The organism is Actinosynnema sp. NPDC002837, assembly GCF_040295345.1.
Taxonomy (GTDB): domain Bacteria; phylum Actinomycetota; class Actinomycetes; order Mycobacteriales; family Pseudonocardiaceae; genus Actinosynnema.
In genome coordinates, this window is the sequence record NZ_JBEOVG010000016.1 from 57672 (window position 1) to 112949 (window position 55278).

At 69.6% G+C, this 55278-nt stretch carries 63 protein-coding genes (2 of these 63 running past the window's edge); 12 read left to right on the forward strand and 51 right to left on the reverse strand.

Annotated elements, in window-relative coordinates:
- A protein-coding gene (gene eccCa, locus ABTZ99_RS14675; RefSeq protein WP_498786043.1) for a type VII secretion protein EccCa crosses the window boundary here: on the reverse strand, nucleotides 1-1401 show its 5' portion. It extends 2604 nt beyond the left edge of the window; the window shows 1401 of its 4005 coding nt (coding positions 1-1401); the start codon lies at nucleotides 1399-1401; its stop codon lies beyond the left edge, outside the window.
- Between the two features lie 307 nt (nucleotides 1402-1708).
- Between eccCa and eccD the strand changes: the two genes are divergently transcribed.
- Together eccD and mycP are read left to right on the forward strand one after the other, a co-directional pair.
- A complete protein-coding gene (eccD, locus tag ABTZ99_RS14680; RefSeq protein WP_498786045.1) occupies nucleotides 1709-3103 on the forward strand; it encodes a type VII secretion integral membrane protein EccD in 1395 nt (464 codons plus the stop codon).
- A 4-nt stretch (nucleotides 3104-3107) separates the two neighbouring features.
- Entirely contained in the window at nucleotides 3108-4541 is a 1434-nt protein-coding gene (mycP, locus tag ABTZ99_RS14685; protein WP_499611602.1) for a type VII secretion-associated serine protease mycosin, read from the forward strand.
- A 242-nt stretch (nucleotides 4542-4783) separates the two neighbouring features.
- On the opposite strand, the gene ABTZ99_RS14690 is transcribed toward mycP, so the two are convergent.
- The 3 genes from ABTZ99_RS14690 to eccB form a co-directional block, all read right to left on the reverse strand.
- Nucleotides 4784-5854, reverse strand: coding sequence for a WXG100 family type VII secretion target (locus ABTZ99_RS14690; protein WP_499611604.1), 1071 nt, complete (start codon nucleotides 5852-5854; stop codon nucleotides 4784-4786).
- Entirely contained in the window at nucleotides 5854-6210 is a 357-nt protein-coding gene (locus ABTZ99_RS14695; RefSeq protein WP_499611607.1) for a hypothetical protein, read from the reverse strand. The genes ABTZ99_RS14690 and ABTZ99_RS14695 overlap by 1 nt, the downstream gene beginning before the upstream one ends.
- Before the next feature lie 72 nt (nucleotides 6211-6282).
- Entirely contained in the window at nucleotides 6283-7923 is a 1641-nt protein-coding gene (gene eccB, locus ABTZ99_RS14700) for a type VII secretion protein EccB (RefSeq protein WP_498786889.1), read from the reverse strand.
- A 130-nt stretch (nucleotides 7924-8053) separates the two neighbouring features.
- Between eccB and eccE the strand changes: the two genes are divergently transcribed.
- From eccE to ABTZ99_RS14720, 4 genes are all read left to right on the forward strand, one after another.
- On the forward strand, nucleotides 8054-9391 hold the full coding sequence (gene eccE, locus ABTZ99_RS14705) for a type VII secretion protein EccE (RefSeq protein WP_498786888.1): 1338 nt from the start codon (nucleotides 8054-8056) through the stop codon (nucleotides 9389-9391).
- Between the two features lie 65 nt (nucleotides 9392-9456).
- On the forward strand, nucleotides 9457-10110 hold the full coding sequence (locus ABTZ99_RS14710; protein WP_238598838.1) for a hypothetical protein: 654 nt from the start codon (nucleotides 9457-9459) through the stop codon (nucleotides 10108-10110).
- A gap of 247 nt (nucleotides 10111-10357) precedes the next feature.
- On the forward strand, nucleotides 10358-11920 hold the full coding sequence (locus ABTZ99_RS14715) for a S8 family peptidase (protein ID WP_498786887.1): 1563 nt from the start codon (nucleotides 10358-10360) through the stop codon (nucleotides 11918-11920).
- A 187-nt stretch (nucleotides 11921-12107) separates the two neighbouring features.
- Complete coding sequence (locus ABTZ99_RS14720; RefSeq protein WP_499611610.1) at nucleotides 12108-12668, forward strand: Uma2 family endonuclease; 561 nt, start codon at nucleotides 12108-12110, stop codon at nucleotides 12666-12668.
- A 3-nt stretch (nucleotides 12669-12671) separates the two neighbouring features.
- Here ABTZ99_RS14720 and ABTZ99_RS14725 read toward each other — a convergent pair whose 3' ends face one another.
- Nucleotides 12672-13739 (reverse strand): glycosyltransferase family 4 protein, encoded by a 1068-nt coding sequence (locus tag ABTZ99_RS14725; protein WP_499611613.1) that lies wholly within the window; start codon nucleotides 13737-13739, stop codon nucleotides 12672-12674.
- A 49-nt stretch (nucleotides 13740-13788) separates the two neighbouring features.
- Between ABTZ99_RS14725 and ABTZ99_RS14730 the strand changes: the two genes are divergently transcribed.
- Both ABTZ99_RS14730 and ABTZ99_RS14735 read left to right on the forward strand, forming a co-directional pair.
- Entirely contained in the window at nucleotides 13789-14526 is a 738-nt protein-coding gene (locus ABTZ99_RS14730) for a PIG-L deacetylase family protein (RefSeq protein WP_499611615.1), read from the forward strand.
- Nucleotides 14523-15461, forward strand: a complete 939-nt coding sequence (locus ABTZ99_RS14735; RefSeq protein WP_499611617.1) for a lysylphosphatidylglycerol synthase domain-containing protein — start codon at nucleotides 14523-14525, stop codon at nucleotides 15459-15461. Before ABTZ99_RS14730 ends, ABTZ99_RS14735 begins: the two co-directional genes overlap by 4 nt.
- Here ABTZ99_RS14735 and truA read toward each other — a convergent pair.
- The 39 genes from truA to rpsL all read right to left on the reverse strand — a co-directional run bounded on the left by truA (nucleotide 15427) and on the right by rpsL (nucleotide 40214).
- A complete protein-coding gene (truA, locus tag ABTZ99_RS14740) occupies nucleotides 15427-16242 on the reverse strand; it encodes a tRNA pseudouridine(38-40) synthase TruA (protein ID WP_498776575.1) in 816 nt (271 codons plus the stop codon). The two genes, ABTZ99_RS14735 and truA, sit on opposite strands and share 35 nt — an antisense overlap.
- 59 nt (nucleotides 16243-16301) lie before the next feature.
- Complete coding sequence (gene rplQ / locus ABTZ99_RS14745; RefSeq protein WP_498776573.1) at nucleotides 16302-16886, reverse strand: 50S ribosomal protein L17; 585 nt, start codon at nucleotides 16884-16886, stop codon at nucleotides 16302-16304.
- A gap of 58 nt (nucleotides 16887-16944) precedes the next feature.
- Nucleotides 16945-17997, reverse strand: coding sequence for a DNA-directed RNA polymerase subunit alpha (locus tag ABTZ99_RS14750; RefSeq protein ID WP_123745287.1), 1053 nt, complete (start codon nucleotides 17995-17997; stop codon nucleotides 16945-16947).
- Nucleotides 17998-18139: 142 nt separating this feature from the next.
- The gene (gene rpsD, locus ABTZ99_RS14755) at nucleotides 18140-18745 is read right to left on the reverse strand and encodes a 30S ribosomal protein S4 (RefSeq protein ID WP_053718426.1); all 606 of its coding nucleotides are present in this window, start codon (nucleotides 18743-18745) and stop codon (nucleotides 18140-18142) included.
- 23 nt (nucleotides 18746-18768) lie between these two features.
- Entirely contained in the window at nucleotides 18769-19176 is a 408-nt protein-coding gene (gene rpsK, locus ABTZ99_RS14760) for a 30S ribosomal protein S11 (RefSeq protein WP_033436732.1), read from the reverse strand.
- Nucleotides 19177-19219: 43 nt separating this feature from the next.
- A complete protein-coding gene (gene rpsM, locus ABTZ99_RS14765) occupies nucleotides 19220-19600 on the reverse strand; it encodes a 30S ribosomal protein S13 (protein WP_230566497.1) in 381 nt (126 codons plus the stop codon).
- Nucleotides 19601-19822: 222 nt separating this feature from the next.
- Nucleotides 19823-19936 carry a 50S ribosomal protein L36 gene (gene rpmJ, locus ABTZ99_RS14770; RefSeq protein WP_010148647.1) on the reverse strand — a complete coding sequence of 38 codons (114 nt, stop codon included), beginning with the start codon at nucleotides 19934-19936 and terminating at the stop codon, nucleotides 19823-19825.
- A 53-nt stretch (nucleotides 19937-19989) separates the two neighbouring features.
- Nucleotides 19990-20211, reverse strand: coding sequence for a translation initiation factor IF-1 (infA, locus tag ABTZ99_RS14775; RefSeq protein ID WP_005166804.1), 222 nt, complete (start codon nucleotides 20209-20211; stop codon nucleotides 19990-19992).
- A 160-nt stretch (nucleotides 20212-20371) separates the two neighbouring features.
- Nucleotides 20372-20779, reverse strand: a complete 408-nt coding sequence (locus ABTZ99_RS14780; protein WP_499611624.1) for a DUF1707 SHOCT-like domain-containing protein — start codon at nucleotides 20777-20779, stop codon at nucleotides 20372-20374.
- Nucleotides 20780-20820: 41 nt separating this feature from the next.
- A complete protein-coding gene (locus ABTZ99_RS14785; RefSeq protein ID WP_498776567.1) occupies nucleotides 20821-21282 on the reverse strand; it encodes a DUF1707 SHOCT-like domain-containing protein in 462 nt (153 codons plus the stop codon).
- 870 nt (nucleotides 21283-22152) lie between these two features.
- The gene (gene map, locus ABTZ99_RS14790; protein WP_498776565.1) at nucleotides 22153-22926 is read right to left on the reverse strand and encodes a type I methionyl aminopeptidase; all 774 of its coding nucleotides are present in this window, start codon (nucleotides 22924-22926) and stop codon (nucleotides 22153-22155) included.
- Nucleotides 22927-22976: 50 nt separating this feature from the next.
- A complete protein-coding gene (locus ABTZ99_RS14795; RefSeq protein ID WP_498776563.1) occupies nucleotides 22977-23528 on the reverse strand; it encodes an adenylate kinase in 552 nt (183 codons plus the stop codon).
- The gene (gene secY, locus ABTZ99_RS14800; RefSeq protein ID WP_498776561.1) at nucleotides 23528-24838 is read right to left on the reverse strand and encodes a preprotein translocase subunit SecY; all 1311 of its coding nucleotides are present in this window, start codon (nucleotides 24836-24838) and stop codon (nucleotides 23528-23530) included. Before secY ends, ABTZ99_RS14795 begins: the two co-directional genes overlap by 1 nt.
- A 253-nt stretch (nucleotides 24839-25091) precedes the next feature.
- Nucleotides 25092-25688, reverse strand: a complete 597-nt coding sequence (locus ABTZ99_RS14805; RefSeq protein ID WP_499611628.1) for a LysE family translocator — start codon at nucleotides 25686-25688, stop codon at nucleotides 25092-25094.
- A gap of 185 nt (nucleotides 25689-25873) precedes the next feature.
- On the reverse strand, nucleotides 25874-26317 hold the full coding sequence (gene rplO, locus ABTZ99_RS14810) for a 50S ribosomal protein L15 (RefSeq protein ID WP_037329521.1): 444 nt from the start codon (nucleotides 26315-26317) through the stop codon (nucleotides 25874-25876).
- Nucleotides 26314-26499: a 50S ribosomal protein L30 gene (gene rpmD / locus ABTZ99_RS14815; protein ID WP_033428588.1), complete on the reverse strand. Its 186-nt coding sequence runs from the start codon at nucleotides 26497-26499 to the stop codon at nucleotides 26314-26316. Before rpmD ends, rplO begins: the two co-directional genes overlap by 4 nt.
- Nucleotides 26500-26501: 2 nt before the next feature.
- Nucleotides 26502-27107: a 30S ribosomal protein S5 gene (gene rpsE, locus ABTZ99_RS14820; RefSeq protein ID WP_037329520.1), complete on the reverse strand. Its 606-nt coding sequence runs from the start codon at nucleotides 27105-27107 to the stop codon at nucleotides 26502-26504.
- Between the two features lie 34 nt (nucleotides 27108-27141).
- Complete coding sequence (rplR, locus tag ABTZ99_RS14825) at nucleotides 27142-27540, reverse strand: 50S ribosomal protein L18 (protein ID WP_498717896.1); 399 nt, start codon at nucleotides 27538-27540, stop codon at nucleotides 27142-27144.
- Between the two features lies 1 nt (nucleotide 27541).
- Nucleotides 27542-28081 (reverse strand): 50S ribosomal protein L6, encoded by a 540-nt coding sequence (rplF, locus tag ABTZ99_RS14830; protein ID WP_053715225.1) that lies wholly within the window; start codon nucleotides 28079-28081, stop codon nucleotides 27542-27544.
- A gap of 17 nt (nucleotides 28082-28098) precedes the next feature.
- Nucleotides 28099-28497 (reverse strand): 30S ribosomal protein S8, encoded by a 399-nt coding sequence (gene rpsH, locus ABTZ99_RS14835; protein ID WP_033428586.1) that lies wholly within the window; start codon nucleotides 28495-28497, stop codon nucleotides 28099-28101.
- Nucleotides 28498-28624: 127 nt separating this feature from the next.
- Nucleotides 28625-28810 carry a type Z 30S ribosomal protein S14 gene (locus ABTZ99_RS14840; RefSeq protein WP_033436724.1) on the reverse strand — a complete coding sequence of 62 codons (186 nt, stop codon included), beginning with the start codon at nucleotides 28808-28810 and terminating at the stop codon, nucleotides 28625-28627.
- A 2-nt stretch (nucleotides 28811-28812) separates the two neighbouring features.
- Entirely contained in the window at nucleotides 28813-29376 is a 564-nt protein-coding gene (gene rplE / locus ABTZ99_RS14845) for a 50S ribosomal protein L5 (protein ID WP_123745278.1), read from the reverse strand.
- Complete coding sequence (rplX, locus tag ABTZ99_RS14850; RefSeq protein ID WP_230566488.1) at nucleotides 29376-29690, reverse strand: 50S ribosomal protein L24; 315 nt, start codon at nucleotides 29688-29690, stop codon at nucleotides 29376-29378. Before rplX ends, rplE begins: the two co-directional genes overlap by 1 nt.
- A gap of 2 nt (nucleotides 29691-29692) precedes the next feature.
- A complete protein-coding gene (rplN, locus tag ABTZ99_RS14855; RefSeq protein ID WP_033436721.1) occupies nucleotides 29693-30061 on the reverse strand; it encodes a 50S ribosomal protein L14 in 369 nt (122 codons plus the stop codon).
- Between the two features lie 67 nt (nucleotides 30062-30128).
- Nucleotides 30129-30410, reverse strand: a complete 282-nt coding sequence (gene rpsQ / locus ABTZ99_RS14860) for a 30S ribosomal protein S17 (protein ID WP_230566487.1) — start codon at nucleotides 30408-30410, stop codon at nucleotides 30129-30131.
- Nucleotides 30407-30655 (reverse strand): 50S ribosomal protein L29, encoded by a 249-nt coding sequence (gene rpmC / locus ABTZ99_RS14865; RefSeq protein WP_033428581.1) that lies wholly within the window; start codon nucleotides 30653-30655, stop codon nucleotides 30407-30409. The genes rpsQ and rpmC overlap by 4 nt, the downstream gene beginning before the upstream one ends.
- The gene (gene rplP / locus ABTZ99_RS14870; RefSeq protein ID WP_053715230.1) at nucleotides 30655-31074 is read right to left on the reverse strand and encodes a 50S ribosomal protein L16; all 420 of its coding nucleotides are present in this window, start codon (nucleotides 31072-31074) and stop codon (nucleotides 30655-30657) included. Before rplP ends, rpmC begins: the two co-directional genes overlap by 1 nt.
- A gap of 3 nt (nucleotides 31075-31077) precedes the next feature.
- A complete protein-coding gene (gene rpsC / locus ABTZ99_RS14875; RefSeq protein WP_053715231.1) occupies nucleotides 31078-31896 on the reverse strand; it encodes a 30S ribosomal protein S3 in 819 nt (272 codons plus the stop codon).
- Nucleotides 31896-32312 carry a 50S ribosomal protein L22 gene (gene rplV, locus ABTZ99_RS14880; RefSeq protein ID WP_053715232.1) on the reverse strand — a complete coding sequence of 139 codons (417 nt, stop codon included), beginning with the start codon at nucleotides 32310-32312 and terminating at the stop codon, nucleotides 31896-31898. The genes rpsC and rplV overlap by 1 nt, the downstream gene beginning before the upstream one ends.
- A gap of 35 nt (nucleotides 32313-32347) precedes the next feature.
- Nucleotides 32348-32629 (reverse strand): 30S ribosomal protein S19, encoded by a 282-nt coding sequence (gene rpsS / locus ABTZ99_RS14885; protein ID WP_033384221.1) that lies wholly within the window; start codon nucleotides 32627-32629, stop codon nucleotides 32348-32350.
- A gap of 18 nt (nucleotides 32630-32647) precedes the next feature.
- Nucleotides 32648-33481, reverse strand: a complete 834-nt coding sequence (gene rplB, locus ABTZ99_RS14890; protein ID WP_498776551.1) for a 50S ribosomal protein L2 — start codon at nucleotides 33479-33481, stop codon at nucleotides 32648-32650.
- 22 nt (nucleotides 33482-33503) lie between these two features.
- A complete protein-coding gene (gene rplW / locus ABTZ99_RS14895) occupies nucleotides 33504-33803 on the reverse strand; it encodes a 50S ribosomal protein L23 (RefSeq protein WP_053715234.1) in 300 nt (99 codons plus the stop codon).
- Nucleotides 33800-34492 (reverse strand): 50S ribosomal protein L4, encoded by a 693-nt coding sequence (gene rplD / locus ABTZ99_RS14900; RefSeq protein ID WP_498776549.1) that lies wholly within the window; start codon nucleotides 34490-34492, stop codon nucleotides 33800-33802. The genes rplW and rplD overlap by 4 nt, the downstream gene beginning before the upstream one ends.
- A gap of 2 nt (nucleotides 34493-34494) precedes the next feature.
- Nucleotides 34495-35145, reverse strand: a complete 651-nt coding sequence (rplC, locus tag ABTZ99_RS14905) for a 50S ribosomal protein L3 (RefSeq protein WP_360464705.1) — start codon at nucleotides 35143-35145, stop codon at nucleotides 34495-34497.
- Between the two features lie 52 nt (nucleotides 35146-35197).
- Nucleotides 35198-35503 carry a 30S ribosomal protein S10 gene (gene rpsJ, locus ABTZ99_RS14910; protein WP_003938093.1) on the reverse strand — a complete coding sequence of 102 codons (306 nt, stop codon included), beginning with the start codon at nucleotides 35501-35503 and terminating at the stop codon, nucleotides 35198-35200.
- 336 nt (nucleotides 35504-35839) lie between these two features.
- Nucleotides 35840-37033 (reverse strand): elongation factor Tu, encoded by a 1194-nt coding sequence (gene tuf / locus ABTZ99_RS14915; protein ID WP_073885921.1) that lies wholly within the window; start codon nucleotides 37031-37033, stop codon nucleotides 35840-35842.
- Nucleotides 37034-37172: 139 nt separating this feature from the next.
- Nucleotides 37173-39275, reverse strand: a complete 2103-nt coding sequence (gene fusA, locus ABTZ99_RS14920; RefSeq protein ID WP_498776546.1) for an elongation factor G — start codon at nucleotides 39273-39275, stop codon at nucleotides 37173-37175.
- Between the two features lie 94 nt (nucleotides 39276-39369).
- Entirely contained in the window at nucleotides 39370-39840 is a 471-nt protein-coding gene (gene rpsG, locus ABTZ99_RS14925) for a 30S ribosomal protein S7 (RefSeq protein WP_053715239.1), read from the reverse strand.
- On the reverse strand, nucleotides 39840-40214 hold the full coding sequence (rpsL, locus tag ABTZ99_RS14930; protein WP_030473471.1) for a 30S ribosomal protein S12: 375 nt from the start codon (nucleotides 40212-40214) through the stop codon (nucleotides 39840-39842). Before rpsL ends, rpsG begins: the two co-directional genes overlap by 1 nt.
- 535 nt (nucleotides 40215-40749) lie before the next feature.
- Here rpsL and ABTZ99_RS14935 point away from each other — a divergent pair.
- From ABTZ99_RS14935 to ABTZ99_RS14950, 4 genes are all read left to right on the forward strand, one after another.
- Entirely contained in the window at nucleotides 40750-41619 is an 870-nt protein-coding gene (locus ABTZ99_RS14935; protein WP_499611649.1) for a phosphotransferase family protein, read from the forward strand.
- Nucleotides 41620-41657: 38 nt separating this feature from the next.
- Nucleotides 41658-41948 (forward strand): TFIIB-type zinc ribbon-containing protein, encoded by a 291-nt coding sequence (locus tag ABTZ99_RS14940; RefSeq protein WP_499611651.1) that lies wholly within the window; start codon nucleotides 41658-41660, stop codon nucleotides 41946-41948.
- 97 nt (nucleotides 41949-42045) lie between these two features.
- Nucleotides 42046-42486 carry a hypothetical protein gene (locus tag ABTZ99_RS14945; RefSeq protein ID WP_498776540.1) on the forward strand — a complete coding sequence of 147 codons (441 nt, stop codon included), beginning with the start codon at nucleotides 42046-42048 and terminating at the stop codon, nucleotides 42484-42486.
- 158 nt (nucleotides 42487-42644) lie between these two features.
- Complete coding sequence (locus ABTZ99_RS14950; RefSeq protein WP_498776538.1) at nucleotides 42645-42920, forward strand: hypothetical protein; 276 nt, start codon at nucleotides 42645-42647, stop codon at nucleotides 42918-42920.
- Nucleotides 42921-43113: 193 nt separating this feature from the next.
- On the opposite strand, the gene ABTZ99_RS14955 is transcribed toward ABTZ99_RS14950, so the two are convergent.
- The 7 genes from ABTZ99_RS14955 to ABTZ99_RS14985 all read right to left on the reverse strand — a co-directional run.
- Entirely contained in the window at nucleotides 43114-47010 is a 3897-nt protein-coding gene (locus ABTZ99_RS14955) for a DNA-directed RNA polymerase subunit beta' (protein WP_498776536.1), read from the reverse strand.
- A 100-nt stretch (nucleotides 47011-47110) separates the two neighbouring features.
- Nucleotides 47111-50593, reverse strand: a complete 3483-nt coding sequence (rpoB, locus tag ABTZ99_RS14960) for a DNA-directed RNA polymerase subunit beta (protein ID WP_498776534.1) — start codon at nucleotides 50591-50593, stop codon at nucleotides 47111-47113.
- A gap of 469 nt (nucleotides 50594-51062) precedes the next feature.
- A complete protein-coding gene (locus tag ABTZ99_RS14965; RefSeq protein WP_499611654.1) occupies nucleotides 51063-52055 on the reverse strand; it encodes a hypothetical protein in 993 nt (330 codons plus the stop codon).
- A 9-nt stretch (nucleotides 52056-52064) separates the two neighbouring features.
- Nucleotides 52065-52577 (reverse strand): Rv1363c family protein, encoded by a 513-nt coding sequence (locus tag ABTZ99_RS14970; protein ID WP_498776529.1) that lies wholly within the window; start codon nucleotides 52575-52577, stop codon nucleotides 52065-52067.
- Nucleotides 52578-52589: 12 nt separating this feature from the next.
- On the reverse strand, nucleotides 52590-53825 hold the full coding sequence (locus ABTZ99_RS14975) for an MCE family protein (RefSeq protein ID WP_499611656.1): 1236 nt from the start codon (nucleotides 53823-53825) through the stop codon (nucleotides 52590-52592).
- Complete coding sequence (locus tag ABTZ99_RS14980; protein ID WP_498776525.1) at nucleotides 53822-54979, reverse strand: MCE family protein; 1158 nt, start codon at nucleotides 54977-54979, stop codon at nucleotides 53822-53824. The genes ABTZ99_RS14975 and ABTZ99_RS14980 overlap by 4 nt, the downstream gene beginning before the upstream one ends.
- Nucleotides 54976-55278, reverse strand: the 3' end of a protein-coding gene (locus tag ABTZ99_RS14985; protein ID WP_499611659.1) for an MCE family protein. The gene runs 867 nt beyond the window's last position; the window shows 303 of its 1170 coding nt (coding positions 868-1170); the start codon falls outside the window, past its right edge; the stop codon is at nucleotides 54976-54978. Before ABTZ99_RS14985 ends, ABTZ99_RS14980 begins: the two co-directional genes overlap by 4 nt.

The window sequence follows — 55278 nt, forward strand, 5'->3', positions numbered from 1 at the left end:
GTCCAGCTCGACCTGCTGACCGAACTCGCCGATGCCGAACGGCACCCGGTAGCGGTCGCGCACCGGCCGGGGCCGCCACGCCGCCTGCACGTCGAAGGTCATCGGGTCGCCGGGGATGCCCAGGAACTCCAGCAGCGGCGGGTTGTTGCTCATCGACAGCGGGTCCTCGTCGCTGCCGCCCGCGTCCACGCCGCCGATCCGGTACGGCGACAGCCGCCGGGCCAGCGCCTCGGCCTCGACCACGCTCAGCCAGTCCGGCGCGCCGAACCACTCCACACCGCTGGCGCTGCGCGCGCCGAGCTTGCCGTCCTCGATCACCAGCCGCAGGCCGCGGCGGGCGGTCAGGTTGCCCAGCGACTCGGACAGGTCGAACAGCGTGACGCCGACCAGGCCCTCTTCCAGGATGATCTGCTCTTCGCGGGTGACGTCGCCGTCGTCGATCAGGATCACGATGTGCGGCTGGTCGGCGGGCGGCGGCGCGTTGCGGGTGAACCGCTGCCGGTCGCGCAACTGCTCGTCCAGCATCTGCTCGACCTCGGCCAGCGAGCCCGCCATCATCCGCATCTGCCCGATGCCGTCGACGATCGCCGGGTGCTGCACGTGCGGCAGCCACTTCATCCACTCCCACTCGGCCTTGGTGCGGCCGGTGGTGACGACGGCGACCAGCAGGTCGTCCGGCGAGTGGAAGGTGACCATCTGGGCCAGCAGGGCGCGGGCCAGGCCGCGCTTCTCCTCGATCTCGCCGAGCAGGCCGACGGCGGCGAAGCCGCGCAGCGCGATCGAGATCGGCAGGTCGGGCACCAGCGAGTGGGCGCGCACGAACCGGCGCAGCGCCAGCGTCGCGATCGGCTCCAGCTCCTCGACGGGACCGGTCTGCGGCGGCACGAGCCGCGTGGCCAGCCGCTGCGAGCCGCGGCCCGCGCGCAGGTGGCAGAAGTCGGGGTCGTTCTGCCGGCGCTCCCACATGCGCCGGGTGGTGGCCAGCGACCACAGCATCTGCGGGTCCGGGTGGACCCACTCGCGCTCGGCGCGCTGCTCGTTGGCGGCCTCGCGGGCGCGGTCGCGCATCTGGCCGAGGTACCGCAGGTAGTCCTTGCGGTCCTCGTTCATCTCGGCCTTCTTCTGGCCCTTGCCGCCGCCCATGCCGCCGGCCATCATGCCGATGGTCGAGACCAGCATCATGCCGGGCATGATCATCGCAGCGGGGCTGCGCCCGCTGTAGCTGAACATCAGCACCATCATGCCGACGGACGAGATGATCATGACGACGGGCATCGCCTTCATCATGATGTTGCCGGGGATGACCCGCGGCACCTCGGGTGGCGGTTCGAGGTGGACCTCACCGCCGGGTGGGCGGGGAGCAGCGAGGCGTGCCGTGCGCTTGAACTGCAGCGTGCTCACCTAACAGGCACCTCTTCAGCGTCGATCCGTAAACGATCAGCCCGACTGCGCTCGAATCCCGATCGGGGCGTGTGGGCCCGCCACAGTCGCAACGACACTATGGCGCATCGGAACCCCGAACGACGGGGGGTCGGGCAAATCCGCGGCCAACGTGTTGTGACGTGTTGCGCGGAACGGCCCAGCCCGGAGGCCCGCTGCCCCCATACTGGGTCCGCTCCTCTCCAGGGGCGGGCCGAAGCGCGTCCGACCGGACCAATAGGGTCGGGACGGACCACAGCACACACTCATCAGGACTTAGGGGGCGCTGGTGGCGACCGGAACGACGGTGTTCAGCCGGGTGACGGTGGTTGCGCCGCGAACGCGTATCGACGTCGCGCTGCCCGCCGACGTCGCGGTGGCCGACCTGCTGCCGATGCTGCTGGACATGGCCAAGGAGGCCACTCCGGACGGTGGCGTGCGGCACGGCGGCTGGGCGTTGGCCAAGCTGGGCGAGGGCCCACTGGACCCCAGCCGCACGCTGGCCTCGCTCGGCGTGGTCGACGGCGAGCTGCTGCAGCTGCGCAAGCGCAACGAGAACCCGCCGCCCCCGCTGTACGACGACGTGGTCGACGCGATCGCGGAGTCCGATCCGGACAGCTTCCGGCCGTGGACCAAGGACACGGCACGCCGCTACGGCCACCTCGCGGGCGCGTTGGCGCTGATCACGGCCGCGATCGCGGTGCTGATGGCGGGCCCGCTCGCGGGCGGCGGCAACCTCGTGCCGGCGATCTGCGCGGGCGTGGTGGCCATCGCGTCGCTCATCGCGGGCGCGGTCGTGGCGCGGTCCTACAACGCCGTCGGCACGGGCGTGCTGGTCGCCGCGGCGGGCGGGCTGCCGATGGCCTTCGTCGCGGGCCTCTACATCGTGCCCGGCGAGATCGGCCGGCCCAGCCTGCTGCTGGGCAGCGTGCTGGTGCTGATCTTCGCCTCGGCCTCGATCATGCTGATCGGCCGCGGCATCACGGTGTTCATCGCCGCCGCCACGGCGGGCGCGCTGAGCGGCCTCGCGTTCCTCATCGGGATCTTCGTCGACCACCCGGTGCACGGCATCGCGGCGGCCACCGCGGCGGTCTCGCTCGCCGCCCTGTCCGTGCTGCCCCGGTTGACGATCCAGCTGGCCAAGCTGCCGCTGCCGACCGTGCCGGGCAGCGCGGAGGACCTCAAGGAGGACACCGGCTTCCCGGAGTACTCCGTGATCGAGCGGCGCACGGCCAACGCGCACGAGTACCTGACCGGCATGATCATCGGCTGCGGCGGCGTCGCCGCCCTGTTCGCCGTGATCGCGGCGGGCGACGGCTCCATCTGGGGCCCGCTGCTGGCGATCGTGGTGACGCTGGTGCTGCTGCTGCGCGGGCGTGCCTACGCCAACGGCGCGCAGGCGGTGGCGCTGCTGGCCAGCGGCATGGTCGCGGGCGCCGGCGTGCTGTTCGGGTGGCTGGTGCAGTCCTCGCCCGGCGACCGGCTGCTGTACGTGTTCGGCACCCTCGTGGTGGTCGGCGCGGGCGCGCTGGTGCTCGGCGTGATCTTCCCCAACCAGAAGTTCTCCCCGGTGCTGCGCCGGACGGTCGACGTGCTCGAGGCCATCCTGATCGCCGCGGTGCTGCCGCTGGCGCTGGCGGTGATGGACCTCTACGTGGCCATGCGCCAGCTCATCCCCGCGTGAGGCGATGATGCGCATCCACAAGATCGCCGCGCTCACCGCGGCGGCCGTGACCCTGCTGACCGCGCCCGGCGCGTACGCCCAGCCGGCGTCGACGACGTCGACCCCGAACGCCCGGCCGAACTCGCAGCCGCCGCCGGTGGACCGGTCGTTCCTGCGCCAGCCCGAGCCGCCGAAGGAAGACGTCGACTACAAGCCCAAGCAGGGCTGCATCACCTCCAGGACCGAGGACCGCCCCATCCCGAACAAGCCGTGGGGCCAGATGCAGCTGCGGCTGGAGGAGGCGCACCGGTTCGCCACCGGCAAGGGCATCAAGCTCGCCATCATCGACACCGGTGTCAACAAGGCCCACCCGCGGCTGGAAGGCCGGGTCCTGGAGGGCGGCGACTACGTGGAGACCGAGAAGCGCGGTGTCCACGACTGCGACGGCCACGGCACCGAGGTCGCGGGCGTCGCGGCGGCGAGCCGGGACGACGAGACCGGGTTCGTCGGCGCCGCGCCCGAGGTGACGGTGCTGGCGTTCCGGCAGACCAGCAACAGCTTCGAGTACGACGACCCGGCCAACCTGGACGACCGACCGTCCGCGGGCAAGGTCGGCACCCTGGCGAAGGCCATCGTCTCCGCCGTGGACCAGGGCGCGCGCGTGATCAACATCTCGCTGACCGCCTGCGCGCCGCCGGCCGAGCCGAGCAACCAGGAGCGCGAGCTCCAGGCCGCGATCGACTGGGCGGTGAACGACAAGGACGTCGTCATCGTGACCGCCGCGGGCAACATCGACGCGAAGAGCGGCTGCCAGGCCCAGAACGACGGCCAGGCCACGGAGAACGTCAACGTGGTCGCGTCGCCGCCCTGGTACGCCGACAACGTGCTGTCCGTGGCGTCGATGAACGCCGAGGGCGGTGTCTCGCCGTTCTCGGTGTGGGGCCCGTGGATCAGCGTGGCCGCGCCGGGCGAGAACATCGTGACGCTCGACCCGGCGGGCAAGGGCCTGACCAACGCCAACTTCGAGAACGGCCGGCCGGTGGCGATCCAGGGCACCAGCTTCGCCTCGCCGTACGTGGCCGGCGTGGTCGCGCTGGTGCGCGAGCGGTTCCCGAAGCTGAAGGCGAAGCAGGTGATGGAGCGCATCAAGGCGACCGCCCAGCACCCGGGCAACCCGAACGGCCGTGACCACAAGATCGGCTACGGGATGATCAACCCGGTGGCCGCGCTGACCGCCGAGCTGCCGTTCGAGCAGCCGGGCGCGAAGCCGGTGAACCCGGAGCAGCTGATGACCGACCTCGGTCCGCTGAACCCGCCGAGCAGCACGCCCATGATCGTGGCGCTGTCGGGCACGGGCGCGGGCGTCGGCCTGCTCCTGCTGACGATGTTCATCGTCCACACCGTGAACCGCAACCGCGCCAGGCGCCTGGTCACACCACCAAAACGCTCTGTCATCTAGGGCGCCATCTAGGCCACACACGACAAGGGCCGCCCTCCGGGGCGGCCCTTTCGCTTCCCTCGTGGTGACGCCGCTCGCTTCCCTCGTGGTGACGCCACGTCGCGAGGTCGCGTCGGTCATCCGCTGCTCATCCCGCGGCAATCACGCTTTTCGATTGTCGCGGGATCAGCGGCGGATGACCGACTTCCAGGCGACCGAGCCGCCGTCTGCGGAGCAGCGGCCATCCAACACGGCGATTCGACTCAGTCCTCGCCGAGCACCGGCGGGGCGGACTTCTTGGGCTTGCCGAAGACCTGCTCGGTCGAGCCGGCCAGCTGGACCTTCGACTTGTGCTCCTTGTCGCCGCCCTGCTGCCCGCCGGCGCCCATGCCGCCCATCATCCCGCCGCCCATCATCCCCGCGCCGCCCGTCGCCGGACCGGACGGACCACCCGCCGCCGCGGCGGCCGCCGGACGCGGGCCGGCCTCCGTGGGGCGCGGCTCGGACACACCCGTCGACCCACCAGGCTGCATCCGCTCCGGCGACTCACCGCCGGGGATCGCACCACCACCACCGGGCACACCGCCGCCGCCACCGGGCACACCACCACCGCCGCCACCCGGCACGCCGCCACCGGACCCACCGCCGGACGCGGCCGGCTTCGTCTCGGCGGGCGGCGCGGCCGGCGGCTCCGGCGCCACCGGCTTCGCGGGCGCGGTGAACGACCAGTTCTGCTCCGGGTACTTGTGCTCCATCTTCACGTCGGCGAAATCGTCCGAACCGGACACGCCGTCGCACAGCCGCAGGAACGCCTCCAGCACGTCCCGCACCGACTCGTGCAGCTCCTTCGCCGGGTCGTGCAGCTCGTCCAGCGCCTCCACCACGCGGCGGTCGCCGTCCACCGGCAACGCCGCCGCGCCGGACACCGCGTCGGCCGCCTCGGCGAACACCCGGGACATGTCCTCCACGATCCCGCGGATGCCCTCGGCGGTCTGGTCCAGCGCCTCGCCCATCGCGTGCATCGCGTCGGACATGTCGTGCCCGGCCAGGCCGACCTTCTGCATGTGGTCCACGAACGCGTCCGCGTCCTTGCCCTGCCACGCCGAGTCCAGCTTGCCCAGCGGCTTGGTCAGGTCGCGCGTCACGTGCTCGGCGACGAGCCCGGCCTTGCGCCAGCGCTCGGCCTCCTCGTTCAGGTCGTTCCAGTCGCCCAGCACGGGCGCGAAGTAGTCCGCCACGAGGTCGCGCACGCCGAGCCGCCTGCTGATCCCCGACAGGTAGTCCAGCTCCGGCCCGACCTCGGCGGCGATCTGCTTGCCGTCCTTGCCCCGCATCAGCCCAACCCCGCCCGCCGGTCGACCGCCTTGATCAACGCCACCGCGTCGTCGTCCTGGGCGCCGTAGTGCTCGGCCACGTCGTGCAGGCCCTTCGCCGCCGACGTCAGCACCTCGCACGCCCGGTCGAGCTGCTGGTTGAGCAGCCCGGCGGCCCGGCCGTACGCCTCCGCGCTGCGCAGCGTCCGCCCCAGCTCGCCGAAGCTCTGGGGGCGCATCGGCGCCTCCCGCAGCTCGGACCGCGCGCGGATCAGCTCCTCGGCCGCCTCTTCGACGCGCTTCGCGTACAGCTCCAGCCAGCGCGGGTCGACCGAAACCTGCCGCCCGCCCGCCGGCCCGCGTGTGACCTCGTTCACCCGGACACCTCCTGCACCCTCTGACGGGAACCGGCCCACGCCGGTTCCCCCAAAGGGCTCAGCATTACGGGCTCAGCCGCCCTGCTTCTTGGCCTTCTCCTCGGGCAGCAGGCCGTTGTCCTTCGGCACCTGGATCGCGTCCCAGCTGCGCGAGGCGTCGTTGCGGTTGAGCTGCGGCCCGTTGGGCAGCAGCCGCAGGATCGACTCCGGACCGGGCGCGAACCCGTCCACGCCCAGGCCGAGCGCGCCGCTGGTGGTGACGTCCGGGATGCCGTACTTCACACCGCGGCCGGTGACCAGGTGGATCGGGCCGCTGTCGAAGTCCTGGGTCGACGTCGCGCTGCGCACCACGGCCGACTTGCCCGGCGCCATCACGAACTGGCTCACGACCTCGCGGGTCGCGCCGACCTGGTTGATCTCCACCGGCACCACGTTCGACGGGATCGGCAGCGACGGCGCGAAGGTCACCTTGGTGTGCTGGGACTTGTTGTCCGAGGTCACGTTCTGCGCCTGCCAGCCGAGGCAGATCACCCGGTTGTTCTGGTTCGGGTCCAGGACCTCGGGCACGTCCGGCGGGTAGTCGGCGAAGTCGAGCTGCTCGACGGTCGGCGCGCTGTTGGTCCGCGCGATGTCCACCAGCTTCGGCTCGGCGCCCTGCGCGTAGGCCGCGCGCAGCAGGTCGGCCGCGGCCCGGCTGATCTTCTGCAGGCCGTCCTTGAGCGCCACGTGGAACTCGGAGTCCGCGCCGGAGCGGCGGACCTCGATCACGGCGCCGATCTTCAGGTTCTCGCCCTGGACGTAGGTCACGTTCTGGCCGCGGCCCGGGATGTCGGGCGCCACCAGCGGCTTCGCCTCGGGGATCGCGTTGAGCAGGCCGGTGCTGATCGCGCGCGGCTTCTTCTGGCTCAGGTTCAGCGCGGTGCGGACCTCGGCGTTGGTGAGGTCGACCTTGGCGCGCACGGTGGACGTCGAGGTGATCTTGGAGTTCACCGGCGCCTTGTAGATCAGGTACGCCTGCTTGTCGTCGGTGCCCGCGCGCACCAGCAGGGCGCGGTTGTCGTCGAGCAGCTCGCCGCCGCCGCTGTACCCCGCGAGGACGGTGGTGGTGAACTTGCCCGGCGCCGACGGGTCGTTCAGCGACTCGTCCAACGTCAACGTGTCGCAGACCGACCAGTCCGACCCGATCCGGTCGGCGGGCTTGGGCAGCACGTCCGGCCCGTCGGGGATGCCGGTCAACCGGCCCTTGGGCAGCTTCGCCAGGGCCTTCTCGCTGACCAGCTTCGGTTCGCCGCCCGCGACCTGCGGCCCGGCGTTCACCTGACCCGCCGCCGCGTCACCGCCCGCGACCGCCGCCTGGCCCGTGTCCGGGTTGGACCGCTGCAGCAGCAACAGCCGCGCGGACGCGAGGTTCGTCATCGGGATCAGCGTCTTGTTCACGCCGACCGTGTGCACGACGTAGACCTGGCCCGTCTCCTTGGAGATGGCGATCTGCGTCTGGTCGTCGACCTGCGGGTCCGGCGAGAAGAAGCCGAAGATGAGGAAGCCGAGCAGTCCGATGACGCCGAGCAGGACGCCCACCGCGGTGGCACGCGAGTGCGTGCGCATCGGGTCGTGCAGCATCACCGCGTCCCTGCGCACTAGGGCGGACTGCATCCTGCGCAGCACGAAGCGGTAGGCCTGGACCTGTGACTTGGTGGTGGGTGTTGATGCCATTCTCGGCTCGCTGCTCTCCCAGTCGCGGTACGGTCTGCACGATAGCCGGACGGCGGGTGGTCCGTGTGCGGGTTGGTCAGACCCGGTCGGTCCCACCCGGCGCACGCCGACGGAAAGAGAACCAGAGCGGATGTCCGTGACCACCCCACATCCGGGCCAGCCCAACCCCGCCATGGCGCGCGCGCAGGCAGCGGGCGGCGCCGTGCGCGCCGCACTGCTCCGGGCGCGCCGCCGCACGGCGGGCGCGAGCCTGGGCTCCCTGCCGGTCGCCAACCTGGTTGTGCTCGAGGTCGGCGTCGCCGTCGGCCTGATCCTGCTGGCCGTCGGCGCCACCGGCGACGAGGTCGCGCCCGTGCCGATGTACGTCGCGGGCGGCATCGTGCTGATCGCGTTGATCATCGCGTTCACCAGGTCGCGGGGTCGCTGGCTGACCCAGTGGATCGGCCTGGTCGTGCGCTACAGCTTCCGCTCGCACGGCCGCACGGCCAAGCGCACCGGCCCGGTGGAGATGAAGCCGCCGTCGGAGGAGGAGTCCTCGGTCATCGGCCCGGACGACCCGCGGGTGGCGTTGCTGCGCCTCGCGGTGCCGGACCTGGTGGTGGCCCGGGGTGTCGACCACGAGCGCCGTCCGCTCGGCATGGCCTGGCACCAGGGCGCGTGGACCGCCGTGCTGCTGGTCGACCCGGCGCCGGGGCTGATCACCGCGGTGGGCAGCGCGCCGTCGTTGCCGCTGGGCGCGCTCGCGCCGACGTTGGAGGACCGCGGTGTGGTGCTCGACGCGATCTCGGTGATCTGGCACTGCTACCCGGGCAGCGCGGCGCTGCCGACGAACTCGCCCGCGCTCAACTCGTACATGGAGGTGCTCGGCCCGCTGCCCGCGGCGGCCCGGCGGACCACGTGGATCGCGGTGCGGCTCGACCCGCGGCGGTGCGCGGCGGCGATCCGGGAACGCGGCGGCGGCGTCGTCGGCGCGCACCGGGCGTTGATCGGCGCGCTGTCCCGCGTGCGCAACGCGTTGGAGTCGACGGGTGTGTCGATCCGGCCACTGGACCCCGACGAGCTGATCCGGGCGGGCATCTCGGCGGCCGAGCTGACCTCGGTGGCCGGGTCGAACAACTCGGTGTCGTTGCGGGAGAAGTGGTCCGGTGTGACGGCGGGTGGCGTCGGCCACGCCAGCTACGCGATCACCGGCTGGCCGTCCAAGGGCATGCGCAACAACCTGAACGCGCTGACCGGCGTGCGGGCCCTGTCCTCGACGCTGTCCATGACGATCTCGCCGAGCAGCGAGCAGGGCCAGGTCGGCCTGCGCGGCATGGTGCGGGTGAGCGCGCGGACGCCGACCGAGCTGAACCGCGCCGACGACCGGCTCAAGGCGCTGGCCGACAAGCTCGACATCACGCTGACCCCGTTGAACGGCCTGCAGGTCGCCGGGCTGGCCGCGACGCTGCCGCTCGGAGGTGTGGCGTGAGCAACTCCCGCTTGCTGGACTCGCAGAGCAAGGGCGTGGCGCCGGAGTTCCTGGTGTCGCCGCAGATGCTGGACGTGGTGAGCCCGTCGGGCGACCGCGGCGGCATGGTGCTCGGCTCCGGGTTGCAGGGCGAGCCGCTGACGATCTCGGTGCTGCGGTCCGCGCCGACGCGCATGGTCGTGGTCGGCGGGCTGTACCTGGCGCGGCAGATCGCGTTGCGGGCGATGGCGACCGGCGCGTGGATCACCATCGCGACGGGCCGCCCGGCGGCCTGGCAGCCGGTGGTGCGCGCGGCGGGCGCGGGCGCGGACGGCCGTCCCTCGCCGCTGGTGCAGCTGCGCAGGCTGAGCCCGGTGGAGCTGCCGCGCCCGTCGGAGGACAGCCCGCTGCTCGTCGTGCACGACGGCGGCCACGTGCCGCAGGAGTTGTTCCCGCCGCGCTCGCCGTGGCAGACCACGATGTACGTCCTGCCGTATTTGCACCCCCAGGCGGCGACCACCGCGAATTCCGCGGACCTCGTGCTGCTGCAACGGCTGCCGGTCGGGCAGGCCCAGTTGGCGTCCCAGATCTGGCGGCTGCCGCCGCAGATGGCGCACCAGCTCACCACGCTCAAGGACGACCAGGTGATCGCGCTCGGCACCAACCTCTGGCGGCCGTTGCGGCTGGTCACCACCCCCGGTGAGCAGCAGATCCTCGGTGCGGTCCGGCGCGGCGACTGACCCTCGCGCCACCTCGCGTGCCCCTGGGCGATTGCCCGGGGGCATGTTTTCTGTCCGGGGTCCAGTCACCCACCGCAACGATTCGTTCACAGCACGAATAAAACTGTGTACGAGCCGTTCGTCGGTTATTCCGGGCAAATTCTTGCGCCCCACCCGCAAGGCGAACTAGGAACGACTCACCGTGTCCGTTCGGTCTCGGGGGCGACGCCGACCGGACACCCACCCTGCGAAGAGGAGACCCCCTGCCATGGGAGACGTTCGCGCGTCCTGGACGAAACGGTTGGCCGGTGTCGGGCTGGCCACGGGCACGGCGTTCGCGGTCACGGCCGCACTGACCACCTTCACCTCCGCCGCCGCGGAGGGCGAGATCATCGGGCTCGCCGCGCCCAACGCGGTCAAGGACAGCTACATCGTCGTGCTGAAGGACGCGAGCACGAGCAGCGTCGCCACGTTGAGCGACAAGTACCGGGCGAACGTCAAGCACACGTACACGAACGCGCTGCGCGGCTTCTCGGCCACCATGACCGAGCTGCAGGCCCGCAGGCTGGCCGCCGACCCGTCGGTGTCCTACGTGCAGCAGGACGGCGAGGTGAAGATCTCCGCCACGCAGGCGCCGACCCCGTCGTGGGGCCTGGACCGGATCGACCAGGCCGCGCTGCCGCTGGACAACTCCTACACCTACCCGAACGAGGGTGAGGGCGTCACCGCCTACATCATCGACACGGGCATCCGGTTCTCGCACAGCGACTTCGGCGGCCGCGCCGTGTCCGGTCGCGACACCGTCGACAACGACGCCGACGCCACCGACTGCAACGGCCACGGCACGCACGTCGCGGGCACCGTCGGCGGCACGAAGTACGGCGTGGCGAAGAAGGCCAAGCTGGTCGGCGTCCGGGTGCTGAACTGCGCGGGCTCCGGCACGTACGCGGGCGTCATCGCGGGCATCGACTGGGTGACGGCGAACGCGGTCAAGCCGGCGGTCGCGAACATGTCGCTCGGCGGCGGCGCGGACGCCACGGTCGACCAGGCCGTGCGCAACTCCATCGCGTCGGGCGTGACCTACGGCCTCGCGGCGGGCAACGAGAACGGCGCGAACGCGTGCAACGTGACGCCGGCGCGCACCCTGGAGGGCATCACGGTCGGCTCCACGACCAACACCGACGCCCGGTCGTCGTTCTCCAACATCGGCACCTGCCTGGACATCTTCGCGCCGGGCTCGTCCATCACGTCGGCTTGGTACACCAACGACACCGCCACCAACACCATCAGCGGCACGTCCATGGCGACGCCGCACGTGGTCGGCGCGGCGGCCGTCTACCTGGCCGCGAACCCGACCGCCACGCCGGCGCAGGTGCGCGACGCCCTGGTCAACGGCGCGACGAACGGCGTGGTCGGCAACGCGGGCACCGGCTCGCCGAACAAGCTGCTGCGCCTGGTCGGCTCGACCACCCCGCCGCCCGGCGGCTGCGCGGCCAAGACCAACGCGACCGACGTGGCCGTGCCGGACCTGGGCACCGCGTCCAGCCCGATCTCGGTGACGGACTGCGCGGGCAAGGCCGGCACGTCGGCCACCGTCGAGGTGCACATCAAGCACACCTACCGGGGTGACGTCGTGGTCGACCTGATCACGCCGAGCGGCGCGGTCAAGCAGCTGAAGGTGCAGTCCGGTTCGGACAGCGCGGACAACGTCGACGCCACGTACACGGTGAACCTGTCGGCGGAGAACGCCAACGGCACCTGGCAGCTGCGCGTGCGTGACGCGTACAGCCAGGACACCGGCTACATCGACAGCTGGACCCTCGACCTGTAAGCGGTCACCCGGTCCAGTCGCACCACAGCGGCCCCTCACCACTTCCGCCGGTGAGGGGCCGCTTCGCGTTTCACCTGATCAGGGACGGTGTCGCCCCAGTGGGACTGTGCCAGGGTCATGATCGAGTCGATCGTGGAGGTTGGAAGCCATGTCCGCAGCGCTGAAGGAAGAAGTCCTGCCGAACCCGATGATCGGCCCGCACACCATCGAGGAATGGCTCGACCTGCCCTCCCCGGAGGACGGGTCGAGCGTCGAGCTGATCTTTGGACACTTCCACGTGAATCCCCCACCTTCCGGTGAACACCAGGTCGCCACCTACCGGCTGATCCGGCCGTTCGAGGATTCGATCTCCGCTGCCGGCCGAACCGATCTCTACGCGGTGGTGGGGGTAGGAGTGAAGATCTCCTCCACCCTGCGCACCGGACTCATCCCCGACGTGGTGATCATGGACAGGATCCCGGCGGGCGCGTCGTTCCCCGCCGAGGCACTGGTGCTCGCGGTCGAGGTCTGGTCTCCGGGCAACACCCGGAACGAACGCGAGGTGAAGATGATCGCCTACGCCGCCGCGGGCGTGCCGTTCCTCTGGACCATCAGCCGCAAGGGGAACGACCTCGGACTGGAGCTGACCGCACACCGGCTGCACGGCGACCGCTATCTGGCGGAGAACACCGTGAAGTCCGCCGGACCGACGACCGTCACCGCCGCGCCGGTCCCGGTCACGCTCGACCTGGCAGACCTCGTCTTCTGACCCTCACACCCGCGCCGCGCACGACCGCAACGCCTCCAGCACCCGCGGCCACGTGCAGTGGGTCGGCTCCGTGGTCCGGTTGTGCGCCGCGATCCTCAACCGCTCCTCCCGGTCGTTCACCAGGCGCGTGATCCCCGCCGCCAGGTCGTGCGTCAGCACCCCCTCCACCCCGTCGCGCACGAAGTCCGCCACCCCCGTCCCCGGCCGCGCCACCACCGGCACCCCCGCGGTCCGCGCCTCCAGCGCCGCCAGCCCGAACGCCTCCTGCGACGCCGGGTTCACGAACACGTCCGCACCGGCCAGCAGGTGCGCCACCCCCTGCCGGTCGAGCCGCCCCGGCAGGCTCACCCACCCCATCCCGTGCCGCTCGACGTACCGCCGCAGGACGGCCATCTCCGGCCCCGCGCCGGCCAGCGTCGCCCGCAGCGGCACGTCGGCCGAGACCGCCCGCAACGCCCGCAGCAACGCCATCGGCTCCTTCCGCGCCGCGAGCCGACCCACCGACACCACGTGCACCGCGTCGTCCCGCCGCTGCCGCGGTATCCCCCGCCACGCCGACGGCACGATCCCGTTCGGCACCACCCCCACCGGCAGCCCCGGCACGACCGCGCGCACCCGCCCCGCCGCCGCACGGCTCACCGCCGCCACCGCCACCGGCGCGGCACTCCACGACGCCAGCCGGTCCAGCGCCCGGTAGCACCACTGCACCACCGGGTCCCACATGCTGTGCACCACGACCACCGTCGGCAGTCCCAGTCGCGCCGCCGACCGCACCCCCGACCACGCGAACGGCGAGATCGCGCCGACGTGCACGTGCACCAGCGACGGCGACAGCGAGGCGATCACCCGGTCCAGGTGCGACCCCGCCCGCGGGTGCACGGGCACGTCCCACGGCAGCCGCACCGCGATCCGGCGCACCGAGTACCGCTCACCCGGCGACGCGTTCCTGGTCGCCGTCACCACGTGCACGTCCTCACCGGAGCGGGCCTGCTCCGCGGCCAGTCCGGCGACTTGGACCTCGATCCCGCCCAGGCGCGGCAGGAAGCAGTCGGTCACGTGGATGATGGACAAGTGCGCTCCCGTCAAGCCGCCGAACGGACCAACTGACACTCTTGCACCCGTGAGCCGAACGTGCGTCTTCTTCCACGCCCACCCCGACGACGAAGCCCTGCTGACCGGCGGCACGATGGCGCGCCTCGCGCAGGAGGGGCACCGCGTCGTGCTGGTCGTCGCCACCGCCGGTGAACGGGGCCTGAGCGCGCACCGGTCCGACCTCGGCGCCGTCCGCACCCGGGAGGCGCACGCGTCGGCCCGCGCGCTCGGCTGCGCGCGCGTGGAGTTCCTCGGCTACCCGGACTCCGGCCTGGACGGGCGGCACGGGTTCGCCCGCGCCGACGTGGGCGAGGCCGCCGAGCGGCTGGCCGAGCTGCTGCACGAGGAACACGCCGACCTGCTCACCGCGTACGACCCGCACGGCGGCTACGGGCACCCCGACCACGTCCAGGTGCACCGGGTCGGCACGCTGGCCGCCGAGCTCGCCGGCACGCCCCGCGTCTGGGAGGCGACGGTCGACCGCACGTGGCTGCTGCGCGGCCTCCGGCTCGCCCGGCTGGTCCGCGGGTTCGACCTGACGCCGTTCGAGCAGGCCTACACCGCCCGCACCGAGATCACCCACTCGGTGGACGTCCGGCGGTACGCGCACGTGAAGCGGGCCGCCATGGCCGCGCACGCCACGCAGAGGACCGGCGGCGACTCGACCCGCGCCCTCGCCGCGCTGCTGAAACTGCCGCCGCCGCTGTTCAAGGTGGTCCTCGGCACCGAGTGGTACGTCGAGCGCAAACGGTTGCGGGCACGGTGAACCGCTGGTCGCGCACCGCCGCGTCGCTGGCGTCGCTCGGCCTGGCGGCGTGGCTGGTGGTCGCGCTCGTGCCCGCCGTGGGCGGCGTGGCGTGGTCGGCGGTCGGCGCGCAGCTGCGCGCCGTCGGACCCGGCACCGCGCTCTGGCTGACGACGTTGTGGCTGGCCGGCCTCTGGGCCTACACCTACGTCCTCACCGGCTCCCTGCCCGGCCTGCGCAACACCCAGGCGTTCAGCCTCAACGCGGCGGGCAGCGCGATCAGCAACGTGCTGCCGTTCGGCGGGGCGGCCGGGCTGGCGGTGACGGCGGTGATGGCGTCGAGCTGGGGCCACTGCGCGCGGGCGATCACCGCGTCGGCGCTCGTCAGCGGACTGTGGAACGCGGTGTCCCGGGCCGCCCTGCCGCTCCTCGCGCTGGCCGTGCAGGGCGCGATCGTCTTCGGTGACGGCGTGCTGATCGCGGCGGTGGCGGCGGCCGGAGGGCTGGTGGCGGCCGTGGTCGTGCTGCTGCGGCTGCGGTGGCTCTGCCGGCTCCTCGGCGGCCGGGCCGCCCGGTTCCTGCTGCGGCTGCGCCGGCAGACCGGCCAGGTCGTCCGCAACGGCTGGCGGCGGATGACCCTGGGCATGCTCGCCTACCTGCTGCTCCAAGGCGTCCTGCTGTGGTGGTGCCTGGCCGCCGCGGGCGTCCACCTCGCACTCGGGCCGGCGGTGGCGGCGTTCGCGGTGAGCAGGCTGCTCACGCTGGCCGTGGTCACGCCCGGTGGTGTCGGCGTCACCGAGAACGGCACCATCGCGCTGCTGGTCGGCCTGGGCACGCCCGCCGCGCCGGCCGTCGCGGGCGTGCTGCTGTTCGCGTTCTTCACGTACCTGGCGGAGATACCGCTGGGCGGCGCCGCCTGGCTCAGCTGGTCGGCGCGCCGGGCTCGGGCGCGGTGACCGCGGAGCGCACGTTGCGGGTGACGGCGGCCCGCGCGGCGAGCTCGTCGTCGGCCGGGTAGTCGACCCGGACCAGCGACAGCCCGTGCGGCGGCGCGACCGTGACCTCGCTCGACCGCGCGGTCAGCGACAGCAGCGACGCGGGCCAGCCCACCGGCTTGCGGCCCTCGCCGACGGCCAGCAGCGCGCCGACCAGGCTGCGCACCATCGAGTGGCAGAACGCGTCCGCGGACACGTGCGCGGTCAGCACGGCGCCCTCCCGCACCCACTCCAGGCGTTGCAGCTCGCGGATCGTCGTCGCGCCCTCACGGCGCTTGCAGAACGCGCAGAAGTCCCGTTCGCCCAGCAGCAGCCGCGAGGCGGCGTTCAGCGCGTCCAGGTCAAGCGGGCGCGGCCAGGCCAGCGTGTCCAGCCGCCGCAACGGGTGCGCCCCGAAGGGTGCGTCGGTGACCCGGTACTCGTAGTGCCGGCGCAACGCGGCGAACCGCGCGTCGAACTCGGCGGGCACCACCCGTGCGGAGAACACCCGGACGTCCGCGGGCAGGGCGCGGGCCAGGCGCTTCGGCAGGCCCGCGACGTCCACCGCGGCCGGCAGGTCGACGTGCGCCACCTGCCCCGAGGCGTGCACGCCCGCGTCCGTGCGGCCGGCCACGGTCAGCTGCACGTCCTCGCGCAGCACCGTCGACATGGTGTCCTCCAGCACGCCGCACACCGTGCGGCGGTCGGGCTGGCGCGCCCACCCGGAGAACTCCGTGCCGTCGTAGGCCAGGTCCAGTCGCACACGAACGAGCCCGTCGTCCCCAGCGGGAACGACGGGCTCGTCGGTGAAGTGCGCGTCCGTCAGGACTCGTCCTTCTTATCCTCGGCCTTGTCGTCGGCCTTCGCCTCGGCGGAAGCGTCGTCGGCGCCCTCGGCGGGCTCCTCGGCGGCGTCCTTCGTGGCGGACTCGGGCGCCTCGGCGTCCTGGTCCTGCACGTCCTCGACCTCGGTCTCGACGGCCGCGGCCTTGGGGGCCTCGTCCTTCGCGAACTTGGTCTTGCGGGCGCGCTCCGCCTCGGAGGTGACGGTCTTCTCCGCGACCAGTTCGATGACGGCCATGGGCGCGTTGTCGCCCTTGCGCGGCATCGTCTTGGTGATGCGGGTGTAGCCACCGGGGCGGTCGGCGAACTGCGGGCCGATCTCGGCGAACAGCTTGTGCACGATGTCCTTGTCGCGGATCACCTTGAGGATCTCGCGACGGTTGTGCAGGTCACCGACCTTCGCCTTGCTGATCAGCTTCTCGGCGTACGGGCGCAGCCGCTTCGCCTTGGCCTCGGTGGTCGTGATCCGACCGTGGGTGAACAGGGACGTGGCCAGGTTGGCCAGCATCAGCCGCTCGTGGGCCGGCGAGCCCCCGAGACGGGGTCCCTTGGTGGGGGTGGGCATCGAATTGCTCCTCGGATTTCTTTCTGATCCTCTGCTCCGGCCCGGCCGCTAAGCGACCTCAGAGCTGCTCGGTCTCCGCGTAGTCCTGGCCGTCGTCGTGGGTGTCCACGGCGGTGTCCGTGCCCCAGCCTTCGGCGGGGTAGTCGGACGCGGCGGCCGACGGGTCGAACCCGGGGGGGCTGTCCTTCAGCGCCAGGCCGAGACCGACGAGCTTCATCTTGACCTCGTCGATCGACTTGGCGCCGAAGTTGCGGATGTCCAGCAGGTCCGCCTCGCTGCGCGAGACGAGCTCGCCCACGGTGTGGATGCCCTCGCGCTTGAGGCAGTTGTAGGACCGGACGGTGAGGTCCAGGTCCTCGATCGGCATCGCGAACGCCGCGATGGTGTCCGCCTCGGCGGGCGAGGGGCCGATCTCGATGCCCTCGGCGTCGACGTTCAGCTCGCGAGCGAGGCCGAACAGCTCGACCAGCGTCTTACCGGCCGACGCGACGGCGTCGCGCGGCGTGATGGACGGCTTGGTCTCGACGTCGAGGATCAGCTTGTCGAAGTCGGTCCGCTGCTCGACACGGGTGGCCTCGACCTTGTAGGTCACCTTCATGACGGGCGAGTAGATCGAGTCGACCGGAATGCGGCCGATCTCGGCGCCGGCCTGCTTGTTCTGCACGGCGGGGACGTAGCCGCGACCGCGCTCGACCACGAGCTCGATCTCCAGCTTGCCCTTGCCGTTCAGGGTGGCGATGTGCAGGTCGGGGTTGTGCACGGTGACACCGGCCGGAGGCACGATGTCGCCCGCGGTCACCGCGCCCGGCCCCTGCTTGCGCAGGTACATGGTCACCGGCTCGTCCTCCTCGGAGCTGACGACCAGCTCCTTGAGGTTGAGGATGATGTCGGTGACGTCTTCCTTCACACCGGGGACGGTCGTGAACTCGTGCAGCACACCGTCGATGCGGATGCTGGTCACGGCCGCGCCGGGGATGGACGACAGCAGGGTGCGGCGAATCGAGTTGCCGAGGGTGTAGCCGAAGCCCGGCTCCAGCGGCTCGATGACGAACCGGGAGCGGGTCTCGTTGACCGCTTCCTCGCTGAGCGAGGGACGCTGGGAAATCAGCACTGGGTTCTTCCCTTCTAACCCCGACGCCCGCTATTTGACGTCGTGGAAGCCGGTCGCGGAGACCGGCAAACGCATGCGGCACACCATTCCGTGCCGCCGCGGGACCCGACTGGAGGGGCCGCGGACGGCCCCTCCAGGAGGATCACTTCGAGTAGAGCTCGACGATGAGCTGCTCGGTGACGGGCGTGTCGATCTGCGCCCGCTCCGGCAGCTGGTGGACCAGGATGCGCAGGTTGGACTGCACGACCTGGAGCCACGCCGGGATCGGCCGGTCGCCGAAGGAAGCGCGCGCAGCCTCGAAGGGCAGCGTGGGCAGCGACTTCGGCTTCACGTCGATGATGTCGAACTTCGACACCCGGAAGCTCGGGATGTTGACCTTCTGGCCGTTCACGATGAAGTGACCGTGGCTGACCAGCTGGCGGGCCTGACGACGGGTGCGCGCGAGACCCGCGCGGTACACCACGTTGTCGAGCCGGGACTCCAGGATCTGCAGCAGGTTCTCACCGGTCTTGCCGGGGCGGCGAACCGCTTCCTCGTAGTAGCGCCGGAACTGCTTCTCCAGGACGCCGTACGTGTAGCGGGCCTTCTGCTTCTCCTGCAACTGCAGCAGGTACTCGGACTCCTTGATCCGACCGCGGCCGTGCTGGCCGGGCGGGTAAGGACGACGCTCGAACGCCTGGTCCCCGCCGACGAGGTCGACCTTGAGACGGCGCGAGATGCGAGTGGCCGGTCCGGTATAGCGAGCCATGTTGTCTTACTCCTCCCCGTGCCTCAGACCCGGCGCCGCTTGGGCGGGCGGCAGCCGTTGTGGGGCTGCGGGGTCACGTCCTGGATGGTGCCGACCTCGAGGCCGGCGGCCTGCAGCGAACGGATCGCGGTCTCCCGGCCGGAGCCGGGGCCCTTCACGAACACGTCCACCTTGCGCATGCCGTGCTCGGCGGCCTTGCGGGCGGCGTTCTCGGCGGCCATCTGCGCGGCGAACGGCGTCGACTTGCGCGAGCCCTTGAAGCCCACGTGGCCGGCGGACGCCCAGCTGATCACGTTGCCCATCGGGTCCGTGATGGACACGATGGTGTTGTTGAACGTGCTCTTGATGTGCGCCTGGCCGTGCGAGACGTTCTTCTTTTCCTTGCGCCGGACCTTCTTGACCCCGGCGCCCGTGCGGGACTTGGGTGGCATGTCTGGGTGAACTCCTACTTGTCAGAGCTGAAGACGCGAGGTCTTACTTCTTTCCGGCCTTCTTCTTGCCGGCGACGGTCTTCTTCGGACCCTTACGAGTGCGCGCGTTCGTCTTGGTGCGCTGCCCGCGGACGGGCAGGTTGCGACGGTGGCGCAGCCCCTCGTAGCAGCCGATTTCCATCTTCCGGCGGATGTCGGCCTGAACCTCGCGGCGGAGGTCACCCTCGACCTTGAAGTGGTTCTCGATGTAGTCCCGCAGCTTCGCCAGGTCGTCGTCACCGAGGTCCTTCACCCGGATGTCCGGGGAGATCTCGGTGGCGGTCAGCAGCTCCTTCGAGCGCGTCCGACCGATGCCGAAGATGTAGGTGAGCGCGATCTCCAACCGCTTTTCGCGGGGGAGGTCGACGCCAGCGAGTCGTGCCATACGGCGCTTGCTCCTAACAGTGGTGTCGCTCCAGGTCTGCTCCTCGCCCGATCCCGGGACTGACTCGCTGTGTCAGTTCCGGTCGCTCTCGCGACCGGTGTCCCGGCCCCGGCCTGGAGTCCGGGGGTGTGCCGCGCGTGGTGCTCGATGCGCGGCAGGTGCGAGGAGGCTTACTCGTGGTCGCGTCCGGTGAAGACTCGACTCGTGCTGGTCGTGCTCCGCTCAGCCCTGGCGCTGCTTGTGGCGCAGGTTCTCGCAGATCACCATGACCCGGCCGTGGCGGCGGATCACCTTGCACTTGTCGCAGATCTTCTTGACGCTCGGCTGGACCTTCACGCCTGAGCTTCTCCTGCGTCAGCCGACGCGCCCGTGCTGGGGCGCGCCGGAGGTCACTTGTAGCGGTAGACGATGCGCCCGCGGGACAGGTCGTAGGGCGAGAGCTCCACGACAACCCGGTCCTCAGGGAGGATGCGGATGTAGTGCTGACGCATCTTGCCGCTGATGTGTGCCAGGACCTTGTGACCGTTCTCCAACTCGACGCGGAACATCGCGTTGGGGAGCGGCTCGACTACGCGGCCCTCGACCTCAATGGCCCCGTCCTTCTTGCCCATGTCCTCCGCGTTTCGTGACGGTGGGTGTTACTTCTGGAGTGCGGGCACGCGGCACCCCGACTCCTCCAGGCCCTTGCGAACCCTGGCCACCTCCGGGGGAGAATCCCCGGGCATGGCGGAACCGGCGCGACGTGTGCGCCACCTGTCCATAGTACGCGGGTCAGCTCGAACGCCCAAATCGGGCCAGGTGACCGGCCAGCAGGACCAGGCCCCACGGTCCGGCGACCCAGATCCACCAGGGGTGGAGGGCCTCGCCCAGGGAGAGGCTGATGATGCCCCAGATGAGGAAGTTGACGGCGCTCGCGACGAACCAGGCGCCTGTCATCACCTTAGCCGCCGTGCCCGATCGGCCGCGCACCGGCTGTGGCGCGTGGAGCGCGTCGCGCGGCAGGTCCGCCGTCAGCGCTCCGAGCTCGGCGTACGTGCGGGCCTGGTAGACGGCGCGGGTGCGCTCGTCGAACTCGGCCAGGGTCAGCCTGCCCTCGGCGTGGGCCCGGGACAGCTCCTCGGCGACCGTCGCGCGGTCTTGGTCCGCAGCCCGGGTGAATGACTCGAACGCCTCGTTCACGTCGCCGCCTCCCCTGGTCCGCCGACCCAATTGTAACAACGTTACCGTTGAGGGTCCGTGCTCCACCAGAGGACCCCGAGCACGGCTCCCGGCGGCACGGCCACCCAGAGGAACCACGGGTGCACGAAGCCCTCGCCGCCCAGGAGGCTGACGAGCAGCCAGAGGGCGAAGTTCAGCACGCTGACGCTCAGCCAGATCGTGCCGAGCACCTTCAACGCCTTGCGCCCACCTCCCGTTTTCACCGGTTTGGGTGTCGGCAGCAACGGGGTGGGCAGCACGCCGGGGGTGGGTGACTGGGTGGGCGCGTGCACCACGTTCGGCAGATCGACGGTGAGGGCTGCCAGCTCACCCCTGGTCTTGGCCTCCCAGGTGCGCACCACCCTGGCGTCGAACTCGGCGAGGTCGAGGCTGCCGTTGGCGTGCGCGCGGTGCAGCCACTGCTGGACCAGTTCGCGCTCGGCGTCGGAGGCCCGCATGTCCTCGGGCCGCACAGGCTGGGTCACCCGTCAATCGTGACGGGGAGTCCTTGGTCGGAACAGGGGGCTAGCCCCCGTTTGCCTGCCGCCGAACGGTAGATCCGCTGGGTGTGGTGCCCGTGCCTGGTGGGCAGTGCCTGGCGGGTGGTGCCGGGTGACGGACGGACCTCCGGGATCGGAGCCTCGAAGTCGCCGACCTTCAAAGATCAAAAGCGTCCTCGCCGGACGGGCAGATCAGCAGGATGACCCCTCGTTCAGCGATCCTGTTCCGGGTCCGTTGTTGGTCCGGGCTCCGTGTCATCCCACCGACCTCCCTCCGGGCTACCACACGTATCAAGGGGGCAGCCATCAGTGAACGACCAGGCAAAGGACGCACAGCCCCCTTGACACGCGCGGTAGGGCAAAGCCAGGTCGGCGGGATGACACGAACCCCTCGCTTGGGAAAGCGAAAACCGGCACCGAGCCCATAACGACGCGCGACCCACACGAGCCGCTCCGGGCCCGCTCCTCGCGGCCACTGACACGCCCTTCCTCCCCAAAGGAGGGCTTCGTGTCATCCCGCCGACCTGGCAGAGCCCTACCGCACGGGTCAAGGGGGCACATCCCCACCCAACAGGAACACTAGGCCGGAACCGCCCCCTTGACGCGTGTGGTAGCCCGGAGGGAGGTCGGTGGGATGACACGAAACCCGGACCCACAACGGACCCGGCGCAGAACCACCGAACGGGCCGTCATCCTGCTGATCTGCCCGTCCGGCGAGGACATGCTTTTAAGGCTTTGATCTTTCCGGAGCTCTTAAGCCCCGCCCCCTCGAACGCCAAACGCCGGTGACCCGAGTACGGGCCACCGGCGCAGGAAGGCGGTTCTTACAGAAATCAGTCAGCCAGCCGGCCGGAGTCAGTCGTCCAGGGCCGTCAGCACCCAGGGCCCGTCGTCGGTGATGGCCACCGAGTGCTCCCAGTGCGCGGCCCTCGAGCCGTCCGCCGTGATGACGGTCCAGCCGTCGTCCAGCTCGACCGTCCGCTCGGTCCCGAGCGTGAGCATCGGCTCGATGGCGATCGCCATGCCCACCTTGAGGCGCGGCCCCTTGCCGGGCTTGCCGTGGTTCGGCAGGAACGGGTCCATGTGCATCTTCGTGCCGATGCCGTGGCCGCCGTAGCCCTCCACGATGCCGTACTCGACCCCGTGCTCCTCGCCGGCCAGGATGGTGGCCGACTCGATCGCGAACGAGACGTCCCCGAGCCGCCCGCCGGCGACCGCGGCCTCGATGCCGGCCAGCATCGACGCCCGGGTCGCCTCGGACAGCTTCAGCTCCGCGTCCGTCACCTCGCCGACCGGCAGGGTGATCGCCGAGTCGCCGTGCCACCCGTCGAGGATGGCGCCGCAGTCGATCGAGATCAGGTCGCCTTCGGCGAGCACCTGGGTCCGGCTGGGGATGCCGTGGACGATCTGCTCGTTCACCGACGCGCAGATCGACGCGGGGAACCCGTGGTAGCCCTTGAACGACGGGATGGCGCCGGCGTCGCGGATGCTCTGCTCGGCCAGCTCGTCCAACTCGGCCGTGCTGACGCCGGCCTTCGCGTGCGACGCCAGCAGCGCCAACGTGCGCGCCACGACCAGCCCGGCAGCCCTCATGGCTTCGAGCTGGCCGCGGCTCTTGATCTCGATCATGCGGTCTCGACCAGGAACGACCCGACGCAGCGCATCGACAAGTCCACCGCTCACTTCAGGTCGCGCAACGCGCGGAGAGCGCGCTCGCTGATCTCGTCGACCTCACCGACGGCGTCGATGCTCACGACGATGTCGGCGTAGTAGTCGAGCAGCGGCGCGGTCTCCGTCCGGTACACCTGCTGGCGGTGCCGGATCACGTCTTCCTTGTCGTCCGTGCGACCCCGGGCGAGCAGGCGCTCGACCACGACGTCCTCGTCGATCCGGAACTCCAGCACCGCGTCGAGCTTCTCGCCCTCGGCCGCCAGCATCTCGCCCAGCACGCCCGCCTGGGCGGTGTTGCGCGGGAAGCCGTCGAGCAGGAAGCCGTCGGTGGCGTCCGGCTGCGAGAGCCGGACGCGCACCATCTCGTTGGTCACCTCGTCCGGCACCAACTCGCCCGCGTCCAGGTACTCCTGGACTTCCTTGCCCAGATCGGTCTGCTCGCTGATGTGGGCGCGGAACAGGTCCCCGGTGGAGATGTGCGGCACGCCGAGCTCGCGGCTGAGCGTTTTGGCCTGGGTGCCCTTGCCCGCACCGGGCGGGCCGACGAGAACGAGTCGCACTAGCGGAGGAACCCTTCGTAGTTGCGCTGCATGAGCTGGCTCTCGATCTGCTTCACGGTGTCGAGACCGACACCGACCATGATCAGCACCGCCGTGCCGCCGAACGGGAAGTTCTGGTTCTGGCCCTGACCGGTCAGGTCGAGGAACAGGTTCGGCAGGATGGCGACGATGCCCAGGTAGAGCGAGCCCGGCAGCGTGATCCGCCCCAACACGAAGCGGAGGTACTCGGCGGTGGGACGGCCCGGCCGGATGCCCGGGATGAACCCACCGAACTTCTTCATCTCGTCCGCGCGCTCGTCCGGGTTGAACGTGATGCCGACGTAGAAGTACGTGAAGAAGACGATCAGCAGGAAGTACAGCGCGATGTGCACCGGGCTGGACTGGCTCACCAGGTGCGTCGCGACGAAGCTCTCCCACCAGTTCGGCGCCGAGCCGTCGGTGGAGGCGGTCAGGCGCGAGATCAGGTCGGGCAGGTACAGCAGCGACGAGGCGAAGATGACCGGGATGACACCGGCCTGGTTCACCTTCAGCGGCAGGTAGGTCGACGTGCCGCCGTACATCCGCCGGCCGATCATCCGCTTCGCGTACTGGACCGGGATGCGGCGCTGCGCCTGCTCCACGTAGATGACGCTCGCGATGATCAGCAGGGCCGCGACGCAGACCAGGAAGAACGTCAGGCCGCCGCGGTCGAGGATGATCTTGCCCTCGATCGGGATGCGCGCCGCGATGCCGGTGAAGATCAGCAGCGACATGCCGTTGCCGATCCCCTTCTCGGTGATGATCTCGCCGAGCCACATGATCACGCTGGTGCCCGCGGTCATCACGACCACGAGGACGACCAGGTTGAAGATGCTGTCGTCGGGGATGACCGGCACTTCGCAGTTCTGGAACAGCTGCCCGCGCACGGCCAGCGCGATGATGCCCGTGGACTGCAGGACGGCGAGCGCGATGGTCAGGTAGCGGGTGTACTGGGTCAGCTTGCCCTGACCCGCCTGCCCTTCCTTCTTCAGCTGCTCGAACCGCGGAATCACCACGGTGAGCAGCTGGACGATGATGCTCGCCGTGATGTAGGGCATGATGCCGAGCGCGAAGATCGACAAGTTCAGCAGCGCGCCACCGCTGAACAGGTTGATCAGGGAGTAGATCCCCTGCTGGTCGACCGACTCGACACACTGTTTGACGTTCTTGAAGGAGACGCCCGGCGCGGGCATGGTGGCGCCCAACCGGTACACCACGACGATCCCCAGTGTGAAGAGGATCTTCTTGCGTAGGTCCGGCGTCGCGAGAGCCGAGCGGAATGCGCCGAGCACGCGAACCTCCATCAGCGTTGCCGCCCCACTGGGGTCGGCATCCTGCGGTGCCGGCTGTGTTGCCGGCACAGTCTTGCGGACATGCCGTCGACCATCGCCGACGGTGGCGGAAGCGACGGATAGCCGCGACCGACCCGGAGGGCATCCGGGTTCAGCCCGCGACTTTAACAGCCGCTTGGCCGATCGCCGTAGTCAGTCTTCCCTCACACTTCGTACCCGATCGACTACGGTCGCCGGCAAGCCCCCGAATGGATCAAGTTCGGCTGGTCGCCAGCACCCCGGCCATGCCGAGCAGGACGGCCGCCGTGCCCTTGTCCAGCCGGGCCTTGGCACGCCTGGTCAGCCCCGCCTTGCGGATACCCGCGCCCAGCGCCACGTACGCCGTGCCCGCCAGCGCCTCCGCGGCCAGGTAGACCGCGCCGAGGGTCGCGAGCTGCACCGGGATGGGGCCCCGCGCGGGGTCGACGAACTGGGGCACGAACGCGGTGAAGATCAGCAGCGCCTTGGGGTTGCTGATCGCCACCAGGAACTCCTTGCGCAGCGGAGCGCCGTTCCCGACCTGCCTCTCCCTGGTCTTCTTGGTCGTCAGGATGCGCACGGCCAGGTAGACGAGGTAGGCGACGCCGACCCACTTGATCACGGTGAGCGCGGTGTGGCTGGCGGCCAGGACGGGCCCGAGCCCCGCGACGACCGCGCCGACCATCAGGGAGAAGGCCGCAAGACGGCCCAGGAGCGCCACCACGGCCCGCAACGGCCCGTGGTGGACCCCGTGGTGCATGCCCAGGAGGTTGTTGGCGCCCGGGGTCAGTGCGACCAGCACCGAGGCGCCGAAGAAGACGGCGAGCCACATGGGTGCACGCTAACCCCGCCGCCAACCGGTTTTACGCCCTGCGCGAACACCGTCTCATCAGCGCCGCGAGCGCGCTTCCCGCGCGGCGGGACGCACCGCCCGACCGCCGGCAACCGTCAAGAACCCGGGTACGCGAACGGCCCCGGAGCGGGAGGCTCCGGGGCCGTTCGGCAGTGCTTCGCGCGTCAGAGCACGGTGGTGGTGCCACCGGCGGCGGCGATCTTCTCGACCGCGCTGCCGGAGAACTTGTTCGCCACGACGTCGACCTTCACGCCGTCCAGGTCACCGTTGCCGAGGACCTTCACGAGCTCGTTCTTGCGCACCAGGCCCGCGTTGATGAGGGCGTCCACGTCCACCCGGCCACCGTTCGGGAACAGGCGGGCGATGTCGCCCACGTTCACGACCTGGTACTCCGTGCGGAACGGGTTGCGGAAGCCCTTCAGCTTCGGCAGGCGCATGTGCAGCGGCATCTGGCCACCCTCGAAGCGCGGCGAGACGTTCTTCCGCGCTCCGGTGCCCTTCGTGCCGCGACCGGCCGTCTTGCCCTTGGAGCCCTCACCGCGACCGACACGGGTCTTCGCGGTCTTGGCGCCGGGGGCCGGACGCAGGTCATGGATCTTGATGGTCACGACTGGACCTCCTCGACGACCACCAGGTGGCGAACGGCGTGGATCAAACCGCGCACCTGCGGCGTGTCCTCGCGGACCACCGACTGGCGGATCTTGCGCAACCCCAGGGTCCGGAGGGACTCACGGTGGTTGTGCTTGGTACCGATGCTGCTCTTGACCTGGGTCACCTTGAGCTGCGCCATGGTCACACCGCCCCTGCACGGGCACGGAGCATGCCGGCGGGAGCCACATCCTCGAGCGGCAGACCGCGACGGGCGGCCACCTCCTCGGGACGCTGGAGGCCCTTCAGGGCCGCCACCGTGGCGTGCACGATGTTGATCGCGTTGTCGGAGCCCAGCGACTTGCTCAGCACGTCGTGGACACCGGCGCACTCCAGCACCGCGCGGACCGCGCCACCGGCGATGACACCGGTACCGGCCGAGGCCGGACGGAGCAGCACGACACCGGCCGCCTTCTCGCCCTGGATCGGGTGAGGGATCGTGCCCGCGATGCGGGGGACGCGGAAGAAGTTCTTCTTCGCCTCCTCCACACCCTTGGCGATCGCCGCCGGGACTTCCTTGGCCTTGCCGTAGCCGACACCGACCATGCCGTCGCCGTCGCCGACCACGACCAGCGCGGTGAAGCTGAAGCGACGACCACCCTTCACGACCTTGGAGACGCGGTTGATCGCAACCACGCGCTCCAGGTGCGGGGTCTTCTCCTGGGCCGCTCCGCCGCGGCCACCGTCACGGCGGTCGCGGCGCTCTCCGCGCTCGCCCCCGCCGCCTTCGCGACGCGTGCGTCCTGGCATCAGGCGTCCCTCTCAATTCGGTTCATGTGCATTGTCAGAACTCCAGCCCAGCCTCGCGAGCGGCATCGGCCAGAGCGGCGATCCGACCGTGGTAGGCGTTGCCGCCGCGGTCGAAGACCACCTTGCTGATCCCGGCGTCCTTGGCACGGGCGGCGGCCAGCTGGCCGACCTTCGCCGCACGGGCCTTCTTGTCGCCGTCGATCGACCGGACGTCCGCCTCGACGGAGGACGCCGCCGCGATCGTGTGGCCGGCGAGGTCGTCGATGATCTGCACGGTGATGTGCTTCGACGAGCGGTGCACGACCAGGCGCGGGCGCTCCGCCGTGCCGCTGACCTTCTTGCGGAGGCGGAAGTGACGGCGCGTCTTGGCGATGCGGCGAGTGGTCGAGATGTCCTTGCCCACCGGCTTGCGCTTCGTTGCAGTCTCGCTCATGTCACTTACCCGTCTTTCCGACCTTGCGGCGGATCTTCTCGCCCGCGTACCGCACGCCCTTGCCCTTGTACGGGTCGGGCTTGCGGAGCTTGCGGATGTTGGCGGCGACCTCGCCCACGAGCTGCTTGTCGATGCCGGCCACGGAGAACCGGGTCGGGGTCTCCACCGCGAAGGTGATGCCCTCGGGGGCCTCCACCTTCACCGGGTGGCTGTAGCCCAGCGCGAACTCCAGGTCGGAGCCCTTCAGCGCCACGCGGTAGCCGACGCCGTGGATCTCCATCTTCTTCTCGTAGCCCTGGGTCACGCCCACGACCATGTTCTGCACCAAGGTGCGCGACAGGCCGTGCAGCGAACGGCTGCGACGCTCGTCGTTCGGGCGCTTCACCTCGAGGGTGCCGTCGTCGGCCTTCTCGATGATGATCGGCTCAGCGATGTTGAGCGACAGGGTGCCCTTGGGCCCCTTGACGCTCACAGCCTGGCCGTCGATGTTCACGTCGACCCCGGAGGGGACGGTGATCGGCAGTTTTCCGATGCGCGACATTGCCTAGTCCCCCTTCCTCACCAGACGTAGGCGAGGACTTCTCCGCCCACGCCCGACTTGTTGGCCTGGCGGTCGGTCATCAGACCGCCAGAGGTCGAAATGATCGCGACGCCCAGACCGCCCAGCACCTTCGGCAGGTTGGTCGACTTCGCGTACACGCGCAGGCCCGGCTTCGACACGCGGCGGAGGCCGGCGATGCTGCGCTCCCGGTTCGGGCCGTACTTCAGCTCGATAACCAGGTTCTTGGCCACGTCGCCCTGCTCATCGCGGTAGCTCGCGATGTAGCCCTCGCGCTTGAGGATCTCGGCGATGTTGGCCTTCAACTTCGAGTGCGGCATCACGACCTTGTCGTGGTAAGCCGAGTTCGCGTTCCGCAGACGCGTCAACATGTCTGCGATCGGGTCGGTCATCGTCATGGTGACCTGGTCAACCTTTCTCGCTGCGGTTCCCCAGCCAGGGTCCGAGCCGGCGTTGCGGCCGGCTGGTCGTGGACGGGCCTACAGCGAAGTGATGAGACTAGAAAAACCTGCCGCCGAGCCGGACTTACCAGCTGGACTTGTTCACACCGGGCAGCTCGCCCCGGTGCGCCATCTCGCGGAGGCAGATCCGGCACAGGCCGAACTTGCGGAACACCGAGTGCGGGCGACCGCAACGCTGGCAGCGGGTGTAACCCCGCACCTTGAACTTCGGCTTGGCCGCGGCCTTGTTGATCAGCGCCTTCTTGGCCATGATCAGTTCTCCTTGAACGGGAAGCCCAGGAGCTTCAGCAGCGCCCGGCCCTCTTCGTCGTTGGTCGCGGTCGTCACCACGGTGATGTCCATACCGCGGGGGCGGTCGATGGCGTCCGGGTCGATCTCGTGGAACATCGACTGCTCGTTGAGGCCGAACGTGTAGTTCCCGTTGCCGTCGAACTGCTTGCCCGACAGACCGCGGAAGTCGCGGATGCGGGGCAGCGCGATCGTCAGCAGCCGGTCCAGGAACTCCCACATGCGGTCGCCGCGCAGCGTGACGCGCGCGCCGATCGGCATGCCCTCGCGCAGCTTGAACTGCGCGATGGACTTGCGGGCCCTCCGGACCTCGGGCCGCTGGCCCGTGATGATCGACAGGTCCTTGACGGCGCCCTCGATCAGCTTGCCGTCGCGGGCGGCGTCGCCGACACCCATGTTGACGACGACCTTCACCACGCCCGGGATCTGCATGACGTTGGCGTACTCGAACTGCTCGCGCAGCGAGGCGACGATCTCCTCGCGGTAGCGAACCTTCAGCCGCGGCAGCGTCTTCTCAACGGTGGTCATCAGATGTCCTTCCCGTTACGACGGGAAATGCGGACCCGCTTGCCCTCGTCGTTCGTCCGGTAGCCCACACGGGTCGGCTTGCCGTCCGCGTCGACCACCATCACGTTGGACACGTGGATGGGGGCCTCCTGCGTCACGATGCCGCCCGACTGCGCGCCGCGCTCGGTCTGCGAGATCCGGGTGTGCTTCTTGATGCGGTTGACGCCCTCGACCAGGACGCGGCTCTCAGCGGGGTAGGCCTGGATGACCTTGCCGCGAGCGCCCTTGTCCTTGCCGGCGATTACGACGACCGTGTCGCCCTTCTTCACCTTCATGGTCAGAGCACCTCCGGCGCCAACGAGATGATCTTCATGAACTTCTTGTCGCGCAGCTCCCGACCGACCGGGCCGAAGATGCGGGTGCCCCGCGGCTCGTTGTCGTTCTTGATGAGCACCGCGGCGTTCTCGTCGAACCGGATGTAGGAGCCGTCGGGACGACGCTTCTCCTTCACGGTCCGGACGATGACCGCCTTGACGACGTCGCCCTTCTTGACGCCGGCACCCGGGATGGCCTGCTTCACCGTCGCGACGATGATGTCCCCGATGCCCGCGTAGCGGCGGCCCGAGCCACCGAGAACACGGATGCAGAGGATTTCCTTCGCACCGGTGTTGTCGGCGACGCGCAGCCGCGACTCCTGTTGGATCACTTACCTGCTCCTTGACCATTCCTGGCCCGCCAGATTTCCGACCTGACGGGCTCGGTCGTACGACTGGCTACTTGGCCTTCTCGAGGACCTGCACGAGGCGCCAGCGCTTGGTGGCCGACAGGGGCCGCGTCTCCATCAGCAGGACGCGGTCGCCGACGCCGGCGGTGTTCTGCTCGTCGTGCGCCTTCACCTTGGTGGTGGAGCGCATGACCTTCGAGTACCGGCGGTGCTTCTTGCGGTCCTCGACCGCCACCACGATCGTCTTGTCCATCTTGTCGGACACGACGTAGCCCTCGCGGACCTTGCGGTCGTTGCGAACCTCGGTAGTCACTTCGTTGTTCTCGCTCATGCCGCACCCTCACCAGTGGAAACCGCGTCGGGAGAGGCCGAGAGGCCCAGCTCCCGTTCCCGCATCACGGTGTAGATCCGGGCGATCTCGTGCCGGACCGTGCGCAGGCGGCGGTTGTTGTCGAGCTGCCCGGTGGCCATCTGGAAGCGGAGGTTGAACAGCTCCTCCTTCGCCTCCCTCAGGCGCAGCACGAGCTCTTCCTCGGTGAGCTCACGCAGCTCGGAAGCGGTGGTACCCGCTGCCATCAGAACTCACCACCCTCACGCGTAACGATGCGGCACTTCATCGGGAGCTTGTGGATCGCGCGACGCAGCGCCTCGCGGGCCACAGCCTCGTTCGGGAAGCTCATCTCGAAGAGCACCCGACCCGGCTTGATGTTGGCCACCCACCACTCCGGCGAACCCTTACCGGAACCCATGCGGGTCTCGGCGGGCTTCTTGGTCAGCGGGCGGTCCGGGAAGATGTTGATCCAGACCTTGCCACCACGGCGGATGTGCCGGGTGATCGCGATACGAGCCGACTCGATCTGCCGGTTGGTCACGTAGGCGGGCTCCAGAGCCTGGATGCCGTACTCGCCGAAGGTGACCCTCGTGCCGCCCTTGGCAGCACCGGACCGTCCGGGGTGGTGCTGCTTGCGGTGCTTAACCCTGCGCGGGATGAGCACGACTCAGCCCTCCGTCTTCTCTTCGGTCGGTGCGGCGGCCTGGTCGCCCGCAGCGGCCCGGCCGGCCTCGGTGCTCGTCGCGGTGGTGCCGCTGGCGCCGGAACGACGCGCCCGGTTCGGGCGGTCGGCGCGGTCGCGGCGCGGTGCGCGGTCGGCCGCCGGAGCGGCGTCACGCTCGCGCTTGGCGCTGATGCCACCGACGATGTCGCCCTTGTAGATCCACACCTTCACGCCGATCCGGCCGAACGTGGTGCGGGCCTCGAAGAAGCCGTAGTCGATGTCGGCACGCAGCGTGTGCAGCGGAACCCGGCCATCGCGGTAGTGCTCGGAGCGGGACATCTCGGCGCCGCCGAGACGGCCGCCGCACTGCACGCGGATGCCCTTCACCTGGGGCGAGCGCATGGCCGACTGGATGGCCTTGCGCATCGCGCGGCGGAACGCCACCCGGTTGGACAGCTGCTCGGCCACGCCCTGCGCGACCAGCTGGGCGTCCGACTCGGGGCTCTTCACCTCGAGGATGTTGAGCTGCACCTGCTTCTTGGTGAGCTTCTCCAGCTCACCGCGGATGCGGTCGGCCTCGGCGCCGCGGCGGCCGATGACGATGCCCGGCCGGGCGGTGTGGATGTCGACGCGGACCCGGTCACGGGTGCGCTCGATCTCCACCTTCGAGATGCCGGCGCGCTCCATGCCCTTGGACAGCAGCTTGCGGATCTTGACGTCCTCCGCCACGTACTCCGCGTACTGCTTGTCGGCGTACCAGCGGGACTTCCAGTCCGTGGTGATACCAAGTCGGAAGCCGTGCGGGTTGATTTTCTGGCCCACTACCGAGCCCCCTTCCTGTCAGCGCCGGCCTTCGCGCTGGTCTTCTTCGGACGGCTCTCCACCTCGACGGTGATGTGGCTCGTCCGCTTGCGGATCCGGTAGGCGCGGCCCTGGGCGCGCGGGCGGAACCGCTTGAGGGTCGGGCCCTCGTCCACGTAGACCTTCGACACCCACAGGGTGTCGGGGTCGAGGGACAGGTTGTTCTCGGCGTTGGCCACGGCGCTCTGCAGCACCTTGCGGACCGGCTCAGATGCCGCCTGCGGCGCGAACTGGAGCACGGCCAGGGCCTCGCTGGCGCTACGACCCCTGATGAGCTCGACGACGCGACGCACCTTCATGGGCGTGTCACGGACGTAGCGAGCCCGAGCCACGGCGCGCGGGAACTCCGGCGCTTCGGCTTCGTTACGGGCGTTCATCGCTGCTTCCCCTTGCTCTTCCTCTAGTTCGTCGCCTAGCGACGGCGCGACTTCCGGTCGTCCTTGATGTGGCCCTTGAACGTGCGGGTCGGGGCGAACTCGCCGAGCTTGTGCCCGACCATCGCCTCCGAGACGAACACCGGCACGTGCTTGCGGCCGTCGTGCACCGCGATCGTGTGGCCCAACATGTCGGGGATGATCGTCGACCGGCGGGACCAGGTCTTGATGACGGTCTTCTTGCCCGACTCGTTGAGGGCGTCCACCTTCTTGAGCAGGTGGTCGTCCACGAAGGGGCCCTTCTTAAGGCTGCGAGGCATCCTTCACTCCCTCCCTGCTCAGCGCTTCTTACCGGTGCGACGACGCCGGACGATGAGCTTGTCGCTTGGCTTACGGCGGCGGGTGCGACCCTCGGGCTTACCGGCCGGGTTCACCGGGTGGCGACCACCGGAGGTCTTGCCCTCACCACCACCGTGCGGGTGGTCGACCGGGTTCATGGCGACACCACGCACGGTGGGCTTCTTGCCCTTCCAGCGCATGCGGCCGGCCTTGCCCCAGTTGATGTTCTGGTGCTCGGCGTTGCCGACCTCGCCGACCGTGGCGCGGCACCGGACGTCCACGTTGCGGATCTCGCCCGAGGGCATCCGCAGCTGGGCGTAGGGGCCGTCCTTGGCGACGAGCTGCACGCTGGCGCCCGCGGACCGGGCGATCTTCGCGCCGCCGCCGGGGCGGAGCTCGATCGCGTGCACCACGGTGCCGACCGGGATGTTGCGCAGCGGCAGGTTGTTGCCCGGCTTGATGTCGGCCTTGGGGCCGTTCTCCACCATGTCGCCCTGCTGCAGCTTCGACGGGGCGATGATGTAGCGCTTCTCGCCGTCGAGGTAGTGCAGCAGCGCGATGCGCGCGGTGCGGTTGGGGTCGTACTCGATGTGAGCGACCTTGGCCGGCACGCCGTCCTTGTCGGTGCGGCGGAAGTCGATGAGGCGGTACGCCCGCTTGTGGCCGCCGCCCTTGTGCCGCGTCGTGATCTTGCCCGACGCGTTGCGGCCACCGCGGCCGTGCAGCGGGCGGATCAGCGACTTCTCCGGCGTCGTCCGAGTGATCTCGGCGAAGTCGGAGACGCTCGCACCGCGACGACCGGGGGTCGTCGGCTTGTACTTGCGAATGCCCATCTCTACGCAGTCCTCGTCGTCATCAGGCGGCCGGGCCGCCGAAGATCTCGATCGGCTTGCTCTCGGCGGACAGCGTCACGATGGCGCGCTTGGTGTCCTTGCGCTTGCCATAACCGGTCCGGGTCCGCTTGCGCTTGCCCTGGCGGTTGAGCGTGTTGACGCTGACGACCTTGACGCCGAAGACCTTCTCCACGGCAATCTTGATCTGGGTCTTGTTCGAGCCGGGAGCCACCACGAAGGTGTACTTGTTCTCCTCGAGCAGCCCGTAGGACTTCTCGGAGATGACCGGCGCGAGCAGGATGTCCCGGTGGTCGGGGATCACTTCGCGGCCTCCTCGTCGACCTCGGACGACTCGGCGGTGGCCTCGGCGGAGCCCTGCCCGTGCTGGGCCTTGCTCGCCAGGAACACGTCGAGCGCGTCCTTGGTGAACACCACGTCGTCGTTGACCAGCACGTCGTAGGTGTTGAGCTGGTCCGGCGCGATGATGTGCACGTGCGGCAGGTTGCGCAGGCTGACCCACGAAACCTCGTCGGTGCGCAGCAGCACGGCCAGCACGCGACGAGCCTCGGTCACGGACTCCAGCACCTTGCGGGCGGCCTTGGTCGACGGCGTGTCGCCCTCGACGAAGCTCGTCACCACGTGCACCTGCTCGGCGCGCGCCCGGTCGGAGAGGGCGCCACGCAGGGCGGCGGCCTTCATCTTCTTGGGGGTGCGCTGGCTGTAGTCACGCGGCTGGGGGCCGTGGACGACGCCACCACCGGCGAACTGCGGCGCGCGGGTCGAGCCCTGACGGGCGCGGCCGGTGCCCTTCTGCCGGTACGGCTTCTTGCCACCACCGCGGACTTCACCGCGGGTCTTGGTGGCGTGCGTGCCCTGGCGGGCCGCGGCCAGCTGGGCCACGACGACCTGGTGCAGCAGGGCCACGTTCGCCTGCGCGTCGAAGATCGCGGCAGGCAGCTCGACGGAGCCGTCGGCCTTGCCCGCCGGGGTGCGGATCTCAACGGAAGTCATGATCAGGCACCACCCTTCGCAGCGGTCTTGATGAACACGGTGCCGCCCTTGGGACCGGGCACGGCGCCCTTGATGAGCAGCAGGCCGGACTCGGCGTCCACGCGGTGCACCTTGAGGTTCTGGGTGGTCACCCGCACGTTGCCCATCCGACCCGCCATGCGCAGGCCCTTGAACACGCGGCCGGGCGTGGCGCAGCCGCCGATGGAACCCGGCGAGCGGTGCTTGCGCTGGGTGCCGTGGCTGGCGCCGAGGCCCTTGAACCCGTGGCGCTTCATGACACCCGCGGTGCCCTTGCCCTTGCTGGTGCCGACCACGTCGACCACCACGCCGGCCTCGAAGACCTCGGCGGTGATTTCCTGGCCGACCGTGTACTCGGACGCATCCGTGGTGCGCAGCTCCGCCAGGTGGCGGCGGGGCGTGACGCCCGCCTTGGCGTAGTGGCCCGCGACGGGCTTGTTGACCTTGCGCGGGTCGATCGCGCCGAAGGCCAGCTGCACGGCCGAGTAGCCGTCGATTTCCTGGGTCCGAACCTGGGTGACCACGTTCGGCTCGGCCTTGACGACGGTCACCGGAACGATCCGGTTGTTCTCGTCGAAGACCTGAGTCATGCCGAGCTTGGTGCCCAGGAGGCCCTTAACCTGCCTGTCAGACATGGGTCTCGTTACTCTCCGCCCCAAATGGGATCAACACTGCCGCGTCCAACGCTTACTGGATGTTGACGTCGACGCTCGCCGGCAGGTCGATGCGCATGAGCGCGTCCACCGTCTTCGGCGTCGGGTCGAGGATGTCGATCAGACGCTTGTGCGTGCGCATCTCGAAGTGCTCGCGCGAGTCCTTGTACTTGTGCGGCGAGCGGATGACGCAGTAAACGTTCTTCTCAGTGGGCAGCGGCACAGGCCCGACGACCCGAGCGCCGGTGCGCGTCACGGTCTCGACGATCTTGCGCGCGGACGCGTCGATCGCCTCGTGGTCGTAGGCCTTGAGCCGGATGCGGATCTTCTGTCCCGCCATGATGGCTTGCCGTTCCTCTGCTTCTAGTACCGCTGCGGTGCGGGCACCTTGCACGAGGTCACGGGACCTCCGGCGCGCTCCGCCCCCTATTCAGGATTGACACCGAGCGGTGTCACGGTGCCCGGTCCACGCGGTCGGGCGTGTCGCGCCCAACGCTTAGACCGGTCCCACTACGAAACGTGTGGGATTGACTCGCACGTTCACAAAATCGATCAAACCCCACTCGTGACGGGGCGGCCGAGTCCAGACTCGAACCGGCCGCCCCGACGAGCAACCCGTCAATGGTCGCACACGCGGGTGCGCAGACCAAATCGGGGGGTGAGAATTAGAGCCAGGTCACTTGATGATCTTGGTGACCGAGCCCGCGCCGACGGTGCGGCCACCCTCGCGGATGGCGAACCGCAGGCCCTCGTCCATGGCGATCGGCTGGATCAGCTTCACGCTCATCGACGTGGTGTCGCCCGGCATGACCATCTCGGTGCCCTCGGGGAGGGTCACGACGCCGGTCACGTCCGTGGTGCGGAAGTAGAACTGCGGGCGGTAGTTGTTGAAGAACGGCGTGTGGCGGCCACCCTCGTCCTTCGACAGGATGTAGACCTGCGCCTCGAACTCGGTGTGCGGGGTCGTGGTGCCCGGCTTCACGATCACCATGCCGCGCTCCACCTCCTCGCGCTTGATGCCGCGGAGCAGCAGCGCGGCGTTGTCGCCCGCGCGGCCCTCGTCGAGGAACTTCTTGAACATCTCGATCGAGGTGACCGTCGTCTTCTTCGAGGTCTCCTTGATGCCGACGATCTCGACCTCTTCGTTGACCTTGATGATGCCGCGCTCGATGCGGCCGGTCACCACGGTGCCACGACCGGTGATGGTGAACACGTCCTCGACCGGCATCAGGAACGGCCGGTCGACCTCGCGCTCGGGCTCCGGGATGTTCTCGTCCACGGCGTCCATCAGGCCGATGAGCTTCTCGCCCCACTCGGCGTCGCCCTCCAGCGCCTTCAGCGCGGAGACGCGGACGACCGGCAGGTCGTCACCGGGGAACTCGTACTCGGAGAGCAGCTCGCGGACCTCGAGCTCGACGAGCTCCAGGATCTCCTCGTCGTCCACCATGTCGGCCTTGTTCAGGGCCACCACGATGTAGGGCACACCGACCTGGCGGGCCAGGAGCACGTGCTCCTTGGTCTGCGGCATCGGGCCGTCGGTCGCCGCGACCACCAGGATGGCGCCGTCCATCTGCGCCGCACCGGTGATCATGTTCTTGATGTAGTCGGCGTGACCGGGGCAGTCGACGTGCGCGTAGTGGCGCTTGTCGGTCTGGTACTCGATGTGGGCGATCGAGATGGTGATGCCGCGCTGCTTCTCCTCCGGCGCCTTGTCGATCTGGTCGAACGGCGTGAAGGGGTTCAGGTCCGGGTACTTGTCGTGCAGGACCTTGGAGATCGCCGCGGTCAGCGTCGTCTTGCCGTGGTCGATGTGACCGATGGTGCCGATGTTGACGTGCGGCTTCGTCCGCTCGAACTTCGCCTTCGCCACTGGATTGTCCTCCTGGACTTCTATTGCTTAGCCCGGCGGGCGGATTGCCGCCCGCCGGGCGTCACGTCAGGGTCGGTTGTGCGGACCCCGGGGCATCCCCCCGGAGAGCCCGCGTGGTGCTGCGGTGCTCCGGTTGGGGTTACTCGCCCGTAGCCTTCGCGATGATCTCCTTCGCGACGTTCGCGGGAACCTCGGCGTAGGAGTCAAAGGTCATCGAGTAGTTCGCGCGACCCTGGGTCCTGGACCGCAGGTCGCCGACATACCCGAACATCTCCGACAGCGGGACCAGTGCCTTGACGACACGGGCGCCGCTGCGCTCCTCCATGGCCTGGATCTGGCCACGGCGGGAGTTCAAGTCGCCGATCACGTCGCCCATGTAGTCCTCGGGCGTGGTGACCTCGACCGCCATCAACGGCTCGAGGATCGCCGGGCTCGCCTGGCGAGCGGCTTCCTTGAGCGCCATGGAGCCCGCGATCTTGAACGCCATCTCCGACGAGTCGACCTCGTGGTAGGCGCCGTCGACCAGCGTCAGCTTGACGCCCACCAGCGGGTAACCCGCCAGCACGCCGTACTGCATCGCGTCCTGGGCGCCCGCGTCCACCGACGGGATGTACTCCCGGGGGATGCGACCACCGGTGACCGCGTTGACGAACTCGTAGAGAGCGCCGTCCTCGGTCTTCTCCAGCGGCTCCAGGTCGATGAGGACCTTCGCGAACTGGCCGGAACCACCGGTCTGCTTCTTGTGGGTGTAGGAGTACTTCTCCACCTTGCGGCGGATCGTCTCCCGGTACGCCACCTGCGGCTTGCCGATGTTGGCCTCGACCTTGAACTCGCGGCGCATGCGGTCCACCAGGATGTCCAGGTGGAGCTCGCCCATGCCGGCGATGATCGTCTGGCCGGTCTCCTGGTCCAGGTTGACCCGGAACGTCGGGTCCTCCTCGGCCAGCTTCTGGATCGCGGTGCCCAGCTTCTCCTGGTCGGCCTTCGTCTTCGGCTCGATCGCCACCTGGATGACCGGCTCGGGGAAGGTCATCGACTCCAGCACGATGGGCGCCTGCGGGTCGCAGAGCGTCTCACCGGTGGTGGTGTCCTTCAGGCCGATGACGGCGTAGATGTGGCCCGCCATGGCCTCTTCGACCGGGTTCTCCTTGTTGGCGTGCATCTGGAAGATCTTCCCGATGCGCTCCTTGCGGTCCTTGGTCGAGTTGATGACCTGGGTGCCGGAGGCCACCTTGCCCGAGTAGACCCGGATGTAGGTGAGCTTGCCGAAGAACGGGTGCGCGGCGATCTTGAACGCGAGCGCGGCGAACGGCTCGTCGGTCTTCGGCGCGCGGAAGGCCGGCGTCTCGCCGTCCTGCAGCGTGCCCTCGACCGGCGGGAGGTCCAGCGGGGCCGGCAGGTAGTCGATCACCGCGTCGAGCATGGGCTGGACGCCCTTGTTCTTGAACGCCGAGCCGCACAGCACCGGGTACCCGGCGCGGTTCTTGACGATCGCGCGGATGCCCGCCTTGATCTGCTCGACGGTGAACTCCTCGCCGCCGAGGTAGGCCTCCATCAGGGCGTCGTCGGTCTCGGCGACGGCCTCGATCAGCTGCTCGCGGTACTCGGCGGCCTTCTCGGCGAGGTCGGCCGGGATCTCCTCGACCGTGTAGTCCTCACCCTTCTGGACCTCGCCGCGCCAGGTCAGCGCGCGCATCTCGACCAGGTCGATGACGCCGATGAAGTCGCTCTCCGACCCGATCGGGAGCTGGATCGGCAGCGGCTTCGCGCCCAGGCGGTCCTGGATGGTCTTCACGGTGAAGTAGAAGTCCGCGCCGAGCTTGTCCATCTTGTTGACGAAGCAGATGCGCGGGACGTCGTACTTGGTCGCCTGGCGCCAGACCTGCTCGGACTGGGGCTCGACGCCTTCCTTGCCGTCGAACACGGCAACGGCACCGTCGAGGACGCGGAGGTTGCGCTCCACCTCGACGGTGAAGTCGACGTGGCCCGGCGTGTCGATGATGTTGATCTGGTGGTTCTTCCAGAAGCAGGTCGTCGCGGCCGACGTGATCGTGATGCCGCGCTCCTGCTCCTGCTCCATCCAGTCCATCACCGCGGCGCCGTCGTGGACCTCGCCGATCTTGTAGCTGATCCCGGTGTAGAACAGGATCCGCTCGGTCGTCGTGGTCTTGCCCGCGTCGATGTGGGCCATGATCCCGATGTTGCGGACCTTGGCCAGGTCGGTGAGCACGTCCTGTGCCACGGGTGTCTTCCCCTGTCTTGAGCTAGCTGGTAGCAGGCTCACTAGGGCTGGGAGGCGCCAGGCGGGCGGCTCGGGCTGCCCGCCTGGCGTCACGTCACCAGCGGTAGTGGGCGAAGGCCTTGTTCGACTCGGCCATCTTGTGCGTGTCCTCGCGGCGCTTGACGCTCGCGCCCAGGCCGTTGCTCGCGTCGAGCAGCTCGTTCATCAGGCGCTCGATCATGGTCTTCTCACGGCGCTGCCGGGAGAAGGTGATCAGCCAGCGCAGCGCGAGCGTGGTCGAGCGGCCCGGCTTCACCTCGACCGGCACCTGGTAGGTGGCGCCACCGACGCGGCGGGACTTCACCTCGAGCGCGGGCTTGACGTTGTCCAGGGCGCGCTTGAGCGTCACCACCGGGTCGGTGCCCGTCTTGTCGCGGGCGCCTTCGAGGGCGCCGTACACGATCCGCTCGGCCACGGAGCGCTTGCCGTCGACCAGCACCTTGTTGATGAGCTGGGTCACCAGCGGAGAGCTGTAGACCGGGTCGGAGATCAGCGGCCGCTTCGGGGCCGGTCCCTTGCGGGGCATCAGCTCTTCTCCTTCTTCGCGCCGTACCGGCTGCGAGCCTGCTTGCGGTTCTTCACGCCCTGCGTGTCGAGCGAACCGCGGATGATCTTGTAGCGGACACCGGGGAGGTCCTTCACACGACCGCCGCGCACGAGCACCATCGAGTGCTCCTGCAGGTTGTGGCCCTCACCGGGGATGTAAGCCGTGACCTCGATACCGCTCGTGAGCTTCACGCGGGCGACCTTGCGCAGCGCCGAGTTCGGCTTCTTGGGCGTGGTCGTGTAGACGCGGGTGCACACACCGCGCCGCTGCGGGCTGCCCTTGAGCGCCGCGGTCTTCTGCTTGGCGACCTTGTCCTGCCGGCCCTTGCGGACCAGCTGCTGGATCGTTGGCATACGCCGGCTGCTTCTTCCCTTTACGTGCCCGCCGCGTGGGCGACGAGCCCTGTTTACTTGGTCCCTCTCTGCACCCGAGGTCGGGCGTGTCGCCGCTCTCGGCAGTACCGAAAGTGCTACACAGCGCCCCAGGTCCGCAGGCGACATCCCAGGATGCCCCTACGCGTGGAGGTCACCGCGGCCGGCTTTCCAGCACCACTGGCGCGTAGGCACGCGGAGCGGCCCGACATGGGTCGGGCACGAGTACCAAAGATACCCCGCCTGGTTCCCACGGGTCAAAACGGATCCGCTGCCGCGCCTGGTCGGGCGGACGCGCGCCGCCCGCCGATCAAGTTCGGGGGTGGTTTTGTGACGGTTCTCGCAACCGTTCGCTCGAAGGGACCGGCCGCAGGACCGAGGAGCGACTCACGGGTTATCAGAACATGAATAGGCGGAGGGCGCAGGTCGGAGTGGCCACCCATTCACTCGTTCGGGTGGAAGTGCGCCTGTCGCGACTGTGGCCGGGGCCGGGCAGGCGGCCGGTCACACTGGTCGGGTGAACTCCGAACTCATCGCGGGCATGGCCGCGCTGGTGGCGGCCGACGCCTCGCCCGAGGTGCTCGCGGTGCGCGGCGACGTGGTGGTGGTCCGGGTCGCGGACGTGGTGCTCAAGGCGCACGAGCGGGGCACGGACCTGGCCGTGCTCACCGAGCGGCTCCGGCTGGCGGCCGACCCGCGGCTGGGCGAGCTCCTGCTCGCGCCGCGCTCGGCGCCCGCGGTCGTGCTGGGGCGGGCCGTGACGGCGTGGCCGATGGGGACTCCGGTGCCCCAGAGCGAGCCCGAGGACCTGCCCATGGAGGCGGCGGGGCGGATGCTGGCCGCGCTGCACCGGTTCACCGCGGCGGACTTCGCGCCGCCCGTGCCCCTGGCCGGCGCCCGGCCCCGGATGGAACGGGCGGTGCGCGAGCTGACCCTCGCCACGCCGGCGGCCGACCTGGTGCGGCGGGCGTTCGCGACGTTGCCGGAGTTCGGCGACGGCGGCGTCACGCTCATCCACGGCGACTGGCACCTCGGCCAGCTGGTGTGGCGGGACGGGTACCGGCTCATCGACGTGGACGACCTCGGCGTGGGTGATCCGGCGTGGGATCTGGCGCGGCCGGCCGCGCTGCACGCGGCGGGCGTGCTCGACGCCGACGCGTGGGGGCGGCTGCTCGGGGCGTACCTGGACGCGGGTGGCGCCGGCGTGCCGCGGGACGACCCGTGGTCGGTGCTGGACGCGCCCGCGCGCGCACTGGTCGTGCAGATGGCGGCCCGTGCCCTTTCCGCTGCGGAGCGCGACGGGACGGAGTTGAACGACGCTCAAGAAGCGCTGATCGACGCGTGCGCGCGGATCGTGTCGACACACGAACCCATTCGGCGCGGCTAATATCGGGACCATCGCGTCAAGAGCAGGAGGCTCACACGATGCAGTGTCCCAAGTGTCATGCGAACATGCGCACCTTCGACCGCATGGGCGTGCACATCGAGCAGTGTGATGGCTGCCGCGGGGTCTTCCTCGACTACGGCGAGCTGGAGGCCATCACCCGGCTCGAGCAGCAGATGGCTCCCCCGCCCCCGCCGCCCGTCGCGCCGCAGCCCGCTCAGGTCCACTACGTCCAGCAGCCGGCCCCGCAGCCGGGCTGGGGCTACGGCGGTGGTGGCCACTACGGGCACCGGAAGCACCGTGGCCTGGGCGGGTTGTTCTTCTCGTCCTGATCCTCGTGGTGGTGGCCCCGCGCCGATGGTGCGGGGCCACCGTTGTCACTACCGGAAAACAGGGTGATAATCGGTAGTGACCCGAGGAGGTCCCGTCATGTCCGTCGCCACGGAGGCTGCGCAGATCCGCGACCTGTTCGACCAGATCGAGGAGATCGAAGAGGTCGCGTCGAGCTTGTCGGAGGACGACGAGCGGCGGCGAAAGCTGCACGGCGTGGTGGCGAAGGCCCTGCGCAAGGCCCCGCCGGTGCGGCCGGTGGTGGCCGGTGAGCTGCTGGAGCTGACCGAGAAGACGGTCAAGGCGTGGGCGCGCGAGGGCGTGCTCGCGATCCACAGCCAGGAGCCCCGGATGTTGTTGGACGCCGTGCGGCTGCACGAGGTGCTGCACGTCGTGTCGGACCTGAGGCGGGCGGGCAAGAACCGCGCGTTGCTGGACGAGGTGCACCGGCGGTTGAGCGACGCGGCGCTGCTCGACCGCGACGACCTCGTCACCAGCCTGGAGCAGCTGCACCGCGGCGAAGGACGCGTAGTTCGCTGATCACCGTCGTCGAAACGCCCGTCGCGGCCGGCCAGGCCGCCGGCCTGCGCGGCGCCGCCAGGGTCGCCTACGACAGGTTCCTGGACGAACTGGCCCACAGCGGCTGCCTGGCGCTCGGCTACCGCGTCACCGGCCCCGAACCGCTGCCACGCCTGTGCGTGAAGCACCTGCGCGGCGCCGACCGCGTGGTCGTCGCTTTCCCCTCGCCGCGGACGGCGTGGATCCTGCTCGTCGGCCCGCACGACGACGACCCCGGCCGCGACCTCTACGAAACGCTGTACGAACTGGCCGGCGTCCGCCCGAAGCTGACCGAGAAGCGCACCAAGCCACCGTGCTGCTCCGACCTGGCACCCCCGGTCGCGGACTCGGACCTCGTGGACGACCTGGTCGCCCGCGCCCGCTCCCTGGCCAAATCCCGCCGCCGCCCCACCTGAGCCGCGCGCGTGTCGAACGCTCAGGACCCGTGAGTTCCGCGCTCAAGACGCGCAGGCCGGTCTGTGCAGTGCCCCACCACGCGTCCGAGCGTTGAACTCGGGGTACCTGAACGTTCGACACCTGAGCGTTCGACACGCGCGGAAAGGCCCCCGGAGCGGGAGGCTCCGGGGGCCTTTCAGTCGACTGGCTGCTTCAGCGGTAGTCGCGGCCGAAGTCGTAGTCGTCCAGCGGGACCGCGGCGCCCGTGCCCGTGCCGAAGACGTCCGGCGTGTAGTAGCCGTCGTCGTAGCTCGGGATGGCGTACGCCGCCGCACGCGCTTCCTCGGTCGGCTGCACCTGGATGTTCCGGTACCGGTTGATGCCGGTGCCGGCCGGGATCAGCTTGCCGATGATCACGTTCTCCTTCAGGCCGATGAGCTTGTCCGAACGCCCGTTGATGGCGGCGTCCGTCAAGACCCTCGTCGTCTCCTGGAAGGAGGCCGCCGACAGCCACGAGTCCGTGGCCAGCGACGCCTTCGTGATACCCATCAGCACCGGACGGCCGGCGGCGGGCTCGCCACCCTCGGCCACCACGGCCCGGTTGCCCGACTCGAACTCCGCGCGCTCGACCAGCGAGCCCGGCAGGAACTCGGTCGCACCCGAGTCGATGATCGTCACCCGGCGCAGCATCTGCCGGACGATGACCTCGATGTGCTTGTCGTGGATCGCCACGCCCTGGGCCCGGTAGACCTTCTGGACCTCGCCGACCAGGTGCAGCTGGGCCTCACGCGGGCCCATCACGCGCAGCACCTCGTGCGGGTCGGGCGTGCCCTCCAGCAGCTGCTGGCCGACGCCGACGTGGTCGCCGTCCTGCAACGGGCCGGTGGCCGTGTTCGCGAGCCGCTGACGCTTGGACAGCTTCTCGAAGAGGATCTCCTCGGACCCGTCGTCCGGGATGAGGGTGATCTTCCAGAACCGGTCGCCGTCCTCGATGCGCACCCGGCCGTCGACGTCCGCGATGGGCGCCTTGCCCTTCGGCACGCGAGCCTCGAACAGCTCCTGCACACGGGGCAGACCGGTGGTGATGTCGTCACCGGCCACACCGCCCTGGTGGAACGTGCGCATGGTCAGCTGCGTGCCGGGCTCACCGATGGACTGCGCGGCGACGATGCCGACGGCCTCGCCGACGTCGACCAGCTTGCCGGTCGCCATCGAACGGCCGTAGCAGGACGCGCACACACCGACCGCGGACTCGCAGGTCAGCACCGAGCGGACCTTGACCCTGGTCACGCCCGCCTCGACGAGCGTCGCCAGCGCCGGGTCGCCCAGGTCGTCACCGCGGTTGAGCACGATGTTGCCATCGGCGTCGGTGATGTCCTCGGCGATGGTCCGCGCGTACACGCTGGTCTGCGCGAACTCGGCCAGCACGACCTTGTCGCCCAGCCGCTCGCCGACCGTCATGTTCACGCCGCGCGTGGTGCCGCAGTCGACCTCGCGGATGATGACGTCCTGCGACACGTCCACCAGACGACGGGTCAGGTAACCCGAGTCGGCGGTGCGCAGCGCGGTGTCGGCCAGACCCTTGCGGGCGCCGTGCGTGGCGATGAAGTACTCCAGCACCGACAAGCCCTCGCGGAACGAGCTCTTGATCGGCCGCGGGATGTACTCGCCCTTCGGGTTGGTCACCAGACCACGCATGCCCGCGAGCGACCGGACCTGGGTCATGTTGCCCGCCGCGCCCGACATCACGATCATGCGGATCGAGTTGTCCTCGGGGAAGTTGGCCTCCATGACCTCGGCGACCTCTTCGGTTGCCTTGGTCCACACCTTGACCAGCTCGTTGTTGCGCTCCGTGTGGGAGAGCTGACCGCGCTGGTAGCGCTTCTCGACCGCGTCCGCGAGCTTCTCGTACTCGTCCAGGATGCCCTGCTTGGCAGCCGGCACGAGCACGTCGGAGATCGCGACCGTGACGCCCGACCGGGTGGCCCAGTAGAAGCCGGCGTCCTTCAGCTTGTCCAGCGTCCGGGCGACGGTGACCATCGGGTACCGCTCGGCGAGGTCGTTGATGATCGTCGCCTGCCGCTTCTTCGGCATGACGTCGTTGATGAACGGGTAGTCCGCCGGCAGGACCTCGTTGAACAGCACGCGACCGAGGGTGGTCTCGGCCAGCCACGCCTGACCGGGCTCCCAGCCCTCCGGCTCCTGGCCCTTCGGCGGGTTCTTGTCCGTGATCCGGATCTTGACCATGGCCTGCAGGCCCAGGACCTTGCGGTCGAACGCCATCAGCGCCTCGGCGGCCGAGGAGTAGGCCTGGCCTTCGCCGAGGTCACCCTTCTTGTGCCGGGTCAGGTGGTACAGGCCGGTCACCATGTCCAGACGCGGCATGGCCAGCGGCTTGCCCGACGCGGGCGAGAGGATGTTGTTCGACGACAGCATCAGCACGCGCGCCTCGGCCTGCGCCTCGGCGGACAGCGGCAGGTGGACCGCCATCTGGTCACCGTCGAAGTCGGCGTTGAACGCCTCGCAGACCAGCGGGTGCAGCTGGATGGCCTTGCCCTCGACCAGCTGCGGCTCGAAGGCCTGGATGCCCAGCCGGTGCAGCGTGGGCGCGCGGTTGAGCAGCACGGGGTGCTCGGTGATGACCTCTTCCAGCACGTCCCACACGGCGGGGCGCGCGCGCTCCACCATCCGCTTGGCGGACTTGATGTTCTGCGCGTGGTTGAGGTCGACCAGCCGCTTCATCACGAACGGCTTGAACAGCTCGAGCGCCATCTGCTTGGGCAGGCCGCACTGGTGCAGCTTCAGCTGCGGGCCGACCACGATGACCGAACGGCCCGAGTAGTCGACGCGCTTGCCGAGCAGGTTCTGGCGGAACCGGCCCTGCTTGCCCTTGAGCAGGTCGGACAGCGACTTGAGCGGCCGGTTGCCCGGGCCCGTCACCGGCCGGCCGCGGCGGCCGTTGTCGAACAGCGCGTCGACGGCCTCCTGCAGCATCCGCTTCTCGTTGTTGACGATGATCTCGGGCGCGCCGAGGTCGATCAGTCGCTTGAGGCGGTTGTTGCGGTTGATGACGCGGCGGTACAGGTCGTTCAGGTCGGACGTGGCGAAGCGGCCACCGTCGAGCTGCACCATCGGGCGCAGGTCCGGCGGGATGACCGGGACGCAGTCCAGCACCATGCCCTGCGGGTTGTTGCGGGTCGCCTGGAAGGCGGCCACGACCTTCAACCGCTTGAGGGCGCGCAGCTTCTTCTGGCCCTTGCCGCTGCGGATGGTCTCGCGCAGCACGTCGGCCTCGGCGTCGACGTCGTAGTCACCCAGCAGCCGCTGGATGGCCTCCGCGCCCATGGCGCCGGTGAAGTAGTCGCCGTAGCGGTCGTACAGCTCGCGGTAGAGCAGCTCGTCCGCGATCAGCTGGGCGCGCTCGAGCTTGGTGAAGGTGGACCAGATCTCGTCGAGCCGGTCCAGCTCGCGCTGGGCGCGGTCGCGGAGCTGGCGCATCTCGCGCTCGCCGCCCTCCTTGACCTTGCGGCGGACGTCGGACTTGGCGCCCTCCGCCTCCAGCTCGGCCAGGTCGGCTTCCAGCTTCTGCGCCCGGGCCTCGACGTCGGCGTCACGCCGGTTCTCGACCCGCTTGCGCTCGACCTGCATCTCGTTCTCGAGCGTGGGCAGGTCGTTGTGGCGCAGCTCGGTGTTCACGCCCACGATGACGTAGGCCGCGAAGTAGATGATCTTCTCGAGGTCCTTGGGTGCCAGGTCGAGCAGGTAGCCCAACCGGCTGGGGACGCCCTTGAAGTACCAGATGTGCGTGACGGGCGCGGCCAGTTCGATGTGGCCCATCCGCTCGCGGCGCACCTTGGCGCGGGTCACCTCGACGCCGCAGCGCTCGCAGATGATGCCCTTGAAGCGGACGCGCTTGTACTTGCCGCAGTAGCACTCCCAGTCCCGGGTGGGACCGAAGATCTTCTCGCAGAACAAGCCGTCCTTCTCCGGCTTGAGCGTGCGGTAGTTGATGGTCTCGGGCTTCTTGACCTCGCCGAAGGACCACTGGCGGATGTCGTCCGCGGTCGCGAGACCGATGCGAAGCTCATCGAAGAAGTTGACGTCGAGCACGTCTACTCTCTTCCCCTTTTTGGTTCGGTGCTGCTTGGGGTGCTGGTGGCTTGGTCATCCGGGGGGACGCGGGAGGCATCCCCCCGGATGACGGCGAGCGTCAGTTGACGACGTCGTCCACGGACGGCGACTCGGTCCTCGACAGGTTGATGCCGAGGTTGGCCGCAGCGCGTTCGAGGTCTTCGTCGTCGCCGTCGCGCATCTCGATCGCGGCGCCGTCCGAGGACAGCACCTCGACGTTGAGGCACAGCGACTGGAGCTCCTTGAGCAGCACCTTGAAGGACTCCGGGATACCCGGCTCCGGGATGTTCTCGCCCTTGACGATGGCCTCGTAGACCTTCACGCGGCCGAGCACGTCGTCGGACTTGATCGTGAGCAGTTCCTGGAGCGTGTACGCGGCGCCGTACGCCTGCATCGCCCAGCACTCCATCTCACCGAACCGCTGACCACCGAACTGCGCCTTACCACCCAGCGGCTGCTGCGTGATCATCGAGTACGGGCCGGTCGAGCGGGCGTGGATCTTGTCGTCGACCAGGTGCAGCAGCTTCAGGATGTACATGTAGCCGACGGACACCGGGAAGGGGTACGGCTCGCCGCTGCGCCCGTCCAGGAGCACCGCCTTGCCGTTCTCCTTGACCATCCGCTCGCCGTCGCGGTTCGGGATCGTCGAGCCGAGCAGGCCCGTGATCTCGTCCTCCTTGGCGCCGTCGAAGACGGGCGTGGCGGTCTTGGTGCCGGGCTCGACGTCGTACAGCTCCGCCGGCAGGTTCTTCGCCCAGTCCGGGTCGCCGTTGATGCTCCAGCCCTGCTTGGCGATCCACCCGAGGTGGGTCTCCAGCACCTGGCCGATGTTCATACGACGCGGCACGCCGTGCGTGTTCAGCACGATGTCGACCGGGGTGCCGTCCTCGAGGAACGGCATGTCCTCGACCGGGAGGATCTTGCCGATGACGCCCTTGTTGCCGTGGCGGCCGGCGAGCTTGTCGCCGTCCTGGATCTTGCGCTTCTGGGCCACGTAGACGCGGACCAGCTCGTTCACGCCGGGGGGCAGCTCGTCGTCGTCCTCGCGGCTGAACACGCGGATGCCGATGACCTTGCCGTACTCGCCGTGCGGCACCTTCAGCGACGTGTCGCGCACCTCGCGCGCCTTCTCGCCGAAGATCGCGCGGAGCAGGCGCTCCTCCGGGGTCAGCTCGGTCTCGCCCTTGGGCGTGACCTTGCCGACCAGGATGTCGCCGGGCTGGACCTCGGCGCCGATGCGGATGATGCCGCGCTCGTCGAGGTCGGCCAGGACCTCCTCGGAGACGTTCGGGATGTCCCGGGTGATCTCCTCGGCGCCCAGCTTGGTGTCCCGCGCGTCGATCTCGTGCTCCTCGATGTGGATCGAGGTCAGGACGTCGTCCTGCACGAGGCGCTGCGACAGGATGATCGCGTCCTCGTAGTTGTGGCCCTCCCACGGCATGATCGCGACGAGCAGGTTCTTGCCCAGCGCCATCTCGCCGTTCTCGGTGCACGGGCCGTCGGCCAGCACCTGGCCCTCGTGCACCCGGTCGCCCTCGTTCACGATGGGCTTCTGGTTGATGCACGTGCCCTGGTTGGACCGGCGGAACTTGTGCAGGCCGTAGGTCTGCCGCGAGCCGTCGTCGGCCATGACCGTGACGTAGTCGGCGGAGATCTCCTCGACCACACCGGTCTTCTTGGCCACCACGACGTCACCGGCGTCGACCGCGGCGCGCAGCTCCATGCCGGTGCCGACCAGCGGGGACTCGCTGCGCAGCAGCGGCACCGCCTGGCGCTGCATGTTCGCGCCCATCAGGGCGCGGTTCGCGTCGTCGTGCTCGAGGAACGGGATCATCGCGGTCGCGGCCGACACCATCTGCCGCGGCGAGACGTCCATGTAGTCCACGTCGGCCGGGTCGATCTGCTCGACCTCGCCGCCCTTCTTGCGGACCAGGACCTTGTCCTCGAGGAAGTTGCCCTCGTCGTCGATCTTGGCGTTCGCCTGCGCCTTGACGTAGCGGTCCTCTTCGTCGGCCGTCAGGTAGTCGATCTGGTCGGTGACCCGGCCGTCGACGACCTTGCGGTACGGCGTCTCGATGAAGCCGAACGGGTTGACCCGCCCGTAGGAGGACAGCGAGCCGATCAGGCCGATGTTCGGGCCTTCCGGCGTCTCGATCGGGCACATGCGGCCGTAGTGCGACGGGTGGACGTCGCGGACCTCCATGCCGGCGCGCTCACGGGACAGACCACCCGGGCCCAGCGCCGACAGGCGGCGCTTGTGGGTCAGGCCCGCGAGCGGGTTCGTCTGGTCCATGAACTGCGACAGCTGGGACGTGCCGAAGAACTCCTTGATCGCAGCCACCACCGGGCGGATGTTGATCAGGGTCTGCGGCGTGATGGCCTCGACGTCCTGGGTCGTCATGCGCTCGCGGACGACGCGCTCCATGCGGGAGAGGCCGACCCGGATCTGGTTCTGGATCAGCTCGCCGACGGTGCGCAGGCGGCGGTTGCCGAAGTGGTCGATGTCGTCGACCTCGACGGGCACCTCGGTGTCGCCGGGCTGCATCGTCGTCTCACCGGCGTGCAGGCGGACCAGGTACTCGATCGTGGTGACGATGTCGTCCTCGGTCAGCACGCCCGTGGAGATCGGGGTGGCCAGGCCCAGCTTCTTGTTGATCTTGTACCGGCCGACCTTCGCCAGGTCGTAGCGCTTGTCCTTGAAGAACAGGTTCTCCAGCAGCGCCTGCGCGGACTCCTTCGTCGGCGGCTCGCCCGGACGCAGCTTGCGGTAGATGTCGAGCAACGCCTCGTCGGTACCCGCGGTGTGGTCCTTCTCCAGCGTCGTCAGCAGCGTCTCGCTGAACGAGAAGCGCTCGCGGATCTGCTCGGTGGTCCAACCCAGCGCCTTCAGCAGCACGGTCACCGGCTGGCGGCGCTTGCGGTCGATGCGGACACCGACGGTGTCGCGCTTGTCCACGTCGAACTCCAGCCAGGCACCCCGGGACGGGATGATCTTGACGCTGAAGACGTCCTTGTCGGTCGTCTTGTCGATCGCGGTGTCGTAGTAGACACCCGGCGAGCGGACGAGCTGGGAAACCACGACCCGCTCGGTGCCGTTGATGATGAACGTGCCCTTGTCGGTCATCATCGGGAAGTCACCCATGAACACCGTCTGGCTCTTGATCTCGCCGGTGGTGTGGTTGGTGAACTCCGCCGTGACGAACAACGGGGCGGCGTACGTCATGTCCTTGTCCTTGCACTCCTCGGTCGAGGCCTTGACCTCGTCGAAGCGCGGGTCGGAGAAGGAGAGCGACATCGAGCCGGAGAAGTCCTCGATCGGGGAGATCTCGTTCAAGACCTCCTCGAGGCCGCCCGTCGGCGCCTCGTCACCTTCGTCGACGCGGCGCTGGAACCACGCCTCGTCGCCGGTGAGCCATTCGAACGACTGGATCTGCAGGTCGAGCAGGTTGGGCGTCTGAAGCGGTTCGTGGATCTTCGCGAAAGAGACTCGCTTCGGCGCTCCGGGAATCCCCGACGTGGAGTTGGTCGCAGCAGTGGCCTTGGTCGCGCGAGAGATCGCCAAGATGCGTCCTTCCAGGGACAGGTAGCTGGCCAGTCAGCGGAACTGGCACGGCTGTCAAGGGTGCGGCGATGCCCGGCAATCCAGCTCTCGGCGAAGGGCAAACGGAAAGAGGGCAGCGCAAAGGAGCAGTCTAGCCACGCGCGCGGCAACTGTCGAGAGGCACCTGGAAGGACCTTTCTCGTGCTCACCGACAGAGTGACCCCGCCGACGCCCACAGTCAAGATGCCACGCGGCGATCACTCCACTGGCGCAAGGCGCGATAACGCGGAGTTACCGCTGTGACCTGCGAAAATACATGGACGTGAGCAACCGTGACCTTTCACGGGCGTTCAGACCCCGAAGGGAGACCGTGGCGATTTCGTTCGGTCACCGACCGAAAAGTGTGACTCAGATCACCTTGTGTTGGGGCATGAAACCGGGTTCGCAGTCCTGAGTGGACGTCCCGCGAGGCCGTCCGGCCGCCGCCCGGTCAGCACTTGGCGGTTTCGGCCGCCTGGTCGCCGCTCTGGCCGAACATCTCCATGTTGTCGACCTTCCACCGGTCGTCGACCTTCTGCGCGCCGACCCGCATCATCGCGATGCCGCCGCCGCTCTGGTTGTCGGTCGTGCGGGTGGTGACCTGGTCGAGGAACAGCAGCACGGTGGCGCGGTCGCCGTCGAGCGTGGTCACGCCGCTGGACACGGCCTTCACCGTGACCACGAGCTTCTGCTCGGGCGCGAGCGTGCGCACCGGGCCGAAGATCGCGTTGTACTGGCACTTGGCCTTGCCGACCAGCAGCTCGTTGGCGGCCTTCTCGGTGGCCGAGACGTCGGCGTAGTTGTAGGAGAACGCCTTCTCGACCGCCTCGCGCGCCTGGCCGGCGACCTCGGTCGTGCCACCGCTGTCGACCAGGGCCTGGTTGTAGCGGACCTCGCCCGCCTGGTCCTGGAACCACACGCCCAGGGCGACCAGCAGCGCGGCCAGCACGACCAGGGCGATCGGCAGGGTCGGGCCGGACCCGCCGAGGCGGGTCGAGCGGTCCTCGGGCTCGTCGTCCCGGGCCGCCGACTCGTCGGACTCGGACTTCGAGTGCCGCGCGTCGGGCTCGGTCAGGACACTGGGCGCGACGGCCTCGCCGGTGCGCTTGCGGCGGCCGGTGGGGCGGGGGCGAGGCGCGGGCTCGGTGGCCTCGTCCTCGTCGTCCTGGTCGTCCTCGCGGGGCTCGATCAGGCCCGTGACCTCGGCCGGACGCATGACGTCGCGGTCGGAGGGCAGGGTCTCGGCGCGATCGGCGGCGGTCGGCTCGGCGGCCTCGCGCTCGGGGCGCGTGTCCTCGGCCGGTGCGGGCCCGGCGTCGACGCCGTTCGCCTCGGCGTCCGGCGCGGCGGTCGGCTCAGGGCGTTTGCGCAGGCCGGCGACGCGAGGCCGGGTGGTCGGCGTGGTCGGGACCGGGCGGCGGCGGGGCGGTGGCACTGACGTCATCTCCTCGGTTCACGCGCCGCCGGCCGCGACCGGCCCCAGCGCGCTGAGCTTCCAACCGGCGTCGGTGCGGGCCAGGTCCGTCTGGTACCGGTTGACCTTCTTCACCGCCTGCCCGCCCTCCGGCGTCACCGTGGTCTCCACGACCGCGATGAGGTGCGCCTTCCCGGCCCGTGCGTCGAGCTCGGTGACGGCCGCGTCCAGCACCCGGCTCACGGTCACCGTCTTGGCGTCCTCGATCTGCTTCTTCCGCTCGGCCCGGCCGTCCTCGATCTCGGAGCGCAACTCGCCCGTGGACGAGTCCAGCCACCGGTCGAGGTCCTCGTCCACCTTCTTGTAGTCGAGGGTGGTGAAGTTCGCGATCCCGACCTGCCCGACCCGCAGCACCTCGTCCCGCTCGCGCGAGAACGCCACCGAGTCGCTCGACGACGCGCTCCACCACGACACCCCGGCCCACACCGCGTAGCCGGCGGCCAGGACCGCGAGCACGGCCGCGATCGGCAGCGTCCAACGTCGAACGTCCATCCGTCCCTCTCCTCAGCCCGGCAGACCGAGCAACTGCCCCAGGCTGGTCAGCAGCGGCGCCTCGGCCGCGGTCTCGCCCGCGGTCGGCTCCCGACCCGGCTGCGAGGTCTCGTCGCCGGTCGGCGTCGTGACCGGGAGCCCACCGTAAGGCGCGTTCTGGGCGCCGCGCACGCCGGTGGCGCTGCCGCGGGCCAACGCGCAGTAGGCCTGCGTGTTGAACTCGGCCGGGGTGGTGTCGGTGCCCTGCCGGATCGTGGTGCTGTCGTAACCGACCGTGCACGGCGGCGGGTCGAACACGTTCAGGGCCAGCCCGAAGTGCGCGCCCGTGCCGTCGCCCTTGGCCACGGTGAAGCCGCCGCCGACGATGATCGGGTAGGTGACGGCGATCTGCTCCAGCCCGTTCAGGCGCGTGACCAGGATGTTCCCCGTGGTCAGCAGGTTGGCCAGCACCACGCCCAGGTTGGGCCCGGTCTCCCGCAGCAGCGCCGACACCTGCTCCGCGGCCTGCGGCGAGACGCCGATGAGCCGGCGGAGGTCGGCGTCGGAGTTCTTCAGCTGCTCGGCGAGCGACCGCAGGTCCGCCGAGAACGACTTGATCGCGCCGCCCTGCGTGGCCTGCGTGTTCAGCACCACCAACCCGCTGTCGATCAGCGCCTTGGTCTGCGGCAGGTGCTCCGTCGCCGCCCGGGTGAACGCCTTCGTGTTGTCCAGCAGCACCTGGAGGTCCGGCCCGGTGCCGTTGAACGCCAGGTCCAGCTCGTCCACCACGGTCCGCAGCGATTCGGTCGGCACCGACTTGGCGAACGCGTCGAGGTTGGTCAGCAGGGTGTCCACCGGCGGCGGCGTCCTGGTGGCCGACCGCGGGATGACCGACCCGTCCGCCAGGTACGGCCCGTCCTCTCCGCGCGGGCGCAGGTCGACGAACTGCTCGCCCACGGCGGACCGGTTGGCGACCACGGCCTCCAGGTCGGACGGGATCGACGGGGCGCTCGGGTCGATGTCGAGGTCGACCTCCAGCCCGTCCGCGGTCAGCCGCATCTGCCCGACCCGGCCGACGGCGACGCCGCGGTAGGTCACCTCGGCGTTGGTGAACACGCCGCCGGACTCGGCCAGCTGCATCGTCACCACGTACCCGGACGCGCCGAACACGCGGCCGAGCCCGACGTACCGCGCGCCGACGTAGCTCACGCCGACCAGCGCGATCAGCACGAACGCGCCGATCTGGAGCTTGATCCGACCGGGGATCACCGCCCACCTCCGAGCAGTCCGCCGAGCAGGTCGCCGAGCCCCGACTGGCCCGACACGCCGGGCAGCGGCAGGTTCGGCAGGGGCAGCGGCAGGGACGGCGCGTTGCCGTCGACGCCGGGCAGCCCGGGCAGGCTCGGCAGCGGCGACTGCCGCGACCGGCCCAGGTTGTCCACGATCGTGCCCAGGTTCAGGTCGATGTCGGCGTAGAGGTTCGTGTAGTCGCCCTTGATGGCGTCCACCGCCGAGTCCGGGAACGGGTAGGTCAGCAGCAGCTCGAAGCCGTTGGGCAGGTTCGTGCCCGCCTCGGCGAGCTTCTGCAGCGTCGGCGTCAACGCCTTCAGGTCGGCCACGAGGTCGTCCTTGGACTTGTTCACCGTGTCCACCGCGACGTCGGACAGCGCGTCCAGCGACTGCAGCAGCGTGACCAGCTGGGTGCGCTGCTCGCTGAGCACCTTCAGGCCCGGTTCGAGCCCGTCCAGCACGCCGGTGATCTGCTCGCGCTGGGCGTTGAGCGTGCCGCCGAGCCGGTTGAGGCCGTCCAGCGCGCGGGTGATCTCGCCCTTGTGCGCGTCGAGGTCGCCGACCAGCTCGTTCAGGTTGTGCAGCAGCGATCGGATCTGCGGCTCGTTGCCCTCCAGGGCCGCGTTCAGCTCGCGGCTGATGTCCTGGAGCTGGGCGATGCCACCGCCGTTGAGCAGCATGGACAGCGCGCCGAAGACCTCTTCGACCTCGGGGTTGCGGTTGGTCCGCTCGACCGGGATGACCGAACCGCCGGTGAGAGCGCCCTCCTCGCGCCCCTCGGCGGGACCGGCCAGCTCGACGTACTTCTCGCCGAGCAGCGCGGACTGGCGCAGCCGGGCGACCGCGTTGCCCGGCAGCTTCACGTCGCCGTTGACCAGCACGGTCACCTCGGCGGTCCAGCCGTCCGCGCCGAGGTCGATCCGGTCGACCCGGCCGACCGGCACGTCGTTGACCTTCACCCCGGCCTGCGGCACCAGGTCGAGCACGTCCTTGAACTGGACCTTCACCTCGTACGGCCGGTCGCCGACGTCCGCGCCGCCGGGCAGCGGCATGTTGTAGACGCCGTCGAAGCCGCCCGAGCCGCAGCCGGTCAGCACCAGCGCGCTCGCGACGAGCACCGCGATCCGCCTCACCGGGGCACCCCCGCGAGCGGCAGGGGCAGCGGCAGCTTGCCCTGGGCCAGGTCGGTCGCGATCTCCTGGGGCGTCTTCAACGGCACGGCGCCGCTGAGCAGCGGCTCCAGCCCGCGGCACGTCTCGGCGAGCACGCCGGGCACCCGGCCCGGCTCGACGCCCTGGATCAGCTTGCAGATCAGCACGATCGGCGGCTGGCTCAGCTCGTTCAGGTCGGCCCTGGTGTCGAGCGTGCCGGAGGCCGCGTTGTAGGCGTTCTGCAGGTTGCCCAGCGCCAGCGGCCCGACGTCCAGCGCCTC

What these genes read in the sequence shown, in the direction of transcription:
- ABTZ99_RS14965 (WP_499611654.1), bottom strand. Translation starts at nt 52,055, where the DNA reads ATGACGTCAGTGCCACCGCCCCGCCGCCGCCCGGTCCCGACCACGCCG.
- ABTZ99_RS14940 (WP_499611651.1), top strand. Translation starts at nt 41,658, where the DNA reads ATGCAGTGTCCCAAGTGTCATGCGAACATGCGCACCTTCGACCGCATG.
- rplR (WP_498717896.1), bottom strand. Translation starts at nt 27,540, where the DNA reads ATGAGCGAGACTGCAACGAAGCGCAAGCCGGTGGGCAAGGACATCTCG.
- eccB (WP_498786889.1), bottom strand. Translation starts at nt 7,923, where the DNA reads ATGGCATCAACACCCACCACCAAGTCACAGGTCCAGGCCTACCGCTTC.
- rpsJ (WP_003938093.1), bottom strand. Translation starts at nt 35,503, where the DNA reads ATGGCGGGACAGAAGATCCGCATCCGGCTCAAGGCCTACGACCACGAG.
- ABTZ99_RS14720 (WP_499611610.1), top strand. Translation starts at nt 12,108, where the DNA reads ATGATCGGCCCGCACACCATCGAGGAATGGCTCGACCTGCCCTCCCCG.
- rpsQ (WP_230566487.1), bottom strand. Translation starts at nt 30,410, where the DNA reads ATGAGCGAGAACAACGAAGTGACTACCGAGGTTCGCAACGACCGCAAG.
- rpmD (WP_033428588.1), bottom strand. Translation starts at nt 26,499, where the DNA reads ATGGCGCAGCTCAAGGTGACCCAGGTCAAGAGCAGCATCGGTACCAAG.
- rpmC (WP_033428581.1), bottom strand. Translation starts at nt 30,655, where the DNA reads ATGGCAGCGGGTACCACCGCTTCCGAGCTGCGTGAGCTCACCGAGGAA.
- ABTZ99_RS14945 (WP_498776540.1), top strand. Translation starts at nt 42,046, where the DNA reads ATGTCCGTCGCCACGGAGGCTGCGCAGATCCGCGACCTGTTCGACCAG.
- rpsD (WP_053718426.1), bottom strand. Translation starts at nt 18,745, where the DNA reads ATGGCTCGCTATACCGGACCGGCCACTCGCATCTCGCGCCGTCTCAAG.
- rpsS (WP_033384221.1), bottom strand. Translation starts at nt 32,629, where the DNA reads ATGCCTCGCAGCCTTAAGAAGGGCCCCTTCGTGGACGACCACCTGCTC.
- ABTZ99_RS14840 (WP_033436724.1), bottom strand. Translation starts at nt 28,810, where the DNA reads ATGGCCAAGAAGGCGCTGATCAACAAGGCCGCGGCCAAGCCGAAGTTC.
- ABTZ99_RS14710 (WP_238598838.1), top strand. Translation starts at nt 9,457, where the DNA reads ATGCTGGACGTGGTGAGCCCGTCGGGCGACCGCGGCGGCATGGTGCTC.
- ABTZ99_RS14970 (WP_498776529.1), bottom strand. Translation starts at nt 52,577, where the DNA reads ATGGACGTTCGACGTTGGACGCTGCCGATCGCGGCCGTGCTCGCGGTC.
- rplF (WP_053715225.1), bottom strand. Translation starts at nt 28,081, where the DNA reads ATGTCGCGCATCGGAAAACTGCCGATCACCGTCCCCTCCGGGGTCGAC.
- rplV (WP_053715232.1), bottom strand. Translation starts at nt 32,312, where the DNA reads ATGAACGCCCGTAACGAAGCCGAAGCGCCGGAGTTCCCGCGCGCCGTG.
- eccE (WP_498786888.1), top strand. Translation starts at nt 8,054, where the DNA reads ATGTCCGTGACCACCCCACATCCGGGCCAGCCCAACCCCGCCATGGCG.
- rpsM (WP_230566497.1), bottom strand. Translation starts at nt 19,600, where the DNA reads ATGGCACGACTCGCTGGCGTCGACCTCCCCCGCGAAAAGCGGTTGGAG.
- ABTZ99_RS14690 (WP_499611604.1), bottom strand. Translation starts at nt 5,854, where the DNA reads ATGCGGGGCAAGGACGGCAAGCAGATCGCCGCCGAGGTCGGGCCGGAG.
- rplD (WP_498776549.1), bottom strand. Translation starts at nt 34,492, where the DNA reads ATGACTTCCGTTGAGATCCGCACCCCGGCGGGCAAGGCCGACGGCTCC.
- ABTZ99_RS14805 (WP_499611628.1), bottom strand. Translation starts at nt 25,688, where the DNA reads ATGTGGCTCGCCGTCTTCTTCGGCGCCTCGGTGCTGGTCGCACTGACC.
- rplE (WP_123745278.1), bottom strand. Translation starts at nt 29,376, where the DNA reads ATGACCACCGTTGAGAAGACGCTGCCGCGGCTGAAGGTTCGCTACCGC.
- rpsL (WP_030473471.1), bottom strand. Translation starts at nt 40,214, where the DNA reads ATGCCAACGATCCAGCAGCTGGTCCGCAAGGGCCGGCAGGACAAGGTC.
- map (WP_498776565.1), bottom strand. Translation starts at nt 22,926, where the DNA reads ATGATCGAGATCAAGAGCCGCGGCCAGCTCGAAGCCATGAGGGCTGCC.
- rpsG (WP_053715239.1), bottom strand. Translation starts at nt 39,840, where the DNA reads ATGCCCCGCAAGGGACCGGCCCCGAAGCGGCCGCTGATCTCCGACCCG.
- rpsK (WP_033436732.1), bottom strand. Translation starts at nt 19,176, where the DNA reads ATGCCACCCAAGTCCCGCACGGGCGCCGGGGTCAAGAAGGTCCGGCGC.
- rpsH (WP_033428586.1), bottom strand. Translation starts at nt 28,497, where the DNA reads ATGACGATGACCGACCCGATCGCAGACATGTTGACGCGTCTGCGGAAC.
- infA (WP_005166804.1), bottom strand. Translation starts at nt 20,211, where the DNA reads ATGGGCAAGAAGGACGGGGCCATTGAGGTCGAGGGCCGCGTAGTCGAG.
- rplC (WP_360464705.1), bottom strand. Translation starts at nt 35,145, where the DNA reads ATGTCTGACAGGCAGGTTAAGGGCCTCCTGGGCACCAAGCTCGGCATG.
- rpsE (WP_037329520.1), bottom strand. Translation starts at nt 27,107, where the DNA reads ATGCCAGGACGCACGCGTCGCGAAGGCGGCGGGGGCGAGCGCGGAGAG.
- rplQ (WP_498776573.1), bottom strand. Translation starts at nt 16,886, where the DNA reads ATGCCCACCCCCACCAAGGGACCCCGTCTCGGGGGCTCGCCGGCCCAC.
- rplB (WP_498776551.1), bottom strand. Translation starts at nt 33,481, where the DNA reads ATGGGCATTCGCAAGTACAAGCCGACGACCCCCGGTCGTCGCGGTGCG.
- rplX (WP_230566488.1), bottom strand. Translation starts at nt 29,690, where the DNA reads ATGAAGGTGAAGAAGGGCGACACGGTCGTCGTAATCGCCGGCAAGGAC.
- ABTZ99_RS14715 (WP_498786887.1), top strand. Translation starts at nt 10,358, where the DNA reads ATGGGAGACGTTCGCGCGTCCTGGACGAAACGGTTGGCCGGTGTCGGG.
- mycP (WP_499611602.1), top strand. Translation starts at nt 3,108, where the DNA reads ATGATGCGCATCCACAAGATCGCCGCGCTCACCGCGGCGGCCGTGACC.